This window comes from Paragemmobacter ruber (assembly GCF_009908315.1).
Lineage (GTDB): Bacteria > Pseudomonadota > Alphaproteobacteria > Rhodobacterales > Rhodobacteraceae > Paragemmobacter > Paragemmobacter ruber.
The window spans coordinates 168,014-225,684 of sequence record NZ_JAAATW010000001.1; the positions used below are offsets into that span (position 1 = coordinate 168,014).

Sequence of the window (57,671 nt, forward strand, 5' to 3'; positions counted from 1 at the left end):
ACGCGGGCCGCTCAGACCGCCCGATCCCCGCATCGGGCTCATGATCATGATGCGGATAATCGAATTGCCTCACGCTTCCCCGCGTGGCAGAGGGATGTGACAATCTTCCGGACAAAGGTGCCCCATGGCAGACGCGCTGACCGAGTTGCTCTCCACCCGTGACTGGCTCTTGGCCGACGGGGCGACGGGGACGAACCTGTTCAACATGGGGCTCTCCTCGGGCGAACCGCCCGAGCTTTGGAATGTCGATCAGCCCGACAACATCCGCGCGCTCTACCGTGGCGCGGTCGAGGCGGGGTCAGACCTGTTCCTGACCAACACCTTCGGCGGCAATGCCGCCCGGCTGAAGCTGCACAACGCGCAGGGCCGCGTGCGCGAGTTGAACCGCGTGGGCGTCGAACTGGGGCGCGAGATCGCCGATGCCTCGGGCCGCAAGGTCGTGGTGGCGGGGTCCGTCGGCCCGACGGGCGAGATCTTCGAACCCATGGGCACCCTCACCCACAAGGATGCGGTGGAGATCTTCCACGAACAGATGGAAGGGATGAAGGAGGGCGGCGTCGATGTCCTCTGGATCGAGACCATTTCCGCGCCCGAAGAATACAAGGCGGCGGCAGAGGCCGCGAAACTGGCCGGTCTGCCCTGGTGCGGCACCATGAGCTTTGACACGGCGGGGCGCACCATGATGGGCGTGACCTCTGCCGCGCTGGCCGAACTGGTGGAGAAACTGCCCAACCCGCCCATCGCCTTTGGCGCCAATTGCGGGGTGGGCGCGTCAGACCTCATGCGCACGGTGCTGGGCTTTGCCTCCACCGGGACGGAACGCCCGATCATCGCCAAGGGCAATGCGGGCATCCCGAAATACCATGACGGCCACATCCACTATGACGGCACGCCGGAACTGATGGCCGAATATGCCGTGCTGGCCCGCGACGCGGGTGTGCGGATCATCGGGGGCTGCTGCGGCACCATGCCCGAACACCTGCGCGCCATGCGCGCTGCGCTGGAGGCCCGCCCGCGCGGGCCGCATCCGACGCTGGACGTGATCTCGGAAAAGCTGGGCGGCTTTTCCTCGGCCTCTGACGGCACCGGTGACGATGCCGGCGGCCCCCGCCGCGAACGCCGCGGCCGCCGCGGCTGATCCTGCGGGCCGGCGGGGGGGTGCCACTGCACCCCCCCGCACCCCCCCCCTGCACTTCCATCCGCGCCCGCGCAGGCCATACCTGCCCTTGCGCGGCATCCCCCGCCCTGCCACGTACCGCCTCTTAAGGCTCGTCGCGCCACCGCCCACCCCCGCCGACCGGACGTCCCGGGTCAGGCCCGGGACGCGCACCGCAGGCCAGGCGGGCACCGCGCGCCCCGACAACCCTTGCACCCCGCCCCCACCCCGCATAAGAAGCGCGCGGAAATCGGGCCTTGCGGGGGGAACCATGCCGCTTCTCGTGATGAAATTCGGCGGCACGTCGGTGGCCGACCTCGCGCGGATCGAGAATGCCGCGAAAAAGGTCGAGAAAGAGGTCGCCCGCGGCTATGACGTGATCGTCATCGTCTCCGCCATGTCGGGCGAGACGAACCGCCTGGTCGGCTATGTCGAAGGCACCTCCAAGCTGTACGACGCCCGCGAATACGATGCCGTCGTCGCCTCTGGCGAAAACGTCACCGCCGGTCTCATGGCCCTGCGGCTGCAGGAGATGGGCATCCCCGCCCGGTCCTGGCAGGGCTGGCAGGTGCCGATCCAGACCACCGCCCAGCATGGCGCCGCGCGCTTCGTCGATATCCCCCGCGCCAATATCGACGCCAAGTTTGCCGAAGGCTTCAAGGTGGCCGTCGTTGCGGGCTTCCAGGGCGTCAGCCCGGAAGGCCGCGTCACCACGCTCGGCCGCGGCGGCTCTGACACCACGGCAGTGGCCTTCGCCGCCGCATTCGGCGCCGAACGCTGCGACATCTATACCGATGTGGACGGCGTCTACACCACCGATCCGCGCGTCAGCGGCAAGGCACGCAAGCTCGACAAGATCGCGTTCGAGGAGATGCTGGAACTGGCCTCCCTCGGCGCCAAGGTCCTGCAGACGCGCTCGGTCGAACTGGCCATGCGCTACAAGGTGCGCCTGCGCGTCCTGTCATCGTTTGAGGATACCGACGAAACGTCCGGCACCCTTGTGTGCGACGAGGAGGAAATCATGGAATCGAAAGTCGTCTCTGGCGTCGCCTTCTCGCGCGAGGAAGCGAAGATCACCCTCTTCACCATCGAAGACCGCCCCGGCGTCGCCAGCGCCATCTTCGGCCCCCTCGCCGATGCCGGCGTGAACGTGGACATGATCGTTCAGAACATCAGCGAAAAGGACTATGACGACGCCCATCCCGGTGCCGTCACGGACATGACCTTTTCCTGCCCGATCAATCAGGTCGAACGCGCCCGCAAGGCGATGGAAGATGCCAAGGCGGCAGGCCTGATCGGCTATGACGAGCTGATCGTGGATACCGATGTGGCCAAGGTGTCGGTCGTGGGGATCGGGATGCGGTCCCATGCGGGCGTGGCGTCCAAGATGTTCAACGCGCTGGCGCGCGAGGGGATCAACATCAAGGTCATCTCTACGTCCGAGATCAAGATTTCCGTGCTGATCGACCGGAAATACATGGAACTCGCCGTGCAGGCCCTGCACGACGCGTTCGAGCTGGAAAAGGCCTGATCTTTTCCGGGCCAAGTTTCTGCGAAGAAACTTGCGAAAGTTTTCGAAAACTTCTGTCCCGTCGCTGCCGGGACAGGAACCCAGGCAAGGCGGAACTTCCTCTTGATGACAGGGGGTTCCGCAAGCCCCGGTCCTGTGGTCTAAAGACGGCAACAGGGACAAGAACAACCATGCCGGAACGGACCGAAAGCGAAAGCCGCAAGCTGCTGCGCCGGTTGCGCGACACGCTCGCCACCACCGGGGGCGGGCAGGACAGGCTCGACCGCATCACCCATCTGATCGCGGATTCGATGGGGACAGAGGTCTGCTCCATCTACCTCTTCCGCGACCCAGAAACGCTGGAACTTTGCGCCACCGAAGGGCTGAAGAAAGAGGCCGTCCACCAGACCCGCATGAAGCTGGGCGAAGGGCTCGTGGGCCGCGTCGCCCGCAACGGCCTGCCCATCAACACCGCCAACGCGCCACAGGAAAAAGGCTTTCGCTACATGCCCGAAACGGGGGAAGAGCTCTACTCCTCCTTCCTCGGCGTGCCGATCCAGCGGGTGGGCGAAAAGCTGGGCGTGCTTGTCGTCCAGTCCAAGATCGCGCGCGAATTTTCCGAAGATGAAATCTACGCCCTCGAAGTCGTCGCCATGGTGCTGGCCGAGATGACCGAACTCGGCGTCTTCAACGGCGATGCCGACGGGATGCGCGCGCTGCATAAGCAATCGGTGATGATCCGGGGCGGCACCGGGCAGGAAGGCGCGGCCGAAGGGCGCGTCTGGCTGCACGAACCCCGCGTCGTGGTCACCAACCCCGTCGCCGACGATCCGCTGACCGAGATCGACCGCATCCGCGAGGCGGTGGGAAAGCTGCGCGTCTCCGTCGATGATCTTCTGTCGGCCGAAAGCCTCGACAAGGACCAGAAACAGGTGCTCGAGGCCTACCGCATGTTCGCCAATTCCCGCGGCTGGCTGCGCCGCATGGAAGAGGATATCCAGCGCGGCCTATCGGCCGAGGCGGCGGTGGAAAAGGAACAATCCGCCGCCCGCGCCCGGCTGGAACAGGTGCCGGATGCCTATTTGCGCGAACGCCTGCACGATCTGGACGATCTGTCGAACCGCCTTTTGCGCATCCTGACCGGTCAGGGGCAGGACACCGGGGCCGCGATGCCCGACAATCCCGTGCTTGTCGCCCGCAACATCGGCCCGGCCGAACTGCTGGACTACGGGCGCAAGCTCAAGGGTGTGGTGCTGGAGGAAGGTTCCGTCGGCAGCCATGCCGCCATCGTCGCCCGCGCGCTGGCCATCCCGCTGGTGATCCACGCCGATCGCATCGTGACCGAGGCGCTGAATGGCGACCAGATCCTTGTCGATGGCGATCAGGGCATCGTCCACCTGCGCCCCGAGGAAACCGTCGCCCGCGCCTTCCGCGACAAGATCGCCATGCAGGCCGCCGCCCAGCAGCGCTATGCCTCGCTGCGCGGCCTGCCGGCCGTGTCGAAATGCGGCACGCTCACCACGCTGATGATGAATGCAGGCCTCATGGCCGATCTGCCCAGCCTTGAAGGATCGGGCGCCGAAGGGGTGGGCCTGTTCCGCACCGAACTGCAATTCCTTGTCCGCAACAAGATGCCCCAGCGGGCCGAACTGGCCGCGCTCTATGCCCGCGTGATGGATGCGGCCAAGGGCAAGCGCGTGGCCTTCCGCACCCTCGACATCGGGTCCGACAAGGTGCTGCCCTACATGAAGCCGCAGGATGAACCCAACCCCGCGATGGGGTGGCGCGCCATCCGCGTGGGGCTGGACAAGCCCGGCGTGCTGCGCATGCAGTTGCAGGCGCTGATCCGCGCCGCCAATGGCCGCCCGCTGACGGTGATGTTCCCCTTCATCACCGAACTGTCGGAATTCCAGAACGCCCGCGCCCATGTGATGCGCGAATTGCACCGTGAAAAAAGCCTTGGCCACCGCGTCCCGTCGCGGGTGGAGATCGGCGCCATGCTGGAGACCCCCTCTCTCGCCTATGCGCCGCGCGCCTTTTTCGAACTGACCGATTTCGTCTCGATCGGCGGCAATGACCTCAAGCAGTTCTTCTTCGCCGCCGACCGCGAAAACGAACGCGTACGCCGCCGCTATGACACGCTCAACGTGTCCTTCCTGCGCTTCCTGATGCAGATCATCGACCGCTGCCGCGAAACCGGCACGCCGCTTTCCTTCTGCGGCGAAGATGCGGGCCGCCCGGTCGAGGCGCTGGCCTTCGCCGCGCTCGGCCTGCGCGCGCTGTCGATGCGCCCCGCCTCCATCGGCCCGGTCAAGGCCTTGCTGCGCCGGGTGGATCTGGCGGAAGCGCGCGCCGTGATCGACCGCGCCATGGACGAGGGCGCCGAAACCGTGCGGCCTGCGCTGATGGACTGGCTGTCGAACCAGCCGGAGTGAGGCCGACCGGGAAACGGTGACAAGGCAAAGGGGCGTTCCGCCCCCTCTTGCCGCGTGCCGCGGCAATTCACCCCCTGAGGATATTTGAACAACGGGGAAGCGGCGGGATCAGGCCTTGGTGACCTTGGGCGGCGTCACCGCATCGGCAAAGGCCGCAAGGATCGGCTCTGCCCCGTGCTGTTCGGCCAGTTTGAGCAGGGCAAAGCGGATCTCGGCCATCTCGCGGTAATAGTTCAGGAATGCCGCGTTCAGCGTGGCCCCCGCCACCGCGCCCAGCACTGGCACCGCCTGCGTCGCCAGCTTCTGGCCCAGAGCGGCGGCCAGACGCGGCGCCACGCTGCGCGCCACCTGCGCGATGGCAGGCCCCGTCAGCGTCAGCCGCGCCGACAGGAACGAGGTGTTGATGCCGTCATCGGCCGCAAGCGGGCTGCCCGCCATGAAGACGCGCAGACATTCCGCCCGGATCGCCGGATCGTCCGGGTCATAGCCCGCCTCGCGCGCCGCGCGGCGGATCGCGTGCAGGATCACCGTGATCGTCACCGGCAGTTCCGCAACCGATGTGGCAAGCCCGCCCGCCCCGCCCACGGCCCCGCTTAGCATCGCCGCCGCCATCGGCCCCCGCCGCCCCAGATCGGGCGCGCGATCCCCGGCCCCGGCCAGCCCATGCGCCGCAAGCAGCGCCCGCTCCGTCACCGCGCCGATCTGGGCGCGCACCCCTTCTGGCACCGCCTTCAGCCGGTCCTCCAGCGATCCGCCCAGCCGGTTGACCAGCGCCATCACCGGCCCGTTCGCACGGCGGTAGCGCCGCGCCAGCGCCGTGATCTCGGCGCGGCGGTCGGGGGCGGCGATGGCGGGCAGGTTGTCCATAGCCCGAATGTGGGGGCATCCCCGCCCCGGCGCAAGGCTCAGGTGGCCTTGGTCACCGCCCCGCGCACCCCGTCCCAGGCCCCGGCCTTGAGGGCCAGCCCCAGCACCCGGTCCGGATTGGTGGGCGGTGGCATCTCCACCCCGTCCAGCTTGGTGAAACCGAAGCGCGAATAATAGGGCGCGTCGCCCACCAGCATCACCCGCTCCCAGCCCAGCCGCCGCGCCTCGGACAGGCTTTCGTTGATGAGCAGGCCCCCCAGCCCCTCACCCTGCCGCGTGGGGTGCACGGCGACGGGGCCAAGGAGCAGCGCATCCTGCCCCCCCACCTCCACCGGCCAGTAGCGGATCGCCGCCGCCATCGTGCCATCGCCATCCCGCAGCGTCAGGCACAGCGCCGCGACGGTGGGCACCCCATCCCGCAGCCGGTAGGACGAAAGCGCGGTGCGCCCCGGCGAGAAGCACAGGTCATAAAGCGCCTCCACCTCCCACCAGTCGTCCTCGGTTTCCTCTTCAAGCCGGTACAAGCGGGGGCCTCCGAATCTGCTGGTCTGGCGCGTAACATGCGATTACGTCAGGATCAAATCAGCCAGCCCAGCCGGAAAGCCCCCGCGCCATGTTCTACCGCCCCGCCCAAGGCCATGGCCTGCCGCACAACCCCTTCAACGCCATCGTCACCCCGCGCCCCATCGGTTGGATCTCCACCCGTGGCCCGCAGGGCGACAACCTCGCCCCTTATTCCTTCTTCAACGCCGCCGCCTATCACCCGCCGCAGGTCACTTTCGCCTCCACCGGCGTGAAGGACAGCCTCACCAACATCCGCGCCACCCGCGTCTTCGCCGTGAACGTGGTGGCCGAGGCGATGTTCCACGCCATGTCGGCCACCTCTGCCGCCCTGCCGCCCGAGGTGGACGAATTCGCCCATGCCCATGTCGCCAAGGCCGAATGCAGCACGATCCATTGCCCCCGCGTGGCCGATGCCCCCGCCACGCTGGAATGTGATCTGATCGACATCATCCAGATGCGGGGCCAGGACAATTTCCTGATCCTTGGCGAAGTGACGGGGGTGCATCTGCGCGACGATTGCCTTGTGGACGGGCAGTTCGACGTAACCCGCTTCAACCCCGTCGCGCGGCTTGGCTATCGCGATTACAGCATCCTGCGCGAGGTGGTGACCCTGCCCCGCCCGGATGAGGCGTAACGCCCCGAACGCCACCCACCCGCCGGGCTTGACGCCCGCCCCGTCCCTGTCATCTCCTGTCGGCGCGTTGCTTGTACAACGCAGCCCCCAAAGGCCCGAGGACAGCGCGATGACACCCGGCCCCACGATCCCGCCCGCCGCCCGGCGCGCCGCCGCCGCCCTGGCCCTGCTGGCTTGGGCCGCGCTTGTGGTCCAGCTGGCCGCCGTGATGCAGGATGGCACGGCCTCGCTGCCTGTCGCAGTCTGGGCCTTGCTGCGCTACTTCACCATCCTGACGAACCTCGCGCTGGCCCTTGCGATGACGGGCATCGCGCTGGGCTGGGCGCTGACCTTTCGCCCCGCCATCCTCGGCGGGGTGACGCTGTCGCTTCTTCTTGTGGGGTCCGTCTACCACCTCCTGCTGCGCGGGATCGTGCCGCTGGCCGGTCTCGGCCTGATTGCCGATCTTCTGCTGCACAGTGCCACGCCGCTGGCCGCCCTCATCTACTGGTGCGCCTTCGTCCCACGTGGCCATCTGCGCCCGCGCCACGCGCTGCTCTGGACGCTCTACCCCATCGCCTACGGCGCCTATGCCCTGACACGCGGGCTGATCGACGGCATCTATCCCTACCCCTTCCTCGACCTGCCCCGCATCGGTCTGGCCCACACGGCCCTGAACGGCGCCGCCGTAATCCTCGCCTTCGCGGGGGCGGCCCTCGTCGTCGCGTGGCTCGACCGCCGCCATGCCCCCCTTTCCACCGCCGGGCAGAGCACCTAAGGTCCCGCCAAAGACCCCGGAATACAAGGAGATCCCCATGCAAACCATGATCGGCGTGATCGGCGGCTCGGGGGTCTATCAGATCGACGGTCTGGAAGGCGCAAGCTGGGTGCGCGTCAAATCCCCATGGGGCAAACCGTCGGATGAGGTGCTGGTCGGCCGCCTGAACGGCCTGCCGATGGCCTTCCTGCCCCGGCACGGGCGCGGCCATGTCCATGCCCCCTCCGACATCCCCTTCCGCGCCAACATTGACGCGCTGAAACGGCTGGGCTGCACCGATGTGGTGGCCGTCTCGGCCGTGGGCAGCTTGCGCGAAGATTACCGCCCCGGCGATTTCGTCATCGTGGATCAATATATCGACCGCACCTTCGCGCGCCCCAAATCCTTCTTCGGCGCGGGCTGCGTGGCCCATGTGGGCTTTGCCCACCCGACCTGCCCCCGCCTGTCGCAGGCCTGCGCTGCGGCCGCCCGTCAGGCGGGCGTCACCGTGCATGACGGGGCCACCTACATCGCCATGGAAGGCCCGCAATTCTCCACCCTCGCCGAATCCCGGCTCTACCGGTCCTGGGGCGCCGACGTGATCGGCATGACCGGCATGCCCGAGGCGAAACTCGCCCGCGAGGCCGAGCTTTGCTATGCCTCCGTCGCCATGGTCACCGATTACGATTGCTGGCATCCCGGCCATGATGCGGTGGATGTAGCCGCCGTGATCCGCACCCTTACCGCGAATGCGGGCAATGCACGCGCGCTTGTCGCAGGCCTCCCCGCCCTCCTTGGCCCCGACCGCTCCCCCTGCCCGCATGGCTGCGACCGCGCGCTCGACACCGCGCTGATGACCGCCCCGGACAAGCGCGATCCCGACCTTCTCGCCCGGCTCGATGCCGTCGCAGGCCGCGTGCTGCGGGCCTGACCGCACGCCGCCTTAAGGCTTCGCCAACCGCGCCCGCGCTTCCCTGCCGGTCACCGGGTCCGCTCCGGCCCCGGTCAGCCGAGGAGCGCGCGACCATGCACCCCACCCATATCTGCTTCCTGCAAACCCGCCTCGCCGGGATGGGCCTCTATACAGGTGCCATCGACGGGCTGCGCGGCCCCCTCACCGATATGGCCAGCCGCCGCGCCCTGTCCCGGCTGGGCCATCCCCTGCCGCAGGGCTGGGCGATCTGGCCGGGCTATCGCCATGCCGCCGCCGCGCTTCAGGTCATGGCGCGACAGGCAGGCTTCGACCCCGGCCCTGTCGACGGCCACTGGGGCCTGCGCACGCTGCAAGCCGTCAACGCCCTGATCGACAGCACGGAAGAAGACCGCCCCGATCCCCCCGTCACCCCGCATCGCTGGCCCAGCGAAGGTGACGTCCCCGCCTTTTACGGCCCCCATGGCACGCCAGAGGGCGCCCGCCCGCCGCTGGTCCAGGTGCCGACGCCGTGGCTCTTCCGCATCGCGTGGGATCTGTCACAGACCCGCCGCTTCCTCTGGGCACATGAAAAGACCGCCGCCAGCGTGACGCGCATCCTCTCCCGTATCCATCACCACTACGGCGCGGCCCGGATCCATGACCTGCGGCTCGACATCTTCTCGGGGGATTACGCCCCCCGCCTCATGCGCGGCAGCCGAACCCGCTGGTCCATGCATGCCTGGGGCATCGCCTATGACTTCGACGATACCGAAAACCGCCTGCACTGGGGGGCCGACCGCGCCCGCCTCGCCCGCCCCGACTACCGCCCCTTCTGGGAGATATGGGAAGCCGAAGGCTGGGTCTCCCTCGGCCGGACCCAGGACCGCGACTGGATGCATGTGCAGGCCGCCCACCTTGATTGACGCGCCATTCCCCTCCCCCGGCACGGGGAAGGGTCAGGGAGGGGGTATCCCCGCCACAAGACCCGCGCCACATCCCGGCTGTGCAACCACGCACCCTTGACCACGCCACCGCCCGCTTCTCTGCCCGATTTTGTATGCACACTGTATGCACAGCCGTCTGCACCAGTTGCGGCACATCCGGCACACCCCCGCCCCCCGCCAAAACCCCATCGGAATAAGGGCTTACCCCCTCGACGCCCCCCGCCCCGCCCGCTAGACCAGAGCCAAACATCACACCCGCAGGGCCACAGAACATGCGCAAGACCGTCAAGGACTACATCCGCACCATCGTGGACTTCCCCCATGAAGGCATCCTCTTTCGTGACGTGACCACCCTCTTCGCCGATCCGCGCGGCTTTCGGATGTGCGTGGACCAGCTTCTCGCCCCCTATGCGGGCCTGCGCATCGACAAGGTCGCGGGATTGGAGGCGCGGGGTTTCATCCTCGGCGGCGCGGTCGCGCATCAGCTTTCCACCGGCTTCATTCCGATCCGCAAGAAGGGCAAGCTGCCGGGGGCAACGATCAGCCAAAGCTACACCCTCGAATATGGCGAGGCGGTGGTCGAGGTGCATGACGATGCCATGCAGCCCGGCGAAAAGGTGCTGCTCGTCGATGACCTGCTCGCCACCGGCGGCACGGCCGAGGCAGGCATCCGCCTGATCGAACGGCTTGGCGCGCAGGTCGTGGGATGCGCCTTCGTCGTGGACCTGCCCGATCTGGGCGGCCGCAAGCGGCTCGAAGCGATGGGGATGGAGGTGCACGCCCTCTGCGCTTTCGAAGGCCTGTGACCGTGCCAATCTGGCCCCGGTCTGGCGCTAACCCTTTCTTAACCTTCGGCCCCTATACCTGATTCCGTCGCGGTCAAAGCTGCCGCGGCGCTGCTTGCAAAGACCACACACCCCAACCCACCCCGCCGGTTCACCCCGGCGGGGTTCTTTGTAATTGTCCTGTTACCCTCGGCGCGCTAGGTGCGCTCCATGACACCGCTTTCACACCTGTTCCGCACCTTCGGCCATATCGGCCTCATGTCCTTCGGCGGCCCCGCCGCCCAGATCGCGCTGATGCATCGCGTTCTGGTCGATGAACGCAAATGGCTGACGGAAAAGGAATATCTCTCCGCCCTCTCCTTCTGCATGCTCCTGCCGGGGCCCGAGGCGATGCAACTTGCCACCTGGTCCGGCTGGCGCCTGCACGGCACGCTCGGCGGCCTGATCGCGGGGGGGCTTTTCGTCCTGCCCGGGGCCTTGGTGGTGCTGGCCCTCTCCGCCCTCTATGCGGCCTTCGGCAATGTGCCCCTGATGCAGGCCCTGTTCATGGGCATCCAAGCCGCCGTCGCGGTGATCGTGATCGAGGCGCTGCTCCGCGTCTCGAAACGCGCGCTCAAGGGACGCGCCGCCTATGTCGTTGCGGTGCTCGCCTTCCTCGCGCTCTTCCTCGCCAATGCACCCTTCCCGCTGGTGATCCTTGCGGCAGGCATCTGGGGCTGGTTCGCCGCCCGCAACACGCCCGCCTCCGGGGATCCCCTCCCCGATGCCCCCCGCGCCGCCGCCACCGCCCGGACCTTCACGCTCTGGCTCGCGATCTGGCTCGTGCCGATCGGCGCGCTCTGGCTGGTCGAAGGCGGCCTTCTGGCCGAGATCGGCCTCTTCTTCTCGCAACTGGCCATCCTCACCTTCGGCGGTGCCTATGCGGTGCTCGCCTGGATGGCGCAGGCGGTGGTCGAAGACAAAGGCTGGCTCACGCTGCGCCAGATGATGGATGGGCTGGGTCTGGCCGAAACCACCCCCGGCCCGCTGATCCTTGTGACCGAATTCGTGGCCTTCCTTGCAGGCTTCCGGCAGGGCGGCTGGCTCACCGGCCTTGCCGCTGCGGCCATAACCCTCTGGGCCACCTTCATCCCCAGCTTCATGATGATCTTCGCCGGGGCCCCTTGGATCGCCCGCATCACCGCCGACCCGCGCCTCTCCGGCGCGCTTTCCGGCATCATGGCCGCCGTGGTGGGCGTGATCGCCAACCTGTCGATCTGGTTCGCCGCCCATGTCTTCTTCGCCAGCGTCGGGCGCAGCGATTTCGGCCCGCTCAGCCTGCTCACCCCCGACCCCAGCAGTTTCCGGCCCGCCATGGCCGCGCTGGCCCTGATCGCAGGCTGGCTGCTCCTGCGCCGCCACATGCCCCTGCCGCTCGTCCTCGCGCTTGCCGCGCTTGGCGGCCTCGGATTGCAGGCGGCGGGCCTCCTTCAACCGTTGGCCTCCTGACGCAATCCGCGCGCTTCCCGGATCGGCCCCCTTTCCTTTGGGGCCGAATCCCCCGTAAATGAACACAACCACCGGAAAGGACAGCACATGGCCCGCTCCATCGACTATGGCAATCTGATGCACCGGGCGATGCGCGGACTGATCCAGACCGTCCTGCAGGATGTGGCCCGCGACGGCCTTCCCGGCGCGCACCACTTCTTCATCACCTTCGACACCACCCATCCCGGCGTCGCCATCGCCGATTGGCTGCGCGCCCGCTACCCGGTCGAGATGACGGTGGTCATCCAGCACTGGTTCGAAAACCTGACCGTCACCGATGACGGCTTCTCCGTCACCCTCAATTTCGGCAACCAGCCCGAACCGCTGGTGATCCCCTTCGACGCGGTCCGCACCTTCGTGGACCCGTCAGTAGAGTTCGGCCTGCGGTTCGAAACCCATGAGGATGACGAAGACACCGAAGACGAGGGCGACGATGACGGCGACGATGACCCGCCGCCCCATCAGGACGCCCAGATCGTCAGCCTCGACAAGTTCCGCAAGCACTGAGCGCCCCGAACCGCGCGGCAAAGGCGCTGTATGCGACGGTATGCCAATTGATTTCAACGCCCCCGCCCGCTAAGGGCAGATCAGCGAAATCAGGAGGCTTGCCCATGTCCGCCACCCGCACCGAGACCGACAGCTTTGGCCCGCTCGAGGTTCCCGCCGACAAGTACTGGGGCGCACAGACCCAGCGCTCGATCATCAACTTCCCCATCGGCTGGGAACGCCAGCCCGTGGCCATCATCCGCGCGCTGGGGGTGATCAAGAAGGCCTGCGCTCTGGTCAATATCGACCAGGGCGACATCGCCCCCGAACTGGGGCAGGCCATCGCCGCGGCGGCGCAAGAGGTGATCGACGGCAAGTTCGACGACAACTTCCCGCTGGTGGTCTGGCAGACGGGATCCGGCACCCAGTCCAACATGAACGCCAACGAGGTCATCTCGAACCGCGCCATCGAAATGCTGGGCGGCGTGATGGGATCGAAAAAGCCCGTCCACCCGAATGACCATGTGAACATGGGGCAGTCGTCGAACGACACCTTCCCCACCGCCATGCATGTGGCCATCGGCATGATGGCGCGCGATGTGCTCTTGCCGGGGCTGGAGAAACTGTCCGCCGCGCTCTGGGCAAAGTCCCATGAATTCAAGGACATCATCAAGATCGGCCGCACCCATACGCAGGACGCGACACCCCTGACGCTGGGCCAGGAATTCTCGGGCTATGCCACGCAGGTGGACAAGGGCATCGCGCGGGTGAAATCCTGCCTGCCCGACATCTACGAACTGGCCCAAGGCGGTACCGCCGTCGGTACCGGCCTGAACACCCGTGTGGGTTGGGATACCCGCGTGGCCGCCCGGATCGCCGAAATCACCGGCCTGCCCTTCGTCACCGCGCCCAACAAGTTCGAGGCGCTCGCCGCCCATGACGCGATGGTGATGTTCTCCGGCGCGCTGAAAACGGTCGCGGCGGCGCTGTTCAAGATCGCCAATGACCTGCGCCTTCTGGGCTCCGGCCCCCGCTCGGGTCTGGGCGAGTTGATCCTTCCCGAAAACGAACCGGGCTCGTCCATCATGCCCGGCAAGGTGAACCCGACCCAGGCCGAGGCGCTGACCATGGTCTGCGCCCATGTCATGGGCAATGACGCGGCGGTGGGCTTTGCCGGCAGCCAGGGGCATTTCGAACTCAACGTCTACAACCCGATGATGTCCTATAACGTGCTGCAATCCATGCAGCTTCTGGGCGATGCGGCGGGGTCCTTCACCGACAACATGGTGGTAGGCACACAGGCCAATGTGGCGCGGATCGACAAGCTGATGAAGGAATCGCTGATGCTCGTCACGGCACTGGCACCCACCATCGGCTATGACAACGCAACCAAGGTCGCCAAGACCGCCCACAAGAACGGCACGACCCTGAAGGAAGAGGCGATCGCCTTGGGCTTCGTGGACGAAGAAACCTTCGACCGTGTGGTGCGGCCCGAAGACATGATCGGGCCGAAAGGCTGACCCATGGCCGAAATCGTCAACCTGCGCGCAAAACGGAAAGAGGCGGCCCGCAAGGCCGCCCGCGCCAAGGGAGATGAGAACGCCGCAAAGTTCGGCCGGACCAAGGCCGAACGCGACGTGCAGAAAGCCCGCCTAGACAAGGCGCGGACCAACCTCGACGGCCATCATCGCGAGACAGAAAGTTGAAACTCCTTGGGCGATGCGCCTCATGATGCTACCATCAATTAATTTTATGCAAATTAATGGTAGATCATGATCCGCACCGCCGCTCTCGCCGCGCTTGTTTCACTCTTCCTTCCCCATCCGACGCGCGCGGAGAACATCGGAATAGACTTCCGCACGATGCCAGTCGGCTGCAGTTGGACGGTCCGCTATTCCAACGGCAATCTCTGGATCCATACGTTTAAGGGGCGCAAGGGTGGTGCCTACGTCACGGAAGTGCGCGAGGATACCACCACGGGCCCCCTGGTTTCGCGGATCCGCTACAATAAGCGGGGCTGGATGACCGAGCGTGTCTGGGCCGATGGCAAATGGGAACGCTTTTCTCCCTATAGCTGCTTCGGTGAGTTGGGAAAGTGCAGCTCCACCTACACCAATGCCGACGGCGTGCGCTTGGAGATGGTGAACACGACCACGAAAGCAGGAAACACCTACACGGTCGAAGGCCGTGTCAAAGACGGCGACGTTTATCCGACCGAGTATTTTACCCTTGGGCCGTTCAACGTGACTACAATGAACAAATCCTCCAACTACTGGGCCGAGACAAAGAATTTCTATAACTGCGGTCTCGGATCGTCCTGACGCAGGGTTTCGCGGGACTGTGCTTTGCAATAGCTTGATCCCATGACCGCCCGCCCCGCCAAACACTCCCTTACCCTGCGCGGCCACCGCACCAGCGTCAGCCTTGAAGAGGAATTCTGGCAAGCCTTCCGCGCCATCGCCACCGAACGGGGCCTGACGCTGAACCAGTTGGCGGTGGAGGTGGACGAGGCGCGCGACGGCGATGTGGGCCTTGCCTCCGCGATCCGCGTCTTCGTGCTGCGGCGCTATCGCAGTTAACCGGGTGTTTACCGACTCGATGCAAGCTGGCGGGATGAGCACGGTTCCCATCCCCATCACCCCGGACCGCTGGATCATCCAGCTTTTCAGCGCGAAATCCGTCGCAGAAGGCGGCATCATTCGGCGGAAGGTGGAAGATGTGGAGCGTCTAGTGGGGCGTCGTCGCTTTCTGACCGAAGTAAACCGGCGTTGGTTTCACGTCGTGGAAAATGCCGGTCAGTTCATCATCTTCTGCAATCAGGACCCGGTGACGGTCCTGCTCTGATCCAAATTTCTTCGAAGAAACTTGCAAAGAATTTTTCGAAAAATTTTGGGCGAGAACAAGCTCTCGCCATCCCCGAAGGACGGATGTCAGATTTCGCCTCCACGCCGCGTCACCCGCAGCCAGATCCCATCCTTCGCCCGCACCGTCAGATGCGCCACCGGCACGGGCACCCGCCCCTCCACCACCTCGAAGCGAAAGGCCCGGGCCAGCATCGCCAGCAGCAGCACCCCCTCCGCCATGGCAAAACCCGCCCCGGTGCAGACCCGCGGCCCTGCCGAAAAGGGCAGCCAGCCATCCCGCGCCGCCGCCTTCGTCTCCTCCCGCCCCCAGCGGGAGGGGTCAAAGCCATCGGGATCGGACCAGATCCGCTCATGCCGACCCAGATGCCAGGGCGACAGCACCACCTGCGCCCCGGGCTTCACTGCCCGCCCCCGAAACGCCTCGGGGCAGGTCGTCTCGCGCACCATCATCGGCACGGGCGGAAACAGGCGCAGCGTCTCGCGGAACACATCCCGCGTCAGCCGCAGCCGCGACAGGGCAGAAAACTCCGGCACCATCCCTGCCGCCTCCGCCGCCACCGCCTCCTGCACCTCGGGATGCGCCGCCAAGAGCCACAGCGCCCAGCCCAAGGCGCTCGCGCTCGTTTCATGCCCCGCAAGAAAGAAGATGGCGACCTGATCCACCATCTCCTCCGTCCCGAACCGCTCTCCCGTCACCGGGTCTGCCGTCACCATGATTTTGGTCGCCAGATCATCGGGCGCCGTCCCAGCCGCGATCTCTGCCGCCCGCCGCGCCGTCATCGCGGTGATCAACGCCCTGATTTCTGCCGCCGCCGCGCGCGTGCCGCGCCGGAACCCGCGCGGCAACCAGCGCGGCAGGGGAACAAAGGCCGCCAGATTCAGGATGGGCTGCCTGCGCTGATAGGCGCGGAAGGCATGGAACACCGCCGCCGCATCCCTATCCTCGATCGGGACGGAAAACAGCGTGCGAAAGATCACATCCGCCGCCGCATGGCTGGCGAATTCCTCCACCTCCACCACGCCCTCGGACAGCCGCGCCACGGCCGCCTGGGCCGCCGCCCACATGGCGGGAAAGGTGTCGCGCAGCCGCCCCCCTTCGAAGGCCGGATCGATGATCCGCCGCTGCCGCTTCCACATCTCGCCATTGGTGACAAAGACCGACTGCCCCAGCAGCGGCGCCAGCCCCTCGCGGATCCGATCGGATTTCGGGAAATCGTCGGGCCGCTCCTGCAGCACAAGCCGCACCAGCACAGGGTCATTGCACATGTAGCTGCGGAAGAAGGGCGTGCGGAACTCCGCCATCCAGGCGCGATAAAGCCGCGCCGGCTGGGCCGACAGGATATCCGCCCGGAACAGCCGCAGATAGCGCCACCACGAAACACGCTCGGGCCTCGGCTTGGGCTTCGGCACCTTCATGCCACGCTCCGATGGCCCGACAGCGCCCGCTCGATCCGGCTTTTCGAAGGGCTGCGCCCGCGATACCGCGCGCCCAGCGTCAGGGGTCCCGCCGTGATGCGGAAATAGTCGTAATCACCGGGCCGGTCGAAGGCGCACATGTACTGGAAATGCAGCCGGAACCAGCGGAACCGCATCTGCCGCCACCGCTCCGGGCTGAAAGTCTGGCTGAACGCGGCCGAGATGACCAAGGGCCAGCGCTTGCCCGCAGGCGCCACCCCCGTCACCGCCACCGGATCACACAACGCAAAGGCACAGCCATCCCCCGGCGCGGTGACATCGACCCAGGTCACCTCCTCGCGCGCCGAAAGATAGGCCAGATCGCCCCGCAGCCGGCGGGCCTCGGGCAGGAAAGACACCATCGGCACCACCTGCCCCAGTGTCAGGAAGGAAAGTACCGGCCCCTGTGCAGGCACCCCCGCCCGGATCAGATCGGACAGGATCGACACGCCAAGGATCGCGCCAGACGAATGGCCCACGACCAGCACCTCATCCGCCCCACTGTCCAGCGCCGCCCGGATGCGCGCCCCGAACACCGCCATCCGCGCCTCCATCTCCGGCGGATAGGCCCCCCAATGCCCGGCCGAAAAGGCGTAATCATGCATCAGGTAATAGGCAAGGAACCGGCGATCCGCCCGCTGGAACAGCCGCAGCACGGCCACAGCCAGCACCAGCCCCGCGCCCAAACCCAGCATAACCCCGGCCCAGCCCGGCACCGCCGCCGCCAAGCCAAGGCCTAGGCCCCACCCCGACAGTCCCGCCACCCCCGCCTGCAGGCTCAGCATCACCACCGGGTAAAGCGCGGCTAGCGTCGGCCCCTTGCGCAGCCGCCCCAGCCGGAACAGCGCCCCCGACGCCACATAGATCCACGCCGTCCGCAGCATCTGGCCATAAGTCGCCAGGATCGTCCGCCGCATTGACCCGCTGATGATGTCGGCCCAGGCCAGCACCTCGACCTCGGCCTCCACCCCCTCGCCGTCGATCTGCGCTGTCACCGACCAGCCATGCGCCGCATCACCGCGCTTTGCGCCGACCTCCAGCACATAGCCCGAGATCGCCGCCTGTGCCGGCCCCTCGCTGCGATAGAACTGGCGGTAGCGCCGGGTCTGCAGGGGATCGAAACCGGGGATATAGAAGACGCGCCGCCGCCGCACCTGTCCGGTCTCTCTTGCCGTCAACCCCGCCATTGCACGCCCCGCACCCGTTACCCCGCCACTATGGCGCGTCCCGGGCCTCAGCCCAAGAGCGGAATACCGAACCGGTCAAAGGTTTCCAGCAGCCACCAGCTGAAATCGGTGAAGGCCCCTGTCAGCAGCGCCAACCCCACAACCACCAGCAGCAAACCCATGGCCCGCTCGATCCAGCGCATATAGGGCTTCAGCCGCTGCATGATCCCCATCGCGCGCTCGATGAACAGCGCGGCCAGCAGGAAGGGGATGCCCAGACCCGCCGCGTAGATGCCCAGCAGCACCGTCCCCCGCTCCACCGATCCCTCCTGCGCAGCCAGCGACAGGATGGTGCCAAGCTGCGGCCCGATGCAGGGCGTCCAGCCAAAGGCAAAGGCAAGGCCCAGAACATAGGCCCCAAAGGCCGATCCGCCCCTGTCCCCCGCATCCAGCCGCGCCTCGCGGTCCAGCAGACCGATGCGGAACACGCCAAGGAAATGCAGCCCGAACACCAGCACCACAAGACCCGCCACCTGCGAGAACCGTTCCTGATTGGTCAGGAAGAAGGCGCCGAACGCGCTCGCCGTGAACCCCAACAGAAGGAACACCGTCGACAGGCCCAGCACGAAGAACAAGGCAGGCAGCATCACCCGCCGCCGCGCCGCACCGGCCGCGGCCGCAGGCCCGCTGACCTCGCGCAGGCTGATCCCGCCCATATAGGCCAGATAGGGAGGCACGATGGGCAGCACGCAGGGGCTCAGAAAGGACAGAATCCCCGCCGCCAGCGCCACCAGCATCGCGGGAAGCAAGCCCGCATCTATGATGTCCAACCCGAACATGCCCCTCTGATACCCGCTTCCCCCCGTTCCGTCACCACGCCGGATTGTCACATTGCCGTGGCCGCGCTGCAACGATTGCGCTATCTGCCCCGTATGGACCGTTGGGATGTAGAGATTGATTGTGCGGGGCTGCTCTGCCCCCTGCCCGTGCTCAAGGCGCGCAAGGCCCTTGCCGCCATGCAGCCCGGCCAGATCCTGCGCCTGACCGCGACCGATCGCATGGCCGCGATAGACCTGCCGCATTTCTGCACGCAGGCCGGGCACCGCTTCCTTGCAACCCGGGACGAAGGCCCCGTCACCGCCTACCTGATCGCGCGCGGCGACTGACCTGCCCTTCCGCCACGGGTTTCATCTTGGCCCAAATACCTGGGGGTCCGGGGGGCACCCCCGGGCGGAGCCAAGCGGCGAAGGCCGCGCAGGCGACCCAAAAGAATTGCGCCGCAAGGCGCGCCGCTTGGCTGGCGTTGACCAAAGCGAAGGGGGCCGGAACACGCGCCCCGGCCCTCCCGTAGTCCTGCGCCACCCGCCTCAGCGGCCGAGCGACCACCAGCCCTTCTTGCGCGGCTTGTCGGCCTCGGCCTTGCGTTCGGCCTCGGTCTGCGCTGGCGCGGCTGCGGGGGCCTGCGGTTCGATCGCCGCCACGGCCGCCTCGCCCGGATCGGCGATCAGCGCCGCCGTCGGCGCCGGTTCCATCCCCGGATCGGCGGGGAAGGCTTCCGCTGCCGGAGCGGGCGCCTCGGCAGGCGCCACGGCCACAGCTTCGGCCTCGGCAGCCTTGGCCTTGCTCGTGCTGCTGCGGCTGCGCGAGGTGCCTGCCTTCGGCGCACCGTCCGCGTCAGCCTTGCTAGCCCCGGCTTTGCCGCCCTCAGCCTTACCGCCCTCAGCCTTGCCACCCTCAGCCTTGCCACCCTCAGAGTTGCCGTCCTCTGCCTTGGCGGTCTTGCTGGCGGCGGCCTTGCTCGGCGCGGCCTTTGCTGCCCCGGATTTCGACGCCGCCGTCTTCGACGCCGTCGATCGCGATGTCGTGGTCTTCTTCGGCTTACCCTGCGCCGGGTCCTCCGCCGCAGCGTCAGTCACGGCCTCGGCCGCCGGGGCCTCGGCAACCACCGTCGCTGCTTCGGGCTTCTTGGCCCGCGATGCCGCGCTGCCCCCACGGGTCCGGGTGATCTTCTTCTTGGGCTCTTCCCCGGCCTCGGCCTCTGGCGCCTGCGCGCCCTCTGCCGCGCCTACCGCCCCGACAGGCGCATCCTCAGCACTGGCTGCGCCGCCCTCATCCGCCTCGTCCTCGCCATCGTCGGCACCATCGTCAGCGCCCTCATCAGACCCGTCATCAGCCTCAAACTCGCCACCTTGCGCGCCCGATCCATAGCCCGATCCGCTCTTCTTGCGCCGCCGACGACGGCGCTTCTTCTTTGGCGCCCCCTCACCCCGCGGCTCACCACGCGTCTCGCTCCGGCCCTCGGTGCTGTCCTCGGCCCCCTCTTCGGCCTCGTCCAGTTCCTCGTCCAGCGGCAGATCGTCATCCTCGTCCTCGTCCACCGGCGCGCCCATTAGCCCGGCATGGCCCGAGATGACCGACGAAATCTCCGGCACCACGCGGGTGGCGGTCTTGAACTTCTCGATCACGAAATCGGGGCTCACCAGCGACGGGTCGCCCTCGATCCGCACGCTCATGCCATAGCGCGCCTCGATCAGCGCGATATGTTCGCGCTTCTGGTTCATGAGGAAGTTCACGATGCCGACCGGCGCCTTCAGCAGCACCTCCTTCGACCGCTTCCGCGTGCCTTCCTCTTCCAGCGCCCGCAGGATCTGCAAGCCCAGCGAATCGTCCGACCGGATCAGCCCCGTGCCATGGCAATGCGGGCAAGGCTGGGTGGTGCTTTCCAGCATCCCCGGCCGAAGGCGCTGGCGGCTCATCTCCAACAGGCCAAAGCCCGAGATGCGCCCCACCTGAATCCGCGCCCGATCCGTTTTCAGCTTTTCCTTCAAACGCTTCTCGACGGCGGCGTTGTTCTTGCGCTCTTCCATGTCGATGAAGTCGATCACGATCAGACCGGCCAGATCGCGCAGGCGCAATTGCCGCGCGATCTCTTCCGCCGCCTCGAGGTTGGTCTTCAGCGCGGTGTCCTCGATGGACCCTTCCCGCGTCGACCGGCCCGAGTTCACGTCAATGGCGACCAGCGCCTCGGTGATCCCGATCACGATGTAGCCGCCCGACTTCAGCTGCACCGTCGGGTTGAACATCCCGCCCAGATAGCTTTCCACCTGATAGCGGGCGAAGAGCGGCATCTGCTCGTCATAGCGCTTCACCAGCTTGGCATGGCTGGGCATGATCATGCGCATGAAGTCCTTGGCGGTGCGATAGCCCGCCTCGCCCTCGACCAGCACCTCGTCGATCTCGCGGGAATAGAGATCCCGGATCGACCGCTTGATCAGGTTGCCTTCCTCGTAGATGGCCGCCGGCGCGATGGATTTCAGCGTCAGTTCGCGGATCTGCTCCCACAGCCTCATCAGGTATTCGTAATCGCGCTTGATCTCGGGCTTGGTCCGCTTGGCGCCCGCCGTGCGGATGATCAGGCCCGCACCTTCCGGCACCTCGATCTCGCCCGCGATTTCCTTCAGCTTCTTGCGATCCGCCGCCACCGTGATCTTGCGGGAAATCCCGCCGCCCCGCGCCGTGTTGGGCATCAGCACGCAATAGCGGCCCGCCAGCGACAGGTAGGTGGTCAGCGCCGCACCCTTGTTGCCGCGCTCTTCCTTGACGACCTGCACCAGCATGATCTGCCGGACCTTGATCACTTCCTGAATCTTGTAGCGGCGATGGCGCGGCTTGCGCGGCGCGCTGATTTCCTCGGCCACATCCTCTTCGGCGACCGACTCGATCTCGTCATCGGTCTCGCTGGCATGGTCCATGGCACGATAGGCGCGCTCGCCATTCTCGGCGCCCCCCTCGGCCTCGGCGGCCGGCTCATGCGCGTGGTCATGGCGGTGCGCGTTCCCGCCTTCGGGCGCCGATGCCTCGGCCGGGCCCGCGCCGCCTTCGTCCACCAGCGTGGCCGCGCCCTCATCCTCGTCCAGATCGACGACATCCATCCCGCCGATCTCGGCGGTCTTCACCTCGTCGCGCTTGGCCGTCTCGGGGCGCGGGCGCGGCTTGGGGCGCGACCGGCGGTTGTCCTCTTCATCCTGCGCACGGTTATAGGCGCGCTCTTCCTCGAGCAGCGCCTTCCGGTCCGCGACGGGGATCTGATAGTAATCCGGGTGGATTTCGGCGAATGCCAGAAACCCGTGACGGTTCCCGCCATAATCCACAAAAGCCGCCTGGAGTGAAGGCTCCACCCGCGTCACCTTGGCAAGGTAGATATTCCCCGCAAGCTGGCGCTTGTTTACGGTTTCAAAGTCAAACTCTTCGACCTTGTTCCCATCCACCACCACGACGCGGGTTTCTTCCGCGTGGGTGGCGTCGATCAGCATTTTCTTGGCCATGTTGTCCTGTCGCGCCCCGGCACGGCCTTCCCCTGCCGGAGCAAGCTCCAGGATCGGGGTCGGACGGGTCAAGGCGGCTTGTCTGGGCAATGTGGCGCGGGGCGAAAAGCCGGGCCATGCCCTGTGGGCATCCCTCGGCTTTCGTCATCAAAATCGCGCGCATCATCGCGGTTCTCTTTCGGGCACCCTGCGGCACCCACCTGATTAAGCCCGCTGCGTCCTGCGACCTGACGGGCAAACTGACGACCTTTCGGCCGATCCGACTGCCCCCCGGCGCGGCAGCGCTAACGGGCTGCGGCACAAGGGGCAGAGAATTCCACGGCGGGGCAAACCCCGCATCAGGCGACCCTAGCGGCAAAGTCGCGGAAAACACAATGGGGGAATTTAACGAATGACCCCAAACCTTCACAGGGGTTGCAGCGGCCCCGCCGCTTTCAACCCCCGATCTGCGCCGCCCGGCCCGCATCGCTGCACCACCCGCGCGCTTCCGCCGGGTGCAGCCCTGCGGCCCGGACGGCACACGATGTCAGGTGTAATCAGACCGGCTCAACGCGTATTTGGCCATCTTTTCGTTCAGCGTCCGGCGCGGCAGGCACAGCTCATCCATCACGGCCACGATGCTGCCCTTGTGGCGGCGCATCGTGTTGTCGATCAGCATCCGCTCGAACGCCTCGACATATTCCTTTAGGGGCTTGCCTTCCGTCGTCATCGCAGGCCCCGACGCCTCGTTATCGGCCATCAGAAGGCTGGCGATCGACCCCGATCCCCGGCGGTTCTGCAACACCGCGCGCTCGGCGATGTTCACCAGCTGGCGCACATTGCCCGGCCACGGCGCCTGCAACAGCTGCGCCGCCTCCTGCGCGGTCACCTGCGGCGCCTCGCAGCCGTATTCCTCGGCGAACTGTTCCGACATGCGGGTGAACAGCGTCAGGATATCCTCGCCCCGCACCCGGAGCGGCGGGCACAGGATCGTCATCGCCCCCAGCCGGTAGTAGAGATCCGACCGCAGCACATCCTCCAGCGTCTTGTCCGGCGCATGCGCGTTGCAGATGGCGATGATGCGCGTCTCGGGCGGCGTGCCCTGATCGTTGATCAGCGTCAGAAGCCGCGCCTGCAAGGGCTGGCTCAGCGCTTCCACATCCTCAAGGCACAGCGTGCCGCCCCGCGCCTCTTCCACCAGCGGGATCTGGCCATCCTCGCCGGGGCCGAACAGCTTGGCCGCCAGCTGATCCTCCGACCACGCCGCGCAAGAGATGGTGACGAATTTCTTCGTCGCCCGCGGCCCCACGGCATGCAGCGCATGGGCCACCAGCGTCTTGCCCGTGCCGGTTTCCCCGTCGATCAGCACATGGCTATCCGCCTGCCCCAGATCGAGGATGTCCTCGCGCAGCCGCTCCATCACCGGGCTCGACCCGATCAGCTTCTTCATTAGCACCGACCCGTCCGACAATTCCTTGCGCAGCGCGCGGTTGTCCAGCGTCAGGCGGCGGGCCTGCGTCGCGCGCTTGGCCAGTTCCGTCATCCGGTCCGGGTTGAACGGCTTTTCCAGAAAGTCATAGGCGCCCACCCGCATCGCCTCTACCGCCATGGGCACGTCGCCATGGCCCGTGATCATGATGACGGGCAGCCCCGAATCCATGCCCATCAGGCGCTTGAGGAACGCCATGCCATCCATGCCGGGCATCTTGATGTCGCTGACCACCACGCCCGGAAATTCCGGCCCGATGCCCTTCAGCGCGTCCTCGGCACTGGCATAGGTTTCCGTGTCAAACCCGGAAAGCGCCAGCCACTGGCTGATGGACTGCCGCATGTCCGCTTCGTCATCGACGATCGCCACCTTCATCGCCCGCGCCATTCCAACCTCATTCCGCTGCTTCAACTTCTCGGCCCAAAAGGGGCAACTGCATCTCGAAAACCGCCCCGCCGCCTTCGGCATTGCGCGCCGTCAACCGGCCGCCCAGATCCGTCACGATCCCGGATGAGATGGCAAGGCCAAGCCCCACCCCCTCACCCGGCTTCTTGGTGGTGTAGAACGGCTCGAACAGGTTATCCAAATCCACGATCCCGGTGCCGTTGTCGCGCACCGCAAGCAACGCCACATCGCCCGATGACAGGATCAGGTCGATCTGCGCATCCGCCCGGTCGCGCGTCGCATCCAGCGCGTTGCGCAACAGGTTGATGATCACCTGCTCCAACCGGATCCGGTCGGCCATCACCATCACCGGCGTGCGCGGCAGGGTGCGGGTGATCTTGACCACCCGCTGCTTCAACTGCGGCTCCATCATCGACAGCGCCCCCGACAGGGCCGATCGCAGATCGACCGGCTCGAAGGCCTCGCCGCCCTTGCGGGCATAGGATTTCAACTGCCGCGTGATCGCTCCCATGCGTTCGATCAGGTCGTCGATGCGCTGGAAGGACGACAGCGCCTCCTCCGGGCGCTTGCGCTGCAACAAAAGGCGCGCGCCCGCGAGATAGGTCTTCATCGCGGCCAGCGGCTGGTTCAACTCATGGCTCACCGCCGCCGACATCTCGCCCAGCGCGGCCAGCTTGGACGATTGCGCCAGCGTCAGTTCGGCCACCGCAAGATCCTTCTGCACCTTCTCGCGCTCGGCGATCTCGCGCTGCAGCCGCGCGTTCAGCATCCTCAGTTCCGCAGATTCCCGCTGAAAGCTCACGCTCTGCGACCAGGCCTTGCGCGACAGGAAATAGAACGTCAGCGCCATCAGGATGGCAAAACCCATGATCTCCAGCGCAAGGATCCCGTTCACCCGTTCGCGGACGGAATCATAGGCGGTGAAGGTCACCATCCGCCAGCCGCGGAACGGCACCCGCGCCTCGGTCTTCATCACCGCCTCGCCGCGCACATAGGCATCGGGCGGCGATTGCGCCCAGTCAGCCGTGGCCTGCAAGGCGCGGCTCAGGGCCGAAGGCGCATCGCGCACGGCCAGCGCCTCTTCCATCGGCAGGCCGCGCCAGCGCGGCTCGGTCGCAAGGATCACCGTTCCCTCGCTGTCGGTCACCATCACCGCATCCTGCAGGCCCGCCCAGGCGCGTTCGTATTTCATCAGATCGACCGCGACGACGATCACCCCCCCGGCCCGGCCATCCATGATCACCGCACGCGAATAAGTGAAATCGAACCCGCCCCCTTCGCGCGCCTGCGCGGTAAAGACCGTGTCCTTGTTGCGCACCGCTTCCACGAAATACCCGCTGGAGCGGTGGTTGGTGCCCAGAAGGTTGCGGTTGGTCGCCGCCACCGTGCGCCCGTCCGCATCAATCAGCATGATCGACGCCACGCCGATCTCGGCCTGCACGCGGATCAGTTTCTGCGACGTGTCAGGAAAGTTGCGCGTCCGCAGCGCTTCGACCAGCGCCGGATCGCCCGCCAGCAACAGCGGCACGACCGACGTACGCTGCAACTCCGACACCATGTTCCCGGAATAAAGCGCCAGCCGCAATTCCGCCCGGTTGCGCGTCGTTTCCGTGAACCGGTCCGACAACCAGCGATTGGTCACCAAGACGACGCCGATCGCCAGAATCACCATCAGGGCGATGGCCAGCTTCACCCGCCAGGAAATGCCCGGCGCGGTTTCGGCGTCATTCAGCGGGGTTGCGGCGTCACTCATGGGCGCAATCTAGGCCCGCCCCGCCCCCGCCTTCAAGCGCAGGGGGCAAAAGCCCCCGTCAGGCAAGCGCCAACCCGCCCAACAGGCCCTTGAACAGCGCCGCGCCATCGGTTCCGCCCTGCGCCGGATCCACCACCCGCTCGGGATGGGGCATCATGCCCAGCACGCGGCGATTCTCCGACAGGATGCCCGCGATATCCCCCATCGACCCATTGGGATTGTCCGCATAGGTAAACGCGATGCGATCCTCGCCCTGCAGGCGTGCCAGACCCTCGGCATCTATGGTGAAATTGCCGTCGTGATGGGCCACGGGCAGCACGATCTCCAACCCGCGGGCATAATCGGCGGTAAAGGCCGTCTCGGCCGTGGCCACCCGCAAGGTGACCATCCGGCAGACGAATTTCAGCCCCGCATTGCGCATCAGCGCGCCGGGCAGAAGCTGCATCTCGGTCAGCACCTGAAACCCGTTGCAGATGCCCAGCACATAGCCGCCCCGCGCTGCATGCGCCCGGATCGCCGCCGCGATGGGCGATTGCGCCGCAATCGCGCCGCAGCGCAGGTAGTCGCCAAAGGAAAACCCGCCGGGCACGCCCACCACATCCACACCGGCGGGAAGCGCGGTGTCCTTGTGCCAGACCCGGGTGACCTGCCACCCCGCCCGCTCAAAGGCCACGGCAAGATCGCGGTCGCAGTTGGAACCGGGGAAGGTGACGACGGCGGCCTTCATCTTGGCATCCTTTCATGTCGGGCGGGATGGTTCGCGCCATAGCGCAAACCGCCCCGCCCCGCCACCCGGAATCACGATTGCGGGCGCGTCTTCTTGGGGTCGTAATGCGACAGGGGCACGATCACCGCAGGCAGCCGCTTCTGCTGGCCGTCCAGCTTGCCCACCTCCAGCGCCGTGCCCACCTCGGCATGGGCCACATCCACCCGCGCCAGCGCGATATTCTTGCCCAGAAGCGGCGACCGGGTGGCCGAGGTGACCACCCCCACCTGCGCGCGGCCCAGATGGATCGTGTCGCCATGCCCCACATCCACCGCCGCGTCGATCTCCAGCCCCACGAACTTCCAGCGCGGGTTCTCTTTCCGCCGGATCAGCGCGTCCCGCCCGATGAAATCATCCGTCTTGGATTTCAGCGGCACGGTGAACCCGATGCCCGCCTCGAACGGATCGGTCTGATCGCTGAAATCATATCCCGCGAAGATCAGCCCCGCCTCGATCCGCACCATGTCCAGCGCGGCAAGGCCCATCGGCCGCAGCCCCAGATCGCGCCCATGGTTCCATATCGCATCATATAGTGCGATTCCGTCCTTCGGGTGACAGAACAGCTCATACCCCAATTCGCCGGTATAGCCGGTGCGCGACACCACCAGCGGCGCCCCCTCCGGCCCGCCCAGCCGCGCCACCGTGAAACGGAACCATCCCAGCTCTTCCACCGTCGGCTGATGCGGCGCGGTCCAGATCATCCGCCGCAGGATCTCGCGGCTGTTTGGCCCCTGCACAGCCAGATTGTGCAACTGATCGGTCGATGACCGCACCATCACCTTCAGGCCCAGCTTTTCGGCCTGTTCGCGCAGCCAGATGCCGCCGTAATCATCCCCGCCGATCCAGCGGAAATTGTCGCGCCCCAGCCGGAACAGCGTGCCATCGTCGATCATCCCGCCATGTTCGTAACACATGGCGGAATAGACGACCTGCCCCACGCTCAGCTTCTTGACGTCCCGCGTCAGCGTCCACTGCATCAGCGCCTCGGCATCCGGCCCCGTCACCTCGAACTTCCGCAGGGGCGACAGGTCCAGCACCACCGCCTTCTCGCGGCAGGCCCAATATTCCTGAATCGCACCATCCGCCGCATAGACCTGCGGCAGCCAGTATCCCTTGTATTCCACCACATGGCGCGTCAGCGCCCCCGTGCGTTCGGAAAAAGCGGTGTCCTTGGTCATCTTCGGCTCCGAATCCGGGGTGGCGCGCCAGGCGACGGCGCGGCTGAACTTCTCCTCACCCGAATAGGTGCGGACATGGATATCGCTGAGGTACCAGCCATTGGCGGGCGTCGTGTCATCGGGGCAGGCAGAAGAGACACAGACCAGATCGGTCAGCGCCCGGAACAGAACGTAATCCCCCGGGCGCGACCACGGCTCATCGGCGTAAAGCACGCCATGCGCGTCGATCCCCGTATTGAAGAACAGGTTCACCGCCATCCAGCCCGGCCGGGCGGTCACGCCATACTCTGTTAAGGCGCCGTTGAAATTCTCGGAACAGTTGGCATGGCCCGGATAGCCGATGTCGTCATAATATTTGGCTGTGCAGGCCATGGCAAAGGCATCATGCCGCCCAACCGTATCCTGCACCACCTCCAACAGGGGCAGCATGTCGTGATCGTAGTATTTCGAGTGAAGCCCCGGCATCGAATAGGCATGACCCATCAGCGTGCGCGAGGTGGTCACATCCAGCGCATGTTCAATGCCACGGTCCAGCTTGCGCGCGGAAAAGGCCTGAAAATCCGTGCATTGCCGCCCGTCCACGTCGAGGATCTGGATATAATCCCCCGCCTTCACGAAATAGGCCCGCGCCGTGGCGGATTTCACCCGCAGATCCAGCACCGGATCGGCCAGCGGATCGGGCAGGTCGAACTGCCCCACGGTCATCAGCGCCGACCGCTGCACCAGCACCGTGATGGGCGTGGCCGTGTCCTGCCCGTCGGGCGCCATGTCGCCGCCCGGCGCGGCGATCACCAGCACCCCGTCCCGCGTGATGGTAAAGGTTTCCTGCGTGCCCGCCGGCGTCTCGGCACCGAAGATCGCCACCGCGCCCGCCTTGGCCAGGTCCATCCCCCGCCGCTCCAGCCCCAGCCGCAGGCCCCCCATGCCCGATCCCAGCCGCGGCCCCGCCGCAAGCAGCGCCTTCAGCCCGCCCGCATCGGAATTGGCCGCCACGCCCAGCAATCCCGCATCAATCCGCCCGGCCCCATCCGCCGCCACAAGCTCGGCCCGCTGGCCCCCTTCCGGATTGCCGATGGTCACGCGGTCGCCCGTCCCCACCCGGATCAGGATCGCCCCGTTGCCCACCACCTCATACCGCTCCCGTCCCGCCCGCGCCGTGACCGTGGCAGGCGTCAGGATGCGGCTGGGGCGCGGCGGGCCGGACATCACCTTGGGATAGAGATCGAGCATCGCCGCAGCCTCCGGCAGAGTTGCATCAGTGTAAAATCTGTTTCACAAAAAGAATATGCGGCGGATCCCTTCGGGGCAAGCGCCATGATGCTGGAAATGGGGCGCCACCGTGATTGCACTTTCCTTGGGTCTTGTCGCGGCGCTGTTCTGGGGCCTGCATGATTTCACCATCCGCCGCGTGGGCGGCAAGGCCGATGTGGCGGCGATCTTCGCGCTGGTCACGGTCTTTGGCCTGATCCCGCTTGTCCCCATCGCGCTGCTGGCGGGGGGATGGGGGGCCGTCGGGCCGCAACAGGCCCTGCTCGCCGTGGCGGCGGGTCTGGGCGCCGTCTGCGCGAATGTCGCCCTTTACCGCGCCTTTACCATTGGCCCGGTCGCGCTGGTGGCGCCCATCTGCGGGTCTTACCCGGTGCTTTCGGTCCTGTTCGCCATCGCCCGGGGGCGCGAGGCGGGGGTGCAGGAATGGCTGGCCGTGCTGGCCGTGGTCGCAGGCGTTGCCATCGTGGCGCGCGGCGAAGGCGGCACCTCCTCGGGCAGCCGCGCGGCGGCCATCGGCTGGGCGGCGCTGGCCTCGGTCTCCTTCGCCGTCACCTTCGGGCTGGCGCAATGGTCGGCGGAAACCGGGGCGCATATGCCCGTGGCCGCCATCACCCGCGCCACCGCGCTGGTCATCGCGGTCCTGTGGCTCTGGCAGCGGCGCCCGAACCTCGGCGGCTTGGGCGCGATCTGGCCTGCGCTGTTCCTGATGGGGCTTCTGGATGTGGGCGCGATCAGCGCCGTCACCCTCGCCGGTGGGCTGGAGAATGCCGAATATGCCGCCGTCGCCTCGTCCATCTTCGGGATCGTCACGATCCTGCTGGCATGGCGCTTCCTGCGCGAACCGATGCGCCCCGTCCAATGGGGCGGCGTGGCGCTGGTCTTTGCGGGGATCGCGGCGCTCGGCCTGTCGTGATCATTCCGACGGCGGCAAGGCCCCGGCCAACCCCCGCAACCCCACCAGCCGCCGCCGCTCATCCGCCGGGTTCACACCGAAGGCTTCGGCATAGTGGCGCGTCATGGGCGTGGAACTGGCATAGCCCACCGACAGGGCAATCTCGGTGATCGACTGGGTGGAATACAGCACCTTCTGCCGCGCCTTCTTCAACCGCATCAGGCGATAGTATTTCAGCGGGCTCTGCCCCGTCGCCTGCTTGAAGCTGCGTTCCAGATGCCGCTCCGACATGCCCAGCGCGCTCGCCACGTCCGAGATCTGCACCGGATCCTCGATATGATCGGAGAACACCTGAATCGCCTGCCGGATCGCGTCGGGCAGCATGTCATCCGTCCCGCCCCGCTTCTGCACCGGCACCTTCTGGCTGGCATCATCGGCGCGCACGAAGGGGTGCTGGAACCAGCAGGCGACCTCCGTCATCGTGTCGCGCCCCAGCTTTTCCTCGATCATCCGCAGCATCAGATCGAACACCGCCCCCGCGCCCGATGCCGTATGCCGCCGCCGATCCCGGATGATCACCGACTGGCTGGCCGCGATATCGGGAAATTCCGCCTTGAAGGCCGCCTCATAGCACCAATGCACCGAACAGACATGCCCGCCCATCACGCCCGACCGCACCAGCGGAAAAATCCCGCCTGAAAACCCGCCCAGCACAACGCCTGACCGATCCATCCGCCGCACCTGCGCGTTCGACCGTTTGGGATGGGCGAAATTCGACTGCGGCATCGACAGGAAAAACAGGCAATCCAACCCTTCCGCCTCGGCCAAGGTGGCATCGGGGTCAAACTTCACTTCGGCCGAAGACCGGACCGGACCCGCCTCCTCGGCCAGCAGGCGCCACGCGAATTCCCGCCGCCCCACGATCTCATTCGCCGCCCGCAAGGGTTCGATGGCCGAGGTAAGGCAGGCCATCGGAAAGCCCGGAAACAGCAGGAAGCCCAGGCTTGTGGGCTGCCCAGTCTCCGCCATTGTCAATCCTCCGGCCACCAGCCCGGCGAGGTGGGGGCGCCGTCGTCATATTGGGCAAGCCATGCCGTCATCAGATCGCGGTTGCGCAGGAACCCCTTATAGGCCGCCAGTTCGGGGTGGATGTCGCGCACCACCCGGTGCATACGCCGCGCCCATTTCGGGACCGTCACCAATTCGTCATACTTGATCAGGTAGCAGCGGATCGGGAAGGCGATGGCATTGGATCGCGGCAGCCGCCACAGCGTCTGCAACTCCACCCGCAGATGCATCCGCTGGCCCAGATTTTCCATCGTCATCTCGGTCCGGGTCGGGCCCCATTTGGGATAGTTCTCGGGGCTCGTATCCAGCAGCGGGTCCACCGTATGGGTCCAGTTGAACCGCCGCACCGGGGCGCCATGCTGCAGCTTCAGCAGGAATTTCAACGCCCGGTCAAAAACCCCCTTCTCATGCGCCAAGGGCACGGGGGCGTGCCATTCGTGAAACCCCATCCCGATGTCGAAATCCAGCGACCAGTCGGCCTGCGTCGTCACCATCCCCGCTTCGATCCAGAGGTTGTCATCCCTCTGATCCTGCAAGGTGAAATCGCCTTGCGTCTGGCGGGTGATGTATTCCATCGGGCCATAAGGCAGCGTGGAGGGATCGAGGAAGGTGAAGGTCTGCTCGATCTCCATCGGCCGGTTGATCCAGGTCCAGCGGTTGCCGGTCTTGTGCAACGCAAACCAGTGCGGATAGTCCCGCGCCTTGCTTTCCATGATCAGTTCCAGCAGGTCCCACCCCGCCAGTTCCATATGCGGCAGCGACTGGCAGCGCAGCGGGTCTTCCTTCAACACCAGATCGCGGTCGCGCATCTCGGCCAGGTAATGCTCATCCACGTCGAAGGCGTGCTCGAACACCGATCCGGGCCGCCCCGGCACATGCGGCTCCATATTGACCGAATACATGTAATCGTCCCGGTCGAAGGGAAAGGGAAAACGCCTGATCGCGCGTTCCGAGTTCTTGAAGGTGAAATCGTTGCGGAACGTCTCGTTGTTGAACTCGAAACCCATGGCTTCCCCCCTCAGCGGTCGATCACGAGGGATCTGCCCTCGAACCGCGACACGCATGGCATGATCTTGGTGTTCCCGGCCTTCTCGTCATCGGAAAGCCAGTGGTCGTGATGATGGATATGCCCGTCGCAGCGGATCACAGCCGTCTCGCACTGCCCGCAAGCCCCGCCCCGGCACAGGTAGGGCGCATCCACGCCTGCGGCCTCCATCGCCTCAAGGATCGACTGCGCCGCCCCCACGGTGATGGACCGGCCGCTTGCCGCAAGCTCCACCGCAAAGGGCTGGCCGACCGGGGGGGCAAGGAATTCTTCGGAATGAACCGTATTCTTAGGCCATCCCATCCCGGCTGCCGTGGCCTTCACCCAGTCGATCATTCCCTTCGGCCCGCAGACATAAAGATGCGTGCCAAGCGGCTGGGTGGACAGCAGCGATGTCAGGTCGATCGCCTCGCCCCGGTCGTCCACATAGATGTGCACGCGTTCGGCATATGCACTTTTCAAACGCTCCACATAGGCGCCCAGCGCTTCTGACCGCACGGAATAGTGCAATTCGAACCTTTGGCCCATCGGCTGCAACTGCGCCATCATCGACATGAACGGCGTGATCCCGATGCCGCCGGCAAGGAACAGATGCTTCCGCGCCCGTGCATCCGGGGGAAAGAGGTTCACCGGATGGCCGATCTGCATCCGCATCCCTGGCACGACATGGCGATGCAGGAACAGCGATCCGCCCCGCCCCGCCTCATCCCGGCGCACCGAAATCTCATAGCCCTTGGTGTCCGATGGATCGGACATCAGCGAATAGGGATTCATCCGCCGCGTGCCGTGATCGTCCATCTCCACCACCACATGCGACCCGCCCGAGAAATGGGGCATTTCTCCCCCATCCACGCGCTCGAAACGGAACCGCTTGATGAGCGGGTTCACCTCCACCACCTCGGTCACGACGACATCCAGTCTGGGGGCTCCGACGCTCATTTGAATCGCTCCACCGGCGGGGGCACGTTGCCCGGCTCCTCGGCGTCGATGCACACGCCCTGAAACGCCGCAAGGCGGCGGGAATAATGGTCGCGGACAAACAGGTTCAATCCGCAATGCGAACAGGTGAAGGGATCGGTCCTCACATTCTCCGTCACCCCCTTGCAATGCACGCATTGCACCCGACGGGCCAGCGATCCGCGATGTTCCGTCTGCACCGCGTCATGGGGCAGCCCCGCCTCCATCACATCGCGCTGCGCCAGACCGATCAGCGTCTCCGTCCCGGCGAGATAGACCTGCAGCCCCATATGGGCATCGGCCAGCACCTTGCGCAGCCGCGGCTCCGCCGCCCAGAAAGATGGCGAGCGGTGGCATTGCGCCGCCCCCAGCGCCTCCAGACTGGCGAATTCATCGGTGCCGTTCGCGCTGCTCGGGACATAGATGATATGCGTCCGCGCCAGCATCGCGGGCGCCCCCGCCCCCACCTTGGCAAAGAGGTCGCGGATCGCCCCTGCCCCCTCGCCATCGGCCACGCAAAGATGCGCGGTGCCCGCGCGCGGCTGCAACACGCCATAGACCGGGCGGCTGCGGATCGACTTTTCGAAAACGGTCTGGCTCATGGTCCTGTCAGTTCCGCCTGGCCCCGGTTGCAGAAAGGGGCGCGCCCTGCGGGATGGCGCGCCCCCCTTCGTGTCAGTCCTTCGCCGTGCGGCGTTTCTTTTCGACATCGTAGAAGGGCATGGAATGGGTAACCGCCGGGATTTCCCCATGGGTGGCGCAATTGACCACCAGCTTGGTCCCATTGTTCGCGCAATCCACCGGGATGCGGGCGATGGCGATGTTGTGCTTGTTCAGCGGCGAATACATCGCCTGCGTGACCACACCCACCTTCTTGCCGTCACGGAAAACCGGCGCACCGTTGCCCGGCACATTGGTGCCTTCCATCTTCAGGCCCCAGATCTTGAACCGCTCCTTCCCCTTCAGACGGTAATGCTCTTCCGCCCCACGGAAGCCCACCTTGCCGGGGCTGACGGTGAAATCCAGACCCAGTTCCCACAGCGTATCGCCCGGGCCTTCATCCTCGAACGGGTACATCTCGGAATTGTCGAAGGGGAAGAACAGCAGATAGCTTTCGGTGCGCAGCAGGTCGAGCGTGGTGAAACGGCAGGGGATGATCCCCATCGACTTGCCCTCGTCCAGAATACGGTCCCAGATCATCGGCGCATCTTGCCCGCGCACGAACAGCTCATACCCCCGCTCGCCGGTATAACCGGTGCGCGAGATCATGGCAGGCTTGCCGAAAAGCGAGGTCTGCATCTGCGAGAAATAGGGCAACTGCCGGATGCCGGGGACGTGCTTTTCCAGATAGTCCACCGCCAGCGGCCCCTGCAGCGACAGGTCATGCGTGTTGTCGTCAAAGCGGACGGAAACATCACGCCCCGTCGCGGCCATGGTCAGCTGTTCATGCCCCTGCCCCGATCCATGCACCACCATGAAGCTGTTCGGCGCAAGGCGGTAGATCACGCAATCCTCGATGAACTTGCCCGCATCGTTCAACATGCAGGCATAGACCGACCGGCCCGGCATCAGCTTTTCCATGTTCCGGGTGGTGGCGCGTTCGATCACATGGCTTGCGGCAGGCCCGGTGATATGCACCTTCTTCAGCCCCGACACATCCATCAGCCCGGCCTTGGTGCGGATCGCCATATATTCCGCATCCGGATCACCGTCATAGGACCAGGCGGTTCCCATCCCGCTCCAATCCTCAAGGTTCGATCCCAGCGCACGGTGCCGGTCCCCCAGCGTGGAAAAGCGCCACGAGTTCGTCATCTCCGTCCCTCCCGATGGACTTATTGATTGCCAATACTCTCCAACCATCCCCCATTGAAATCAACCTTCATGTGCAAAAAGTTTTCCTCTCAGGGAAAGTTTTTCACCGCGCGCGCCCTTCGCCCGGTCCTTGGGCAGAAGGGGCCACAGGACGGGCGGCATGCAAAGAACGCATGCGAAAAGGGGCGGCCACCGGGCCGCCCCTTCCCCTGATCGCTGCGCCCGGTTCAACCCGGCAGCACGAAGAACCAGTTCGACCAGAGCACGACCGCCGCCCCCGCGATCAGCGCGAGATAGGGCAGCATCCCGGCCCGGCGCGGCCCCAGATCGCCATGATCGGACAGGCCCAGATCCTCCATCGCTTCCTTGGGAAAGCGCCCCTTGTCCACGATGTAATGCCGCCAATAGAAGACAGGCAGGATCAGCGCGGCAAAGATCAGCCCCGCCCACAGCGCGTTGGAATAGCCCCAGACCTTCGCCCCTGCGCCAAGGAACAGCGCGTTCACGAAGGCCAGCACGGTGTTGATCCCGATCAGCACCGTCGGCGCCTTCCACGGGCGTTCCATATGGGGCGAGTCGATCCGATGGATCCAGCCCGCGTTCAGGTTCAGGAAGTTGAACAGGATGTATCCGACGTTCGAGATGGCAAGGACGTAGAAATACCCCCCCACATCCGACGCCAGCGCCAACAGGATCAGGTTGAAACCGTAATCCGTCCACATCGCGCCGGTGGGCGCGCCGTTATTGTTGACGCGGCCCAGATACTTGGGCAGCCAGCCATCCCGCGATCCCTGATAAAGGGTGCGCGACGATCCCGCCATCGCCGTCATGATGGCCAGGAACAGCGCCATGATCATCAGGATGACGAACAGCTGGATGATGACGTTGGACGATCCAAGGAACCCGCCCAGCGCCGCCGCGATCCCCGTGCCGTCCACGATCCCTGTCTCGAGCATCCCGGCATGTCCCAGAACCCCCTGGAACGAGAAGGGGATCAGGAAGAAGAAAACGATGCACAGAAGCCCGGAATAGAAGATGGCCCGGAAGGTGTCGGTCTTGGGGTCCTTCAATTCCCGCGTGTAGCAGACGGCGGTTTCGAACCCGTAGGTGGACCAGGCGGCGATATACATGCCCCCCAGAAACAGCGTCCAGCCGCCGATGTCCCATGCCCCGTTCTCACCCGAATAGGCGGCCGTGGGTGGCACGATGTTGGTGACGTTCATGCTGTCGATCTGTCCCGTCAGGATCGGAACGATCCCCACCAGCAAAAGCGGGATCAGCACGACCACGGCCAGCACCTTCTGCGCGCTGGCGGTCGAGGCGATGCCGCGATGCTGGATGACAAAGATGATCGACATCAGGATAACGCCGATCACGAAGGTGGAATTGAAATGCAGCGTCCCCAGCCCCGGCACGGGGATGTTGAAGGCCTCCCAAACCCGGAAGGCGGGGGTGAGTGCTGCCACACCATCCGCCGTAGCCACCGCCGTGATCGCGGCATCCACCGTCGATCCGGCATTGGCGGCCATGTATTCGGCCACGGCGGGCGTCTCGGCCGTGTAATTGGCAAGGTTGGCCGCCACCCAATCCAGCACCGGCTGGCTTTCGGCCAGCGGGATCGGGAACAGCGCGTTCAGGATATAGCCCGCCGCGATGACGCAGCCCAGGCTCAGCACCGGCGACCAGGCGAACCAGTTGCACCACACCGACAAGGGCGCGATCAGCTTGGAATAGCGCAGCCACGCGGTCGCGCCATAAACCGATGCACCGCCCGACTTGTTGCCGAACATGCCGGCCATCTCGGCATAAGTGAAGGATTGCAGGAACCCCATGCACATGGACAGCATCCAGACGACAAACGCCGCCTGACCCGCCACACCCGCGATCCCACCCAGCGAAAACAGAACCAGCGGGGGCACCCCCGCGGCAACCCAGAAGGCACCCTTCCAATCGAGCGCGCGATGCAGCTCGCCATTCGTTGTCGTTGACGACATTGATTACTCCCTCGTTCCCTGTTGTCCCGGCTCCCGTGGCGTTTGCCGCTCTCTGGTCCGGGTTTCTGATATCGCCCCGCCGCACCCCCGCGCCGGAACGGTGTTCTTGCCGTGCCAATCCGCGCGCGCCCCTATGGACGGCGGCGCCACGACGCTGCGACTGCGGGGGAAACCCGCCATCGCGGAAGACCGCAGCCACGGCAGCTGCGACCTGCTGTCGCTGAGAAAAGCACGGCCCATCCCGCATGGCGAGAGGAATTTCATTCAGGCGAAAATTTGTTTCCTTGTCCGCCCGGGGCCTGCAGCACTCAAACGGCACGACGACAAAAGGCCCGGGCGTTTGGCCCGGGCCTTGTTTTCTTGGCTTACTGCCCCGGATTGGGTGCCTCAGCGCGGCTATTTTGCCTTGCTGTAGGCCAGCTTTTCATGCCGCAACCCGGCCGCCAGCGCGGCGACCACAAGGATCATCGACAGGAAAAGCCAGATGCCTTCCGTTCCCATGCCTGCATAATAGGCGCCTTCGACTGCGCTCCAATCCGTGATGTCGGTTCCGACCAGCATGTTTCTCTCCTTTCCTTGGGTTTCACTCGGCGGGGGTCTTGGCGGGGATGCCGCCCGGGAAGAACTCAGGATAGGCCTCGACAGGGACCTTGACCTTGTCCAGCCCGATCAGTTCCGCCTGCTTCGGCACGCGCAGAAGACCCATCTTGTTCAGGATCAGCGACACGACATAGCCCGGCACAAAGCCCAGAACCGCCATCACCAGCGCCCCGCCGATCTGCCCGAACAGGGTGATCGTCGGCGCCCCTTCGGCGGGCAGGGCCGGATAGCCAGCCGCGAAGATGCCCACCGCGACCACGCCCCAAAGGCCCACCACGCCATGCAGCGCCACGGCACCCACGGCATCGTCGATGCGCATCCGTTCCACAAAGCGCGCGACCACTGGCATGATCAGGCCGCCGATCACCGCGATGACAAAGGCCATGGGCGGCCAGTAGAGATCCAGCCCCGCCGCGACCGAGATGATCCCGCCCAGCGCGCCCGACATCATCCAGAACGGATCATGCGTCAGGACCCAGGCCGCGATGGCCCCCCCGGCAAAGCCCATCAGGATGTTGAACGTCATGGCCGACAGCGTGACCGGCGTGCCGTAGATGGAATGGAAGATGCCGGTCCCCCAGCTCCATGCCTCACCGGGGAAGATCACGCAGCCCATCAGGAACCCCCAGAAGCCCGCGATGATCAGCATCAATCCCACCAGTGCGGCCGGCATCGAATGGCCGGCGATGGCGTTCGCGCTGCCGTCCGGGTTGAACTTGCCTACCCGCGCGCCAAGGTTGATCAGCACGCCCAGCGTGAAGAAGCCCGCGATGGCATGAACCACGCCCGACGCGCCGAAATCGTGATAGCCCAGCGCCGTCACCAGCCAGCCATCCGCGTGCCAGCCCCAGGCCGCGCCGAGGATCCAGACGAAACTGCCCAGAACGATGGCGAGGATCGTGAACCCCACGATCTGCACCCGTTCGATCAGCGACCCCGACATGATCGACGCCGTGGTTGCCGCGAACATGGCAAAGGCGCCGAAGAACACGCCGGTCGCGCTGTCGGCCACGTTGGGGCCCATGGCAGGGCCGACCGGGCTGGCGGCGGCCAGCGCATATTCAAGGCCCGAGGTGCCGATGGGACCGGGCGTCATCGAAAATCCTGTGGGGAAGGCCCAGTAGATGAACCAGCCGGCATAGTAAAAGGTCGGGATGATGAAGGCAAAGGCGAGGATGTTCTTGATCCCCGAGGCCAGCGCGTTCTTGGCGCGCGAGGCGCCCATCTCATAGGACAGGAACCCCGCATGGATCAGCACCATGAGCGGGATCGTCAACCAGTAGAAGGTTTCGGCCGTTGTCTTGTTCAATCCGGCCGTCGCGTCCTTCAGCGCGGCCAGTTCCGCCGTCAAGGCGGCAATCTGTTCTTCCATGCGTAAACTCCCCAGCTGTTGTGTCGCCCCCATGTGACCCGGGGGCTGACGGCCAAAGTTAAGCACGGGCGGGCAGAGCCACGGCCGCAAAAGGTGATGTGAAGCAACTTTGTTTCGCGGCAAGGCGTAGTTTTGTCATAAAATGATCAATGATCATGCAGTTTCGATCCGAATGGGCCAAGATTTCAGCATTTTACGCCTGATCGGAAACACCGCGGCGGGCAAAGGAAAACGGCCCCGCGCAGAAGCGGGGCCGCAGAGGCCGAACCATTGTCGCGCCACGGCCGGGCTGGCCGGGCGCCTCAGTTCCGCAGATAGCTTTCCATCGAATCCTCCAGCGCGTCCTTCCACGGCGTATGATGGACGGGCGCCATGGTGCCGGTGATGACCGACCGATAGGCATTGTTGCGGAAACCCATGATGTCCTTCTTCTTGTGTTCCTTCCACTCGAAGAAAGCCTCGCAGGCACCATCCACGTCAAAGGACGGATAATCCGTCTCTTCGATCAGTTCCTTCACATAATCGCCCTGATAATGGATGGCGTCATGCGCGTCCTGGCCCGCATCCTCGGCCGCGACCCGGTCTGCCACGTCCTTGAGCAGCACCGCCTTGTCCGTCGGGATCGCGATACGCCCCATGATCGCATCGCGCACCCACCAGGCCTGCGCATCGAACATGTTGAAGGTGAACCACTGATCCTGCATCCCCAGATAGAACAGCTTTGGATTATGGACCCAGACCACCCCCTTGTAGAGGTCCGCCGTCGCCAACCTGTTGGCGGTCTTCAGACGCAGGTCATCGGGCAGGAAGGGGAAGTGGTGTTTGTAACCCGTGCACAGAATGATCGCGTCCACCTTCTTGGACGAACCGTCCGAGAAATAGGCCGTATCCTCATCGACATGGTCCAGTCTGGGCACCTCTTTCCAGTTATCCGGCCAGTTGAAGCCCATGGGCGCATTGCGATAGGCGACCGTCACTGACTTTGCCCCGTATTTCCAGCATTGCGACCCGATATCTTCGGCCGAATAGGACGAGCCAAGGATCAGGATGTCCTTGCCGCTGAACTCACGCGCGTCGCGGAAATCGTGGGCGTGCAGGACACGTCCGTTGAACCTGTCAAAGCCCGGATATTCCGGCACGTTCGGCACCGAGAAATGGCCCGATGCGACAACGACGTTGTCGAACTCCTCTTCATACACCCGGTCGTTCTTCAGATCATGCGCCGTCAGGGTGAAGTTGCCCTTCTCGGCATTGTAGCGCACGAAGCGGACCGGCGTGGAGAAGCGCACCCAGTCACGCACGCCGGCCTTTTTCACGCGCCCCTCGATATAGTCGAACAGCACCGCGCGGGGCGGATAGCTGGCGATCTGCTTGCCGAAATGTTCCTCAAAGGAATAGTCGGCGAATTCCAGCCCTTCCTTCGGGCCGTTGGACCACAGATAGCGATACATGGAGCAATGGACCGGCTCGCCATATTCATCCAGCCCGGTGCGCCACGTATAGTTCCAAAGCCCACCCCAGTTCGACTGCTTTTCAAAACAGACCACTTCGGGAATGTCGGCGCCCTTGGCCTTGGCGGACTGGAACGCCCGGAGTTGGGCCAGACCCGACGGCCCGGCACCGATGACTGCAACACGCTTTTTCATTCTACCCTCCATGTTCGTTCTTTTTTGTCGTGTTGCCGGGAAGGCTAATCGCGGCAAGCAATGCGCGTCAAATAATTTTCCTTGGATGAAATTATCCGCCTGCGCCGCCTCTGGCAGATCCGGCAGAGATGCGGCCAACCCTCTGGAGGGGGCGAGGATGAACAGCCGGACCTGTCTGCAACCGCCGGGCCGCCGTTTTCGGCCCCTTGGGGAAACAAACCGCGGCTCGCCCCCGTCATTTCCTGCCCAAACAGGCAAATGGCCGGATTTATGCCCTTCTGTGGCCATCATTTCCACAGACACGGACGTCTAGGTTGTGTGGGTAAGTATGTGCCGTGCGGAAGTCCGACCGTGCGTTTCGTGTTTGTGCCAGTACCAGACGGACGCCCTCAGGCAGCTGGTTGCAGCATGAAAATACTAGCCGTCGATGACGACGAAACGATCCTCGATCTGCTGGCAGAGGCCTTGGCCCTGTCCGGGCATGAACGGATGGCGCGCGCCCGTTCGGCGCATGAGGCGCTTGGCGTGATCGCCGCGACGACCACACCGTTCGACTGTCTTCTTCTGGATATCCAGATGCCCGGGATGGACGGCATCGCGCTCTGCCGCGAGGTGCGCAGCCTGCCCGGCTATACCTATACACCCATTCTCATGCTGACGGCCATGTCGCAGCGCGAATACATTGAACGCGCCTTCATGGCGGGCGCGACCGACTATGTGACCAAACCCTTCGATCTGCTGGAACTCAGCGCCCGCATCGGCATGGCCTATCGCCTGGTCGAAGAGCGCAACCGGGTTGAGGACGGGCTGACAACGATCGAGCGGCTGAAACGCGAATTGCGCACCTTGCCTGCCCTGTCGCTGAGCGATCCGCTGGATCTCGGTCAGGTTCCCCGGACAATCGCCTATCTGTCCTTCGAGAATTACATCCTGTCGCTGACGCGCGCGAAACTGTTCACCTCGAATGTGATGGCGGTGAAGATCGTCGATATCGAACGGATCCATGCCGAAAACCGGCCGGCCGAGTTTCTGGCCCATCTGCGCCTTGTCGGGCAGGCCCTGGCCGAGGCGACCGAGGGCGAAGGCAGCATCCTGTCCTATCGCGGGAACGGAACCTTCCTCTGTGTCAGCCACCATCGCAGCCGCCTGACGCCCGAAGACATCGAAACGCATATCAACGATTCGATCCTCGTCGGCCAGGGCGTATCGGTCATGGTGGGCGACCGGCTGTCGCTGGGCTCCTTCACGCGGTTCGGATCGCTGCAGTCGATCAACAAGGCGGCCGCAGCGGTGGAGCGCAAGCTCGAGACGATCGGCAAGGCACCCGCCCTGCCCCGGTCGCTGCCACAAAGATCACTGGCGCGCTATCGCGGCGAACAGGAGCGATCGGCCTATGAGGGCCTGCTGCGGCAGGTGCTGAACGAAGACCTCGCCCGCCTGCGCGGCGAACTTAATGCAGGCGCGGGTCGAGGTTCATCACAGCGACCTGAACCTTCACGCCGTCCAGCACCATGACCGGCCCTGCGGGATCCGCCCGCAGGCCGAGCCTGCCGATCCAGCGTGGCCAGACCGCCGGACCAAAGGCGATGATCTTATGCGCGCCGAGCGAACGCGCGGTGCGAATCATCTCGTACATCAGATCGCCCTGAACCTTCTTGCGCAGCCGCGCCGGCACCGCGTTCGACACGAAGATGCGCGATGCCTCCCAGATCTTGGGATCGACGGGAGCTTCGAAATCCATCAGGTCGGACGGAATGGAATCAAGCATCCCGCGCTGCGCGTCACGGATCATGTAGGTATACATGCCGACGCGAGCCGTGGTCGGGGTCAGCCGCACGCCTGCCAGCACCTCGCCATTCTCGTGCACGGCGATCCAGCGGCTGGCCGGGGTGTCGTACTGGTCGAACTCCATCCCTTCGGCTTCGGGAAGGCGCCAGTTGTTCCTGACGATAAAGGACTTGCGGCGCGCGCGCAGCAAATTGACGAACAGGTCACCGTGCTGATGCATGTTCTGGAAGGAAAGGGTCGTCGTCAGCATTGCAGGTCCTGGTATCGTCGTATCAGTGGTGCCGGCCACGGGCCGCCCGTCGGGCTGTTGCGGTCCGTCGTTCACCGGCAAGTCGGCCTGCCGCAGGTTCGTTCGGTGCGGAGGAAGGCTGACCATAGCATTCTCAAGCATAAACAATCGTTAAGCACATTCAGTCACGCAGCGTGAAAAAAACAACTCAAAACAACGCGCCCGGATGAATCTGGCAAAACTGTGGCAAATCGGCAAAGCAAAAAATCCTTAGCTTACAGTGTTTTGTTGCACATTCTTTACGCGGATCACGGCCTGCGCCCTTGTCAAATCGCAACATAAGAGCCGCGCCGTCCTGTCTGCATTGTTACGCAAACACAGACAATCCCGCCATGCGGGAAAATTCAAGAATCATTTCTACCATCGCGCGAAACACGTCGGCAGCGCGCATCCACGCCAGAAATCACCGCAGGACCACCATAATATGGTCCAACTGCGCGGGTAGCTTTCCAGGAAGTCCGCGCTGCACAGGCCCCTATGGGCCGAAATCCCTACGGGACATGTCATCGCGGAAGCGTTTCGGAGGGCTGGCATGCGTCGCTATTTTCAATGTTTCAAGGTATTTGGCGAAGTTGCCGATCTGATGCTGCTCGAACGGCCCGAGCGGCGTCTGCTGATCGACGTGTCGCTGGAACCCGCGAATCATGGGCCGGGGCGTAACCCCTATCCGCTGCGCACGACATTCTGCATCACCGACAGCGCCCTGATGGAGCGGTTCCTGTCCGAAATCGCGATCGGTGATGCCATTGACGCCCAGGGAACTTTCGTTCAGTCCGACTACATCCCTCACCGCACCACCTGCATCGACACGACCTTCCTCATGCTGGATTTCAGACGCCTCGCCGATCCGGAACAGCTGATCCCGGCACCCGCCGAATTTGCGAAGGATGCGCTGCGCAGGATGCGGCTGCATTGAACGAAAGGCTCGACCAGAGCATGACATCCGCCCCCTACAGCGCGGCAACGGCCTCGACCCGCGGCAGTCGTCTGACGACCGCGATGCGCGTGCGCCGGTATCTGCGCGCGGCGCTTCGCCTTGAAACCAGCGCCACCCGGCTGGAAAAGCAGGTGCGCGACTATGTGAACGGCAGCCTGGAGCTGTTCTGGAAGCGCCAGACGATCTATGCGGCGGCCGCGATGCTGTGCGGGTTCTACTATGATCTGCAGGTGGCGGTGCTGTGCTACCTGTTCATCCAGTTCACCGAGTTTTGCGACACGTGGCTGTCGCTGCGGATCGTGAAATGGAAGGGCGGCGGCCTTCGCGAGGCGCGGCGTTACCGCGACCTTCTGCTGCTTTCAGCGGTGCAAAGCACGACCGCGATCGTTCTCTGGGCGGGCATCGTTGCGCATATGGAGGGGATCTCCTCCCACTTCATGCCCCTGTTCTTCCTTTTTGCGGCGGGGCTTTTCGCCGCCGTGAACAACCATCAGATCCCGCAGATCCTTTTGCTGCGGCTCATCATGTATACGGGGGTGTTCCTCTACATCCCCATCGCCGATCTGCTTCACGTGCGCCCCCCGATCCAAAGCTTCCTTTGGCTGCAGCTGTTCACGGTGGTGTTCGTCCTGTTCTTCGTGATCGAATGTTCCGTCATCTTCCTGCGGCTGTATCGGCGCGGGCTCGATCAGCTGGATGAACTGCGCCTTGAGCGTGACCGCGTGCAGGCCGCCTATGAGGTGAAATCGCAGTTCGTCTCGGTGGTCAGCCACGAATTGCGCACCCCGCTTACTTCCATCAACGGGGCGCTTGGCTTGCTGCGGACGGGCGCCTATGACGCCGATCCCGCGAAGGCGCGCAACATCCTTGAAATCGCGCATAAAAACAGCATCCGCCTGTCCGCACTGATCAACGATCTTCTGGACCTTCAGAAGATCGAATCGGGGCAGATGAGTTATAACTTCGAAGAGATCGACCTGTCCGATACCATCGACGAATGCATCGGCTCGATGGAAACATTCGCGCAGGCCTACGGGATTACCATTGATTTCAAACCGCCTGAGCGATCGGCCATCGTCGTCGGCGACCGGGACCGCCTGCATCAGGTGCTGGATAACCTGATGTCGAACGCGATCAAGTTCTCACGGCGTGGCGAAAAGGTGCATGTGCGCGTCCGCAGAGACGCCGACCGTATCCTTGTCGAAGTGGAAGATCGGGGGATCGGCATCCCACCGGATTCGCGCGACAAGGTGTTTGGCAAGTTCACGCAGGTGGATTCGTCGGATCGGCGCAGCCACGGCGGCACCGGCCTTGGCCTGTGCATCGCGCAAGAGATCATGGCCGCACATGGTGGCAGCGTGGATTACAGCAGCACCCTTGGCGAAGGCACCACCTTCGTGATTGATTTTCCCCTGAAGGACAGAACGAAATGACGTTTCAAGCAGATGTTCCCCAGCACGCTGACATGGCCGCCCGGCTTGCGCCAATCCGTGCGCATTTCGTGGGAACCCTGCCGCCCCGGCGCGACCGGTTGGTGATGTTCCTCGCCCTGTCCGGCGAGCGCGCGCCAGATCCCGCGGTGATGCGGCAGTTGCAGGAAGATGCTCACAAGATCAGGGGTGTGGCACCGACGCTGGGTTTTGATGCGCTGGGACAGGTTGCCGCGAAAGCGGATGAAATCCTCGAACCCTGGCGCGACAGTGTGGACAGCGCACCCCTCACCGAGGATGTCATCCGCGCCCTCGCCAACCTTCTGGCCGAGGTTGAAAAGCTGATCGTTTCCGCCTGATCAGCCGGCGCTGCCGTCTTTCCGCGATTTCCATATCCGCCGGATGTCGGCAGGCAAAGACACAGGATCGAAGGGCTTGGTGATGCGCCCCAGCACGCCCAAGCCGCCGAACTCTGCCTCGACCGTATCCATCGCCTTTGCCGTCATGAAGATGGCGGGTGTCTGGGCAAGTTCAGGTTGTTCCCGCAAGGCCTGCAGGGTCTGCAACCCGTTCATCTCTGGCATCATGTAATCAAGAAGAAGAAGGTCGGGGGCGAAGGCCGCAGCCTGAACCACGGCCTGCGCGCCGGACGAGCATTGCAACACTTCAAAGCCGCCCAGATCTGCAAGGGCAAGCCGTGCGATCATCAGGATATCCTCATCGTCTTCGACGTGAAGGATACGGTTCAGAACAGTCATCGGCACCCCCCGCAGCGCCCGGTAGCCGGTTATCCCCAACCGTCACCCTCGACAGAGCCTGACGATCCGGTGACGTTGCGTCAATCGCCCCGTGTGGAAAAGTTATCCAATTGTGCAAACGAAATGTTTCCCGATCGCGAACGACAGGGCACAAACGCCACAACGGATCGCCGACTTTGCATTTTCGAGCGTGCCATAACGGGCGCCGTTCCGCCACCGCTTCCGTTGCGTAATGGGCCGTCCGAAACCTGATCTGCACCTCCGCAAGGCATAATCATCCAACGCGCCTCGGGCAGCTTCCGGCTGAAGTGAAACATCGCAAACATACAACAAGCCGCCGACCCGCAAAGGACGGCACCTGCCAGAATGCCTGAAATTGAACAGTCCCCGTCTTCGGCGGGCCGGAACCGAAAAGCGCGGTCTCGGCCCTGCAACTTGGGTTGCAGAGCCGAGACATGCGATCGGGGTGCAATGGCGCGAGGTGCGGACAAGGCACTTGGATAGATCGGCGCAGACAGCGCGATCAATCACCATTCCAGAACAGAACCAAAGCCAATGTCGACAATCCCAGACCTGCTGGCCACCCTGCCGCTCAAGGCGGACCGCCCCCTTGGCTGCCCCTTCCCGCGTCCGGTGATCGGAAGCGTGCCGTACAGCCTCGCGGTCACGGCGTTCATCATGGCTGCGGACAATCAGACGTTCTGGCGACGCAGTCTGGAGGTCTTTGACGGCAACCTGCTGCAGCTTGCAGGCTGGGGTGGCGCCGTTTCCATGCTGACGCTTCTGACCCTCAGCTTGCCCGGCTTCCGTTGGCTGCTGCGGCCGATGGCGGCTTTCCTGCTGATCCTCGCCTCGGTCACATCGTATTTCATGGACAGACTCGGGATCATCATCGACCGCGAGATGATCCAGAACGCCATGCTGACGACCATGTCCGAATCCAAGCATCTGATGACATGGAGTTTCGTGGCACAGGTGATCATCTGGGGCGTCCTGCCGGCTGTCGTGGCGCTTTGGGTGCGCGTGCGCCGCGGGCCATTGCTTGGCGATACGCTGCGCTGGGGGCTGACGGTGGCCGTGACGCTGGCCGTCTTCGCGGGCCTGCTTTTCAGCGACTTCAAGGCCTATTCTGCTGTGGCACGCGAACATAAGGAAGTTCTCGCCAGCTATCAGCCGGGTGCCGCCCTCAGCGGTGCCGTGCGCTATGCCAAGATGATGCTGAAGGCAAAGAACGTCGTGGTCAGCCCGGTCGGCCTGGACGCGCATAAGGGACAGCGGATCAGCACGCTGGCAAAGCCCGTGCTGACGGTGGTCTTTGTGGGGGAAACCGCACGGGCGCAGAACTTTGCCCTGAACGGCTATGACCGCCCGACCACACCAGAACTGGAACGGCGCGGCGTGATCAACTTCACCGATGTCACCTCTTGCGGAACCTCGACCGCGGTATCGGTGCCCTGCATGATGTCGAACCTTACGCGGGATGGCTATTCCTACAACCGTTCGATCCGGCAAGAGAACCTGATCGACGTGTTGCATCATGCCGATGTAGACGTCCTCTGGTGGGACAACAATACAGGCGATCAGGGTGTCGCCGCGCGGATCACCAAGGCCCGCCGCATGACCGCGGCCGACGACCCAGAGGCCTGCGTCGCAGGCGAATGTACGGATGCGGTCTTTCTCGGCCCGCTGAAACAGGCCCTGCCCACGATCACCCGCGATACGGTGCTTTTCGTGCATATGATCGGCAGCCATGGACCGAGCTACTACCTTCGCTATCCGCCGTCTGCTGAATACTTCACCCCGGCCTGCCGCACCGCCGAGTTCGCCGACTGCACGGTTCAGGAAATCGTCAATGCCTATGACAACTCGATCCGCTTCACGGATACCGTGATCGCCCGGACGATTGACCTGCTGTCGGCGCAGACGAACATTGCCCCCGCGGTGCTGTATCTGTCAGACCACGGGGAATCGTTGGGCGAGGATGGCCTCTATCTGCACGCCGCGCCCTATTTCATGGCCCCTGCGACCCAGACCACGGTGCCCATGATGATGTGGTTGCCCGACAGCTACACCTCCGGGCTGGCGGTCCAGCGCAACTGCATAGAGGCCAAGGCCGGGCAATCCCAAAGCCATGACAACCTGTTTCACACCGTTCTTGGCCTGATGGACATCGAGACGGAGGCACGCGATCCGTCGCTCGATCTGATCAGCGGCTGCCTCTAGACGGCGCACCCGGCCTTCAGCCCCTCGAACACCGCTTCTTCCGCGGTGCGGGGGGCAAGACAATCGCCCGCCATATGCAGCTCGATCCCCAGCGCCTCCACCGTCGCTGCCAGATCATCGACAGGCCGATGCCCGAGGCAGAGCACCAGCGTGTCGATCTCGGCCAATTCGACCGCCTCGGCAGAGGGCACATGCTGAAGGAACACGCTGCCTTCCGCCGTGCCGAACAGGCGCATGTAGGGGCGCACCTCGACCCGCAGGCGATGGAGTTCGGCGGCGATGTTGTCGCGCACATAAAGCGGCAGCACCTCGCCCGCATGAAGCCCGTTCACCGCCAAGGTGACCGCGGATCCTGCCTTGGCCAGCATTTCCGCCACCCCGGGACCGATCCAGTCGCAACGCCAATCCGCCACGACGACGCGCCCGCCGGGGCGCACCTCGCCGCGCAGCACCTGCCACGCGGTCACGACCTGCACCGATCCGTCATGGGGCATGTCGGCGGGCAGGTGCGGCTCTGCGCCGGTGGCCAGGATCACCGCATCGGGGCGCTCGGCCCGCAGGACGGCCTCTGTCACCCGCGCGCCCCGCCGCAGCGGGATCTGCGCGCGCTCCACCTCGCGCAGAAGGTTGGTGACCAGACCACCGAATTCGGCCCGTCGGGGAAGCAGTTGCGCAAGCAGGGCCTGCCCCCCCGGTTGCCCCCCAGCCTCGTGGATGGTCACGGAATGGCCGCGCCGCGCGGCCGTCACGGCAGCCTTCATCCCGGCAGGACCGCCACCGACGACAAGCACCTTCTTGCGCTGCGGCGCAGGCGGCAGGCTTGCATAGGCCAATTCGCGGCCGGTTTCGGGATGCTGAATGCAGGACACGGGCAATCCCTTGTGGAAATGCCCGATGCAGGCCTGATTGCAGCCGATGCAGGCGCGGATGTCGTCCACCGCGCCGCGCGCTGCCTTGGCCGGCATTTCGGGGTCTGCGATCAATGCCCGCGTCATGCCGCAGACATCCGCCAGCCCCGCCGCGAGGATGGCCTCGGCCTCATGCGGCTGGTTGATCCGGCCCGCCACGAAGACCGGCACGCGCAGCGCCCGGCGAAAGGCCCCGGCATCCTGTGCAACATAGCCCGGCGCATAGGCCATCGGTGGCGCGATATGCACCGCCCCCCCAACCGAGGCCGAGGTGCCCGTCGTGACATTCACATAATCAAGATCGCCCTGAAGGGCGATGCAGGCCTCCAGCGCCTCGGGGATGGTCAGGCCCTCATCATCACGCTCGCCCGCGCTGATCCTCAGGCCGATCACGAAATCCTCATCCGTCTCGGCCCGGATCGCCTGCAGCACTTGGCGCAGGAATGCCTGCCTCCGCGGGGCATCACCGCCATAGGCATCTTGGCGGCGGTTCACCCGGGGGTTCAGGAACTGCGCCGGCAGATAGCCATGGCTTGCCACAACCTCCACCCCGTCCAGCCCCGCCGCATGCATACGGCGCGCGCCGGCGGCATAGCCTGCGATAATCTCGTCGATCAGCGGCACCGTCAGGGCGCGGGGCATGACATGGAACCGCTCATTCGGGCTGATCGAGGGCGCATAGGCCACCGCCAGCAATCCATCCGCGCTTTCCATGATTTCGCGCCCGGGATGAAAAAGCTGCGAGATGACCGTGGCCCCCGCGTCATGCAGGGCCTCAGCCAGCCGTCGATAGCCCGGGATACAGCCATCCGTCGTCGCCATCAGCAGATGCGATGTGTAGCGCGCGGTTTCATGCACGCCGGCCACCTGCGTGACGATCAACCCCGCCCCACCCCGCGCGCGCGCCAAGTGATAGGCGATCAGCGCGTCATTTACGGTGCCGTCCTTTGGCAGAACCGTGTCATGGCCGGTGGACATGATGCGGTTGCGGATCGTTGCGCCGCGAATGCGCAGCGGAGAGAAGAAATGCGGAAACGCTGACGCTCTGCCGGTCCGTTCGTCCGCGATCATGTGCCTGCCTCCGCCTTCGGTCCTTCCGCGCCGCGTGAACGATGGCGGCTTTCGCCCTTTCCGGCCCGCTCGCCGCCGACGGCAAACCAGCATGAGGCGACATGCGATGCCCGCGCCTCCCTGTCGGTGCGCCGCGATCACCCGGGACAGCCCCCCTTTTGCGCAGGCCGACGCGGCGGCGAAAAACTTTCGCGGGCCGCGGAATAAGTCGGCGACGCCTGCGTTGTATCTGCGTCGGCATGACCGGCCAAGGTCACAGCAACATGCATGAAGGATACGAAGATGCAGAACGATGACACGAAATCCAACGTCATGACGCGCCGCAACCTGCTCCGCCGCGTCGGTCTGGCAGCGGGCGCCGCCTATATCGCGCCGGCCATGGTCGGGTTCAGCGCGGCGCGTGCCAGCAGCGGCGGTTCGGGCGGTGGCAACTCGGGCGGCGGCAATTCGGGTGGCAACTCGCGGGGGAACTCCGGCGCCTCGCGGTCGGGGTCCAGCGGCCAGTCGTCGGGCGCATCGCGTGGCCGCAATTCCCGGCCGTCGAACGACTTCAGCGCATCGCGCGGCACGTCGAACACGTCGGGCCCGTCGCGGGGCCGCGGCCAGGGCGCGGGCGCCAACCCGGCCTGGGTCGATCGGATCATGCAGGGCCTCTGATTTGGGCGCGCACCGATCCCACAAGAACGCAGGCACGGGAGAGTTCTCTCCCGTGCCGCTGCTCTGGAGGCTGCAGTTCGACGGCATCGCCGCGCCGGTCCTTCTTCCGCAACAGGCGGAGTTTCTGGCCGCGCTGGACCAATGCATCACTGGATGGCGTCACAGAGTTTCGAATTTCGATCCCGACGATCCGGCCAGTGAACGCCCGCTCTGCATCATCGAGGCGCGTCCGGGCGGCACCTATCGCGCGCATTCCCGCTTTATCGAGGGGCCGCTGGATGGGCTGGGTGTTGCGACCGCCGTCTGCGTGATCTTGGCCGACCTGTCCCAGCATTACGCCGATCTCGATCTTGGACATGCGTTCGGCCTGCATTGCGGCGGCGTCATTATGAACGACCGCGCGATCATCCTTGCGGGTGAGAAACGCGCTGGAAAATCCACCCTCGTCGCGCGGCTTGCTTGCGACGACGGGGTCACGGTGCTGAGCGATGATGTCCTGCCCATCGATCATTCGGGCACCATCACAGGCCTTGGTCTGGCACCCCGCCTGCGCCTTCCTCTGCCGGTCAATGCCTCGTCTGCATTTCGGGCGCAGGTGGATCGGCTGCTCGGCGCGGCGGATGATCGTTACGGCTATCTGCTGACGCCCGGCCTCGCCCCGCATGGGCGGCGCGCCAAGGCCCACGCCTTCATCCTGCTGGACCGGCGCCCGGACGGCCCGGCCGCGTTGCATCATCTGGCCGAGGATGAGTTGCTGCAGGCAATCATCGCCCGCAGCATTGCCGGCCCGGATGGGCCCGAGGCCGTGCTGGATGCGGCGGAAAGTCTGGCCGTCGGAATGGTCGGGCTGCGATTAGTCTATTCCGATCTTGAAGAGGCCACGCGCCTGCTGCACCGGGCCTTTGCCGCGACCACGGACCAGAGGCAGCCAAGGGTGGACATCGGCCCCCCCCTTTCCCCCCGATCCGCGCCGGACAGGCGCGATCCCGCCCAACTGGACCCTGCCCAGCGCCTTGCACGCCAGCCCGATACCGCGATCCGGCACGTCGGTGGTGCCGCCTTTCTCTGGCGTCCCGGCGATGCCATGCTTTGGCACCTCAACCCGGCGGCACAGGCCATCTGGGCCCTTCTGGACCGAAGCGCCACCGCCAACGAGATCACCGATGACATGACCGTGATCTTCCCCGAGGTGCCCGCCGCCCAGCTGTTTGCAGACACGCGCCAGATGCTGGCGCAACTCTGCGAGGAAGGCTTTGTGCTGCCCGCGCCGCCAAACGGCGCCGATGGCGCTTGACCAGCGTCCGGGGCGGGCAACGCCCCGGACGCTGTGGCGATGTCAGACGGGGTCACCCGGAAGAATGGCGTGTCTGTCCCAGTCCAGCGACTTGCGGTAACGCGCCACGACCCGACCTTCCTGCAAGGCCAGAAGGTGCAGCCACCCATTGTCGAACAAGGCTCGCACCCCGTCATGCTTGCGCAGAACGTCGGTCATTGCATCCAGCGGCGCTTCGATCATCACAGTCAGGCGCAGCGGCTCATGCCCTGCCGCGGTGCCGTCATGCACCGCCTGCCACGGCAGCCCCGCGCGCAGGATGCCACCGTTCCCCTCGACCACGCCAATGCCGCCCACGACATTGTGGATCAGCTTGTTGCCACCGCCGAAAACCTCGGGCGTGATTGTCGATGCATAGTATTGCAGGCTGATCCAGCTTGCCACCACAACCGGCGCGGTCAGGATCAGCTCCAGCGTGCCAAATCCGCCATCCGCCTGCCAGTCATAGCTGTGCAGGAAGGCCCTGCCCCCCAGATTCTTGCCTTTCGTCACGCGGCGCGGCGCAGCGATGAAGGCCGCGCATCCCGCAAGGCCCCATTCTGGGCGCACCTCAGACCAGTCAGAGGCGCGCTTGGCCAAGGTATCGGTAGTTGCGCCGGGCAGACGCAGCGCACGCTCAGCCCGCGCGACCTTTCCTGCCGCAGCCAGCCAGCCTTCGGCCCGGGCAATATCCGCTAGATGGCCGGGGGCCTCACTGTCCTTGTAAAGCTGCACCCGATCCGTCACCGTGTCGTGCAGCCCGGCCAGGAAAAGCGTGTCGCTGGGCAATTCAATCCCGAAAGTGGAAAGCCCGGCCCGCGTCTCAGGATCATTCAGCAGCGCTGCCAGAAGACGGGCCGAAACCTCGCCCGTCTGGCCGCAGCAGGCGCCGCAGTGATAAGCGCTTTCATGCGGATTGTTGGTCACCTGCGCACCGTGACCAAGCAGCAGCACCAGCCGCGCGTGACCTTGGGTCAGGCTCATTGCCCGCAGCACAGCGGCCGCCGTCTTGGCCTTCTGTTCCCCCGTCAGCCCGTCCTCAAGACGCGGCATGGGTGATGCGGCCAGCCCTTCGCCACCGGCGCGCAGTGCATCACGCACCAGCTTGCCGCCGTAGAAGGGACCGGTCGCTTCGACAAAAGCAAAGGATGACACGGCCGCCTGCCGGAACCGCCCCCAGGCACGCTTTGCGCGGGCGGCGATGCGTCTGGCCTCCTCTGCGGCATCGTCCCCGTGGCTGGTAGAGATGAGCGCAGGGTTCAACAGCGCGGGCAGGTGCGCCTGAACCTCATCCGTCCCGGCGGGCCGATGCCCGATCGGAAGGCCGAAGAACCCGGCAAAGCCGATCGTTTCGATGCCGTCGTTCTGATCTTCCAGCGCCCGGCGCAGGATTTCCGAGCGGACGTCGATGCAGAAGGCCGCCTGCAGCAAGGGGCGCCCCGCCTGCGGCGCCGGCCCAGACAGCAGCCCGGCCAGATGCCGCTGGTGGGCACGCTCTGCCGCCTCTTGCAGGATGGCATCCAGCGTCTGATCCGGCGATGGCGACAGCGCCGCCCCGTGCAGGGCGACCGTGGCCTGCCAATCCGCCGCGATCTCGGGACATTGCGCCAGCAACGCCTCTTCCCAGACCAGACGGATCGCCAGAAGATCGGTCAAGGTCGTCTCTGCCTGTCCCTTCAGCTCTGCCTGCCACAGCAGCCAGCGCGCATGCATGGACCACCCCCCAAGATCAAGCAGCAGCCGGTGGAACACCGTCTCGGCCGCCTCGACCGTCAGTCCCAGCTTCTCGCTGGCCCGCAGGACCGCGCGATCCGCCGTGTCGGGGGCCGCTGCCACATGGGCGCAGAACTCGGCCAAGCCCGCGATTTCAGGCGTCAGGTCATGCGTCGCCCATTCCCGCCACGCGGCAAAGGCCCCCTGTCCCGACCGCGGTGTCCAAAGCGCCTGACCACGGTCAAAGTATCCCGCCGCCCACAGGCCGAAGCTGCGCGCGATCACCGCGGGCCAGTCGCGCCCGGTCACCAGCGCGGCAAGTTCGGCCACCGTCGGCAGGGCCGCAGGTGCTTCGGCAGGCCCATGCATGCGGGCCTTGAGCATCGCCAGATCCAGCGGCTTGACCGGCGACGCGCTGGCGATCAGCGCGGCGGCAAGATCATCATCGGTGATCTCGCCTCTTGCGACCTTGGCCGACAGGTCCGCGCGCGGTTGCGTCAGGCCGATGCCCGCAACGCGGGCCAGCCGGGCCGAGGCCTGCGCAAGGTCTTCCCCGGTCTGCCCGAGGAACGGGTTCACCGCCACCGTGGCGTCCAGCGGAAAGGCGGGCGGGATCGCGCGCGCCGCTGCCTCTGCCGCCCGCAGCAAGTGCGATGCAAAGGAGGGTGCGATCTGCGTATGTTTCAGAAACATGCTTGCCTCCAGAAATCAGGATTTTGCCGAGGTACGGAAACCGCCGATCATCCGATCGAGCAGCGCGTTGAGATAAAGCCCGTTGGCCAGATGCACGCGCAGCCCCGCCATCGACGGGTGATGCGCCCAGATCGGAAACAGGGCCTGCGCAAAGGCGACCAGCCCGAAAGACAGGACCGCCACCACGATCAGCGCCCATTCCAGCGGGCCAGCCACCGGCGTGACGGGCAGTGACGGCCCCCAGATGGCCTGCGCCAGCACCTGAAAGCTGAAATATGCCAACGCCGCCGCGATCGAAGCCCCCACCGTGCGCCGCGTCAGCGCACCCGGAGCGGCATCCGCCAGCCCCTGGGCGATCAGATAGGACACCCCGAAGATTAGGATCGCCCCCAGCGCCAGCGCCTGCGGCGACTTCTCACCCACCAGCGCTGAAAACCCGGCGGCAACACCGATGTAAAGCGTCAAGGCCAGCGCGAAGGACCGCCCCACCGCCAGCAGGCCCGGCACGGCCACCGGCCCGGGCTTGCGCAGCGCATTCACCGCGCGCACCGCACCGCCCGAAGACAGGAAGGCATGGGCCTTGTAAAGCGAATGGGCGATGATGTGCAAAAGCGCCAGTGCCCAAAGACCCAATCCGCATTGCAGCAGCATGAACCCCATCTGCGATACGGTGGACCAGGCCAAAGCCGTCTTCACGGCGCTCTGCGTCAGCATGACCAGCGCCCCGAACAGGGCCGTGAAACCGCCCAGCACAACCAGTGCGGCCATCGCGCCCGGGCTTTGCTGCACCAGCCCAGACAGGGTGATCAGCAGCACGCCGCCGGAATTGATGATGCCTGCGTGCAGCAGGGCGGAAACCGGCGTCGGCGCCTCCATCACCTCGGTCAGCCAGCCGTGCAGCGGAAAGGCCGCTGTCTTCAACGCCGCAGACAGCACGATCAGCGAAACCGCGACCTGCGCCCCCGTCGGCAGCGCATCGGCAGAGATCAGCGTCGCGATTTCGACCGATCCTAAGCCGTGCCAAAGGAGGATCGACGCGGCCACAAGGGCCATATCGCCAGCCGCCCAGACACGGATAAACTTGGCCGCCGCCCGCTGCGCCTCGCGCCGGTCGGCATAAAACAGCAGAAGTTGGCGCAGAACCAGACCGGTCGCGACAAAGGACAGGACGAGGACCGGCAAGCTCGCCGCCTGCACCAGAACCAGAACCGACGCGACGGCGGTCAAGGTCAGGGCATGGAAGCGGCCCTCCCGCGCCTCGCCGTCCAGATAACGGCGGGCATAACGCAGGACCACCCAGCCGACGAAAGCCACCAGAAGGGCAAGGGTCACGCTGACCGGATCCAGCCGGACCAGATCCAAGCCGAACAGCGCAAGGGTTTCTGGCCCCGTGATCCAAAGCCGCACGGCCGCCGCAAGCGCAAATGCAACTGACACAAGGGCGGCGGTTTCAGCCAGCACAGGCAGCCGACCGGGGCGGCGGCCCGGATGCAGGGCGAACGGCATGGCTGCTGCCAAAAGGATCAGCGGGCCAAGGGCTAGGATCGGCACAGTCATCATCGCGATCTCCCATTGAACGACAAAGGGCGATGTAGCGCTTGCAGAATATGCAGAAAATTACATATATTCGACGATATCATTCCACAAAATAGAACAATGTCACAGATCAACCTGCATCACCTGCGCCTCTTCCGGGCGGTCGCCAGCGACGGGACACTGACCGGCGCGGCGCGCGCGCTGAACCTGTCGCAATCCGCGCTGTCCACGCAACTCAAAGCGCTGGAGGCGTCGCTCGGGCAGGATCTGTTCGAAAGGCGCGGCCGCGGCCTTGTGCTGACCGAAGCAGGCCGCATCGCGCTCGACCATGCCGAAGCGATCTTCCGCACCGCCGATGACCTGACCGCCACCCTGCGCGAAACCGGCAGGGCGCGGCGCGCGCTGCGCGTGGGCGCGCTTGCAACCCTGTCACGCAATTTCCAGATGCAGTTCCTGCGCCCCCTGCTCGGACGCGCGGATGTAGAGGTCGTCCTGCGCTCGGGATCGCAAGAGGAACTGTTGCAGGGCCTTGAAGAACTTGCGCTCGACGTGATCCTGACAAATGTCGCGCCTGCGCGCGATGCCACAAGCCACTGGCTGATCCACCGGCTGGACGAACAGCCCGTCAGCCTGATCGGAACGCCCGCCCGTGCAGGTTCTGCACCCTATCAGCTGCGCCAGTTGCTCGGCACGCAACCGCTGATCGTGCCGACGCGGACCACAGCCCTGCGCGCGGCCTTCGATGCGCTGGCGGCACGGCTGAACGTCGCCCCGATCCTTGCCGCCGAGGTGGATGACATGGCCATGATCCGCCTTCTCACCCGCGCCGATGCGGGGCTGGCGATCATTCCCCCTATCGTGGTGCGTGATGAGTTGCAGGCCGGCTCGCTGGTCGAGGTCAGCCGCCTGGACGGCATCAGCGAAACCTTCTTCGCCGTCACCCGCGAACGCCGCTTTCCCAACCCGCTTCTGGGGGATGTCTTGAAGGCTTGAGGGATCAAGACGGTGCTGTCAGACGAATGCGAACGCGTCTCCATTCGCCCTACCCATGGCTTACGTCAGGCAACGAGGAGACCGCGCCACTCGGCAACGGCGGCGGCGCGGTTGGCCTTGTAGTGGTCTCGTGACGTTAGCGTTCGCTCCAAGTTGAAGTGGCCGCAGACAGAGGCGTGGACGGTAGCGAACTTCTGCAGACTTCGCATGCGCCGGAACCGCAGCATCGCGCGCTCCCGCCTTCGGAAAGGCGGATGAGAGCTCTCTGCCCTGTTGTTTGCCCACCGGGCGATCTCCTGGTCATCGCCACGGCCGAGGTCTTTCAGCGCTGCCCCGTAGGAGCGCAGCTTGTCTGTGACGATTGTTTCAGGGCGCCCATGCCGGCGCATGGATTTCTTCAGAAATTTCAACGCAAACTTGCGATCCCGTGTCTTTGTCACGAAGCTTTCGAGGACCTCGCCCTCGTGATCGACGGCCCGCCAGAGGTAGTGCATCGCGCCGTTGATCTTCACGCACATCTCGTCGAGGTGCCACTTCCACTTGCGGCACTGGCTCATGCGATCGACGCGCTTTCTGCGGATTTCGGCTGCGAAGATCGGGCCGAAACGGTTCCACCACCAGCGGACAGTTTCATGGCTGATCTCGATGCCCCGCTCGTGGAGGAGATCCTCCACGTTCCGCAGCGACAGCGGGAAGCGGATTTAGAGCATCACCGCGAGGCGGATGATCACGGGGCTGGTCTTGAAGTATCGGAAGGGGGATCGTTGGGTC

49 protein-coding genes and 1 pseudogene (1 of these 50 cut by a window edge) are annotated in these 57,671 nt (G+C 65.2%); 25 read left to right on the plus strand and 25 right to left on the minus strand.

Going from position 1 to position 57,671, the window contains the following annotated elements:
- The first annotated feature begins 124 nt into the window (after nt 1-124).
- From bmt to ptsP, 3 genes are all read left to right on the plus strand, one after another.
- Nucleotides 125-1,138 carry a betaine--homocysteine S-methyltransferase gene (gene bmt / locus GU920_RS00865; RefSeq protein ID WP_161765003.1) on the plus strand — a complete coding sequence of 338 codons (1,014 nt, stop codon included), beginning with the start codon at nt 125-127 and terminating at the stop codon, nt 1,136-1,138.
- 289 nt (nt 1,139-1,427) lie between these two features.
- Nucleotides 1,428-2,687, plus strand: a complete 1,260-nt coding sequence (locus GU920_RS00870; protein ID WP_161765005.1) for an aspartate kinase — start codon at nt 1,428-1,430, stop codon at nt 2,685-2,687.
- A gap of 170 nt (nt 2,688-2,857) precedes the next feature.
- Nucleotides 2,858-5,101 carry a phosphoenolpyruvate--protein phosphotransferase gene (gene ptsP, locus GU920_RS00875; RefSeq protein WP_161765007.1) on the plus strand — a complete coding sequence of 748 codons (2,244 nt, stop codon included), beginning with the start codon at nt 2,858-2,860 and terminating at the stop codon, nt 5,099-5,101.
- Between the two features lie 108 nt (nt 5,102-5,209).
- Here ptsP and GU920_RS00880 read toward each other — a convergent pair whose 3' ends face one another.
- Nucleotides 5,210-5,968, minus strand: a complete 759-nt coding sequence (locus GU920_RS00880; RefSeq protein ID WP_161765009.1) for an EcsC family protein — start codon at nt 5,966-5,968, stop codon at nt 5,210-5,212.
- Nucleotides 5,969-6,006: 38 nt separating this feature from the next.
- On the minus strand, nt 6,007-6,492 hold the full coding sequence (locus tag GU920_RS00885) for a GNAT family N-acetyltransferase (protein WP_161765010.1): 486 nt from the start codon (nt 6,490-6,492) through the stop codon (nt 6,007-6,009).
- Nucleotides 6,493-6,581: 89 nt separating this feature from the next.
- Here GU920_RS00885 and GU920_RS00890 point away from each other — a divergent pair, with 89 nt between their 5' ends.
- The 12 genes from GU920_RS00890 (at nt 6,582) to GU920_RS00945 (ending at nt 15,401) form a co-directional block, all read left to right on the plus strand.
- The gene (locus tag GU920_RS00890; protein ID WP_161765012.1) at nt 6,582-7,166 is read left to right on the plus strand and encodes a flavin reductase family protein; all 585 of its coding nucleotides are present in this window, start codon (nt 6,582-6,584) and stop codon (nt 7,164-7,166) included.
- A gap of 109 nt (nt 7,167-7,275) precedes the next feature.
- The gene (locus GU920_RS00895) at nt 7,276-7,923 is read left to right on the plus strand and encodes a Pr6Pr family membrane protein (RefSeq protein ID WP_161765014.1); all 648 of its coding nucleotides are present in this window, start codon (nt 7,276-7,278) and stop codon (nt 7,921-7,923) included.
- Nucleotides 7,924-7,960: 37 nt separating this feature from the next.
- Nucleotides 7,961-8,833 (plus strand): S-methyl-5'-thioadenosine phosphorylase, encoded by an 873-nt coding sequence (locus GU920_RS00900; protein ID WP_161765016.1) that lies wholly within the window; start codon nt 7,961-7,963, stop codon nt 8,831-8,833.
- A gap of 95 nt (nt 8,834-8,928) precedes the next feature.
- The gene (locus GU920_RS00905) at nt 8,929-9,738 is read left to right on the plus strand and encodes a M15 family metallopeptidase (RefSeq protein ID WP_161765018.1); all 810 of its coding nucleotides are present in this window, start codon (nt 8,929-8,931) and stop codon (nt 9,736-9,738) included.
- A gap of 293 nt (nt 9,739-10,031) precedes the next feature.
- Nucleotides 10,032-10,565, plus strand: a complete 534-nt coding sequence (locus GU920_RS00910; RefSeq protein ID WP_161765020.1) for an adenine phosphoribosyltransferase — start codon at nt 10,032-10,034, stop codon at nt 10,563-10,565.
- A gap of 189 nt (nt 10,566-10,754) precedes the next feature.
- Nucleotides 10,755-12,032: a chromate efflux transporter gene (gene chrA / locus GU920_RS00915; protein WP_161765022.1), complete on the plus strand. Its 1,278-nt coding sequence runs from the start codon at nt 10,755-10,757 to the stop codon at nt 12,030-12,032.
- Nucleotides 12,033-12,119: 87 nt separating this feature from the next.
- Entirely contained in the window at nt 12,120-12,578 is a 459-nt protein-coding gene (locus GU920_RS00920) for an SspB family protein (RefSeq protein ID WP_161765023.1), read from the plus strand.
- A gap of 104 nt (nt 12,579-12,682) precedes the next feature.
- Nucleotides 12,683-14,077, plus strand: a complete 1,395-nt coding sequence (gene fumC, locus GU920_RS00925; protein WP_161765025.1) for a class II fumarate hydratase — start codon at nt 12,683-12,685, stop codon at nt 14,075-14,077.
- 3 nt (nt 14,078-14,080) lie between these two features.
- The gene (locus GU920_RS00930) at nt 14,081-14,263 is read left to right on the plus strand and encodes a DUF4169 family protein (protein WP_161765027.1); all 183 of its coding nucleotides are present in this window, start codon (nt 14,081-14,083) and stop codon (nt 14,261-14,263) included.
- A 66-nt stretch (nt 14,264-14,329) separates the two neighbouring features.
- Entirely contained in the window at nt 14,330-14,878 is a 549-nt protein-coding gene (locus GU920_RS00935; protein WP_161765029.1) for a hypothetical protein, read from the plus strand.
- Nucleotides 14,879-14,920: 42 nt separating this feature from the next.
- Nucleotides 14,921-15,136: a ribbon-helix-helix domain-containing protein gene (locus tag GU920_RS00940; RefSeq protein WP_161765030.1), complete on the plus strand. Its 216-nt coding sequence runs from the start codon at nt 14,921-14,923 to the stop codon at nt 15,134-15,136.
- A 34-nt stretch (nt 15,137-15,170) separates the two neighbouring features.
- Nucleotides 15,171-15,401 carry an N-(5'-phosphoribosyl)anthranilate isomerase gene (locus GU920_RS00945; protein ID WP_161765032.1) on the plus strand — a complete coding sequence of 77 codons (231 nt, stop codon included), beginning with the start codon at nt 15,171-15,173 and terminating at the stop codon, nt 15,399-15,401.
- 86 nt (nt 15,402-15,487) lie between these two features.
- On the opposite strand, the gene GU920_RS00950 is transcribed toward GU920_RS00945, so the two are convergent.
- Genes GU920_RS00950 through GU920_RS00960 form a run of 3 tightly spaced genes read right to left on the minus strand, consistent with a single transcriptional unit; the run spans nt 15,488 to nt 18,881 of the window.
- A complete protein-coding gene (locus tag GU920_RS00950) occupies nt 15,488-16,837 on the minus strand; it encodes a cytochrome P450 (RefSeq protein ID WP_161765033.1) in 1,350 nt (449 codons plus the stop codon).
- Nucleotides 16,834-18,063, minus strand: a complete 1,230-nt coding sequence (locus tag GU920_RS00955; RefSeq protein WP_161765035.1) for a hypothetical protein — start codon at nt 18,061-18,063, stop codon at nt 16,834-16,836. Before GU920_RS00955 ends, GU920_RS00950 begins: the two co-directional genes overlap by 4 nt.
- Before the next feature lie 47 nt (nt 18,064-18,110).
- A complete protein-coding gene (locus GU920_RS00960; protein ID WP_161765037.1) occupies nt 18,111-18,881 on the minus strand; it encodes a cytochrome c biogenesis CcdA family protein in 771 nt (256 codons plus the stop codon).
- A 93-nt stretch (nt 18,882-18,974) separates the two neighbouring features.
- Here GU920_RS00960 and GU920_RS00965 point away from each other — a divergent pair, with 93 nt between their 5' ends.
- A complete protein-coding gene (locus GU920_RS00965) occupies nt 18,975-19,208 on the plus strand; it encodes a sulfurtransferase TusA family protein (RefSeq protein ID WP_161765039.1) in 234 nt (77 codons plus the stop codon).
- A gap of 201 nt (nt 19,209-19,409) precedes the next feature.
- On the opposite strand, the gene GU920_RS00970 is transcribed toward GU920_RS00965, so the two are convergent.
- The 5 genes from GU920_RS00970 to GU920_RS00990 form a co-directional block, all read right to left on the minus strand.
- On the minus strand, nt 19,410-22,367 hold the full coding sequence (locus tag GU920_RS00970; protein ID WP_161766465.1) for an Rne/Rng family ribonuclease: 2,958 nt from the start codon (nt 22,365-22,367) through the stop codon (nt 19,410-19,412).
- A gap of 526 nt (nt 22,368-22,893) precedes the next feature.
- Complete coding sequence (locus tag GU920_RS00975) at nt 22,894-24,222, minus strand: sigma-54-dependent transcriptional regulator (protein ID WP_161765041.1); 1,329 nt, start codon at nt 24,220-24,222, stop codon at nt 22,894-22,896.
- A gap of 7 nt (nt 24,223-24,229) precedes the next feature.
- Entirely contained in the window at nt 24,230-25,993 is a 1,764-nt protein-coding gene (locus GU920_RS00980; protein WP_161765043.1) for a sensor histidine kinase, read from the minus strand.
- A 58-nt stretch (nt 25,994-26,051) separates the two neighbouring features.
- Nucleotides 26,052-26,720, minus strand: a complete 669-nt coding sequence (gene purQ / locus GU920_RS00985) for a phosphoribosylformylglycinamidine synthase subunit PurQ (protein ID WP_161765044.1) — start codon at nt 26,718-26,720, stop codon at nt 26,052-26,054.
- 71 nt (nt 26,721-26,791) lie between these two features.
- On the minus strand, nt 26,792-29,167 hold the full coding sequence (locus tag GU920_RS00990; protein WP_161765046.1) for a DUF1989 domain-containing protein: 2,376 nt from the start codon (nt 29,165-29,167) through the stop codon (nt 26,792-26,794).
- Nucleotides 29,168-29,276: 109 nt separating this feature from the next.
- Here GU920_RS00990 and GU920_RS00995 point away from each other — a divergent pair, with 109 nt between their 5' ends.
- Nucleotides 29,277-30,119, plus strand: coding sequence for an EamA family transporter (locus GU920_RS00995; protein WP_161765047.1), 843 nt, complete (start codon nt 29,277-29,279; stop codon nt 30,117-30,119).
- Here the strand turns inward: GU920_RS00995 and GU920_RS01000 are convergent, their stop codons facing one another.
- The 9 genes from GU920_RS01000 to GU920_RS01040 all read right to left on the minus strand — a co-directional run bounded on the left by GU920_RS01000 (nt 30,120) and on the right by GU920_RS01040 (nt 40,592).
- Complete coding sequence (locus GU920_RS01000; RefSeq protein WP_161765049.1) at nt 30,120-31,127, minus strand: GlxA family transcriptional regulator; 1,008 nt, start codon at nt 31,125-31,127, stop codon at nt 30,120-30,122.
- A 2-nt stretch (nt 31,128-31,129) separates the two neighbouring features.
- Nucleotides 31,130-32,173: a heme-dependent oxidative N-demethylase family protein gene (locus tag GU920_RS01005; protein ID WP_161765050.1), complete on the minus strand. Its 1,044-nt coding sequence runs from the start codon at nt 32,171-32,173 to the stop codon at nt 31,130-31,132.
- Nucleotides 32,174-32,184: 11 nt separating this feature from the next.
- Nucleotides 32,185-33,150: a PDR/VanB family oxidoreductase gene (locus GU920_RS01010; RefSeq protein WP_161765052.1), complete on the minus strand. Its 966-nt coding sequence runs from the start codon at nt 33,148-33,150 to the stop codon at nt 32,185-32,187.
- A complete protein-coding gene (locus GU920_RS01015; protein WP_161765053.1) occupies nt 33,147-33,770 on the minus strand; it encodes a dimethylamine monooxygenase subunit DmmA family protein in 624 nt (207 codons plus the stop codon). Before GU920_RS01015 ends, GU920_RS01010 begins: the two co-directional genes overlap by 4 nt.
- 73 nt (nt 33,771-33,843) lie before the next feature.
- Entirely contained in the window at nt 33,844-34,980 is a 1,137-nt protein-coding gene (locus GU920_RS01020; RefSeq protein ID WP_161765055.1) for an aminomethyltransferase family protein, read from the minus strand.
- 227 nt (nt 34,981-35,207) lie between these two features.
- Nucleotides 35,208-36,974, minus strand: a complete 1,767-nt coding sequence (locus GU920_RS01025; RefSeq protein WP_161765057.1) for an amino acid permease — start codon at nt 36,972-36,974, stop codon at nt 35,208-35,210.
- Between the two features lie 396 nt (nt 36,975-37,370).
- Nucleotides 37,371-37,535, minus strand: coding sequence for a hypothetical protein (locus GU920_RS01030; RefSeq protein ID WP_161765059.1), 165 nt, complete (start codon nt 37,533-37,535; stop codon nt 37,371-37,373).
- Nucleotides 37,536-37,557: 22 nt separating this feature from the next.
- Nucleotides 37,558-38,946, minus strand: coding sequence for an ammonium transporter (locus GU920_RS01035; RefSeq protein WP_161765061.1), 1,389 nt, complete (start codon nt 38,944-38,946; stop codon nt 37,558-37,560).
- 302 nt (nt 38,947-39,248) lie between these two features.
- Nucleotides 39,249-40,592: an NAD(P)-binding domain-containing protein gene (locus GU920_RS01040; protein ID WP_161765063.1), complete on the minus strand. Its 1,344-nt coding sequence runs from the start codon at nt 40,590-40,592 to the stop codon at nt 39,249-39,251.
- Nucleotides 40,593-41,000: 408 nt separating this feature from the next.
- Between GU920_RS01040 and GU920_RS01045 the strand changes: the two genes are divergently transcribed.
- Entirely contained in the window at nt 41,001-42,107 is a 1,107-nt protein-coding gene (locus GU920_RS01045; protein ID WP_161765065.1) for a response regulator, read from the plus strand.
- Here GU920_RS01045 and GU920_RS01050 read toward each other — a convergent pair.
- Nucleotides 42,043-42,630 (minus strand): acyl-homoserine-lactone synthase, encoded by a 588-nt coding sequence (locus tag GU920_RS01050; RefSeq protein ID WP_161765067.1) that lies wholly within the window; start codon nt 42,628-42,630, stop codon nt 42,043-42,045. The two genes, GU920_RS01045 and GU920_RS01050, sit on opposite strands and share 65 nt — an antisense overlap.
- Before the next feature lie 571 nt (nt 42,631-43,201).
- Here GU920_RS01050 and GU920_RS01055 point away from each other — a divergent pair.
- The 3 genes from GU920_RS01055 to GU920_RS01065 are packed head-to-tail and all read left to right on the plus strand — an operon-like array spanning nt 43,202 to nt 45,395.
- The gene (locus GU920_RS01055) at nt 43,202-43,585 is read left to right on the plus strand and encodes a hypothetical protein (protein ID WP_161765069.1); all 384 of its coding nucleotides are present in this window, start codon (nt 43,202-43,204) and stop codon (nt 43,583-43,585) included.
- Between the two features lie 20 nt (nt 43,586-43,605).
- On the plus strand, nt 43,606-45,039 hold the full coding sequence (locus GU920_RS01060) for a sensor histidine kinase (protein WP_161765071.1): 1,434 nt from the start codon (nt 43,606-43,608) through the stop codon (nt 45,037-45,039).
- A gap of 32 nt (nt 45,040-45,071) precedes the next feature.
- Nucleotides 45,072-45,395, plus strand: coding sequence for an Hpt domain-containing protein (locus GU920_RS01065; protein WP_161765073.1), 324 nt, complete (start codon nt 45,072-45,074; stop codon nt 45,393-45,395).
- On the opposite strand, the gene GU920_RS01070 is transcribed toward GU920_RS01065, so the two are convergent.
- Complete coding sequence (locus GU920_RS01070; protein ID WP_161765075.1) at nt 45,396-45,794, minus strand: response regulator; 399 nt, start codon at nt 45,792-45,794, stop codon at nt 45,396-45,398.
- Between the two features lie 555 nt (nt 45,795-46,349).
- On the opposite strand from GU920_RS01070, the gene GU920_RS01075 reads away from it, so the two are divergent.
- Nucleotides 46,350-48,017: a phosphoethanolamine transferase gene (locus GU920_RS01075; RefSeq protein ID WP_161765077.1), complete on the plus strand. Its 1,668-nt coding sequence runs from the start codon at nt 46,350-46,352 to the stop codon at nt 48,015-48,017.
- Here the strand turns inward: GU920_RS01075 and GU920_RS01080 are convergent.
- The gene (locus tag GU920_RS01080) at nt 48,014-49,996 is read right to left on the minus strand and encodes an oxidoreductase (RefSeq protein WP_161765079.1); all 1,983 of its coding nucleotides are present in this window, start codon (nt 49,994-49,996) and stop codon (nt 48,014-48,016) included. The genes GU920_RS01075 and GU920_RS01080 overlap by 4 nt on opposite strands.
- Nucleotides 49,997-50,263: 267 nt before the next feature.
- Between GU920_RS01080 and GU920_RS19280 the strand changes: the two genes are divergently transcribed.
- The gene (locus tag GU920_RS19280; protein ID WP_201743947.1) at nt 50,264-50,653 is read left to right on the plus strand and encodes a hypothetical protein; all 390 of its coding nucleotides are present in this window, start codon (nt 50,264-50,266) and stop codon (nt 50,651-50,653) included.
- A 52-nt stretch (nt 50,654-50,705) separates the two neighbouring features.
- The gene (locus GU920_RS01090; RefSeq protein WP_161765081.1) at nt 50,706-51,947 is read left to right on the plus strand and encodes a PqqD family protein; all 1,242 of its coding nucleotides are present in this window, start codon (nt 50,706-50,708) and stop codon (nt 51,945-51,947) included.
- A gap of 42 nt (nt 51,948-51,989) precedes the next feature.
- Here the strand turns inward: GU920_RS01090 and GU920_RS01095 are convergent, their stop codons facing one another.
- On the minus strand, nt 51,990-54,371 hold the full coding sequence (locus tag GU920_RS01095) for a YbcC family protein (protein WP_161765083.1): 2,382 nt from the start codon (nt 54,369-54,371) through the stop codon (nt 51,990-51,992).
- A 15-nt stretch (nt 54,372-54,386) separates the two neighbouring features.
- Nucleotides 54,387-55,931 carry a proton-conducting transporter transmembrane domain-containing protein gene (locus GU920_RS01100; protein WP_201743948.1) on the minus strand — a complete coding sequence of 515 codons (1,545 nt, stop codon included), beginning with the start codon at nt 55,929-55,931 and terminating at the stop codon, nt 54,387-54,389.
- A 96-nt stretch (nt 55,932-56,027) separates the two neighbouring features.
- On the opposite strand from GU920_RS01100, the gene GU920_RS01105 reads away from it, so the two are divergent.
- Nucleotides 56,028-56,900 carry a LysR family transcriptional regulator gene (locus GU920_RS01105; RefSeq protein WP_161765085.1) on the plus strand — a complete coding sequence of 291 codons (873 nt, stop codon included), beginning with the start codon at nt 56,028-56,030 and terminating at the stop codon, nt 56,898-56,900.
- A 65-nt stretch (nt 56,901-56,965) separates the two neighbouring features.
- Here the strand turns inward: GU920_RS01105 and GU920_RS01110 are convergent.
- Nucleotides 56,966-57,671, minus strand: a pseudogene (locus tag GU920_RS01110) (IS6 family transposase) (it continues 2 nt past the right edge of the window).

Excerpts from the sequence above, each read along its gene's own strand:
- GU920_RS00900 (WP_161765016.1), top strand. The coding sequence starts at position 7,961 with ATGCAAACCATGATCGGCGTGATCGGCGGCTCGGGGGTCTATCAGATC.
- GU920_RS00945 (WP_161765032.1), top strand. The coding sequence starts at position 15,171 with ATGAGCACGGTTCCCATCCCCATCACCCCGGACCGCTGGATCATCCAG.
- GU920_RS01005 (WP_161765050.1), bottom strand. The coding sequence starts at position 32,173 with ATGGGTTTCGAGTTCAACAACGAGACGTTCCGCAACGATTTCACCTTC.
- chrA (WP_161765022.1), top strand. The coding sequence starts at position 10,755 with ATGACACCGCTTTCACACCTGTTCCGCACCTTCGGCCATATCGGCCTC.
- GU920_RS00905 (WP_161765018.1), top strand. The coding sequence starts at position 8,929 with ATGCACCCCACCCATATCTGCTTCCTGCAAACCCGCCTCGCCGGGATG.
- GU920_RS00920 (WP_161765023.1), top strand. The coding sequence starts at position 12,120 with ATGGCCCGCTCCATCGACTATGGCAATCTGATGCACCGGGCGATGCGC.
- GU920_RS00975 (WP_161765041.1), bottom strand. The coding sequence starts at position 24,222 with ATGGCGCGGGCGATGAAGGTGGCGATCGTCGATGACGAAGCGGACATG.
- bmt (WP_161765003.1), top strand. The coding sequence starts at position 125 with ATGGCAGACGCGCTGACCGAGTTGCTCTCCACCCGTGACTGGCTCTTG.
- GU920_RS01010 (WP_161765052.1), bottom strand. The coding sequence starts at position 33,150 with ATGAGCGTCGGAGCCCCCAGACTGGATGTCGTCGTGACCGAGGTGGTG.
- GU920_RS01075 (WP_161765077.1), top strand. The coding sequence starts at position 46,350 with ATGTCGACAATCCCAGACCTGCTGGCCACCCTGCCGCTCAAGGCGGAC.
- GU920_RS01030 (WP_161765059.1), bottom strand. The coding sequence starts at position 37,535 with ATGCTGGTCGGAACCGACATCACGGATTGGAGCGCAGTCGAAGGCGCC.
- GU920_RS19280 (WP_201743947.1), top strand. The coding sequence starts at position 50,264 with ATGAAGGATACGAAGATGCAGAACGATGACACGAAATCCAACGTCATG.
- GU920_RS00960 (WP_161765037.1), bottom strand. The coding sequence starts at position 18,881 with ATGTTCGGGTTGGACATCATAGATGCGGGCTTGCTTCCCGCGATGCTG.
- GU920_RS01080 (WP_161765079.1), bottom strand. The coding sequence starts at position 49,996 with ATGATCGCGGACGAACGGACCGGCAGAGCGTCAGCGTTTCCGCATTTC.
- GU920_RS00930 (WP_161765027.1), top strand. The coding sequence starts at position 14,081 with ATGGCCGAAATCGTCAACCTGCGCGCAAAACGGAAAGAGGCGGCCCGC.
- GU920_RS00980 (WP_161765043.1), bottom strand. The coding sequence starts at position 25,993 with ATGAGTGACGCCGCAACCCCGCTGAATGACGCCGAAACCGCGCCGGGC.
- GU920_RS00910 (WP_161765020.1), top strand. The coding sequence starts at position 10,032 with ATGCGCAAGACCGTCAAGGACTACATCCGCACCATCGTGGACTTCCCC.
- GU920_RS00965 (WP_161765039.1), top strand. The coding sequence starts at position 18,975 with ATGGACCGTTGGGATGTAGAGATTGATTGTGCGGGGCTGCTCTGCCCC.
- GU920_RS01045 (WP_161765065.1), top strand. The coding sequence starts at position 41,001 with ATGAAAATACTAGCCGTCGATGACGACGAAACGATCCTCGATCTGCTG.
- GU920_RS01055 (WP_161765069.1), top strand. The coding sequence starts at position 43,202 with ATGCGTCGCTATTTTCAATGTTTCAAGGTATTTGGCGAAGTTGCCGAT.
- GU920_RS01035 (WP_161765061.1), bottom strand. The coding sequence starts at position 38,946 with ATGGAAGAACAGATTGCCGCCTTGACGGCGGAACTGGCCGCGCTGAAG.
- GU920_RS00990 (WP_161765046.1), bottom strand. The coding sequence starts at position 29,167 with ATGCTCGATCTCTATCCCAAGGTGATGTCCGGCCCGCCGCGCCCCAGC.
- GU920_RS00870 (WP_161765005.1), top strand. The coding sequence starts at position 1,428 with ATGCCGCTTCTCGTGATGAAATTCGGCGGCACGTCGGTGGCCGACCTC.
- GU920_RS00950 (WP_161765033.1), bottom strand. The coding sequence starts at position 16,837 with ATGAAGGTGCCGAAGCCCAAGCCGAGGCCCGAGCGTGTTTCGTGGTGG.
- GU920_RS00955 (WP_161765035.1), bottom strand. The coding sequence starts at position 18,063 with ATGGCGGGGTTGACGGCAAGAGAGACCGGACAGGTGCGGCGGCGGCGC.
- GU920_RS01015 (WP_161765053.1), bottom strand. The coding sequence starts at position 33,770 with ATGAGCCAGACCGTTTTCGAAAAGTCGATCCGCAGCCGCCCGGTCTAT.
- GU920_RS01040 (WP_161765063.1), bottom strand. The coding sequence starts at position 40,592 with ATGAAAAAGCGTGTTGCAGTCATCGGTGCCGGGCCGTCGGGTCTGGCC.
- GU920_RS00935 (WP_161765029.1), top strand. The coding sequence starts at position 14,330 with ATGATCCGCACCGCCGCTCTCGCCGCGCTTGTTTCACTCTTCCTTCCC.
- ptsP (WP_161765007.1), top strand. The coding sequence starts at position 2,858 with ATGCCGGAACGGACCGAAAGCGAAAGCCGCAAGCTGCTGCGCCGGTTG.
- GU920_RS00880 (WP_161765009.1), bottom strand. The coding sequence starts at position 5,968 with ATGGACAACCTGCCCGCCATCGCCGCCCCCGACCGCCGCGCCGAGATC.
- fumC (WP_161765025.1), top strand. The coding sequence starts at position 12,683 with ATGTCCGCCACCCGCACCGAGACCGACAGCTTTGGCCCGCTCGAGGTT.
- GU920_RS01095 (WP_161765083.1), bottom strand. The coding sequence starts at position 54,371 with ATGTTTCTGAAACATACGCAGATCGCACCCTCCTTTGCATCGCACTTG.
- GU920_RS01060 (WP_161765071.1), top strand. The coding sequence starts at position 43,606 with ATGACATCCGCCCCCTACAGCGCGGCAACGGCCTCGACCCGCGGCAGT.
- GU920_RS01050 (WP_161765067.1), bottom strand. The coding sequence starts at position 42,630 with ATGCTGACGACGACCCTTTCCTTCCAGAACATGCATCAGCACGGTGAC.
- GU920_RS01020 (WP_161765055.1), bottom strand. The coding sequence starts at position 34,980 with ATGACGAACTCGTGGCGCTTTTCCACGCTGGGGGACCGGCACCGTGCG.
- GU920_RS00970 (WP_161766465.1), bottom strand. The coding sequence starts at position 22,367 with ATGGCCAAGAAAATGCTGATCGACGCCACCCACGCGGAAGAAACCCGC.
- GU920_RS00890 (WP_161765012.1), top strand. The coding sequence starts at position 6,582 with ATGTTCTACCGCCCCGCCCAAGGCCATGGCCTGCCGCACAACCCCTTC.
- GU920_RS01065 (WP_161765073.1), top strand. The coding sequence starts at position 45,072 with ATGGCCGCCCGGCTTGCGCCAATCCGTGCGCATTTCGTGGGAACCCTG.
- GU920_RS00895 (WP_161765014.1), top strand. The coding sequence starts at position 7,276 with ATGACACCCGGCCCCACGATCCCGCCCGCCGCCCGGCGCGCCGCCGCC.
- GU920_RS01100 (WP_201743948.1), bottom strand. The coding sequence starts at position 55,931 with ATGATGACTGTGCCGATCCTAGCCCTTGGCCCGCTGATCCTTTTGGCA.
- GU920_RS01070 (WP_161765075.1), bottom strand. The coding sequence starts at position 45,794 with ATGACTGTTCTGAACCGTATCCTTCACGTCGAAGACGATGAGGATATC.
- GU920_RS00940 (WP_161765030.1), top strand. The coding sequence starts at position 14,921 with ATGACCGCCCGCCCCGCCAAACACTCCCTTACCCTGCGCGGCCACCGC.
- purQ (WP_161765044.1), bottom strand. The coding sequence starts at position 26,720 with ATGAAGGCCGCCGTCGTCACCTTCCCCGGTTCCAACTGCGACCGCGAT.
- GU920_RS01025 (WP_161765057.1), bottom strand. The coding sequence starts at position 36,974 with ATGTCGTCAACGACAACGAATGGCGAGCTGCATCGCGCGCTCGATTGG.
- GU920_RS01000 (WP_161765049.1), bottom strand. The coding sequence starts at position 31,127 with ATGGCGGAGACTGGGCAGCCCACAAGCCTGGGCTTCCTGCTGTTTCCG.
- GU920_RS01105 (WP_161765085.1), top strand. The coding sequence starts at position 56,028 with ATGTCACAGATCAACCTGCATCACCTGCGCCTCTTCCGGGCGGTCGCC.